Below are 57671 nucleotides of genomic sequence, written 5' to 3' on the forward strand. Positions count from 1 at the left end.
CCGGGTCACCACCATGCCCAGCCCATCCGCGCCGCCCACGAGAAGATCAACCAGCTGCCAAACAGCCTTGATCAACAGCTAACGAAAGACCGAGGCTAAGGACGATTGATCCAGCGCAGCGGCGCGGTCAGGACCGCTGCGGCACCGGCCGTGTCGGCCGCCCGCTCGGCGAGTGTGGCGATCGCCAGGTCAGTCGGAAGGACGTCGCTGAATTTCAGGCCCGCGACGGCGTTGTCGTCGATGTCAGGCGCTGGGAGCCGCTCGGCGTCCGACGCGTCGATGAGTCGCCGCAGTTCACCGGCGGCCAGATCGCCACGTAGCCGGATCATGTGGTCGTCGAGGCGCGCGCCGTCCACAACAGCTTTCGGTAGCGTCGCCGCGATGGTGGCGTTGGCCCGCCGGCCTGCCCATGTCCACCAGCGGTGTTCGTCCTCCCGTGCTTCGACGACGCTCCCGTCGGCCCAGGTCTGTGACCCGCGCTGCTGCCGCAGTGCGGCAAGGGTATGAACAGCGCGGTTGGACCAGTTGACGTCTGGTTCGGTACCGAGGAGTACCCGTCGCTGGGATTGGGCGAGAATCCAGGTCTCCGGCGGCAGAAAACCGTGCCAGAGACTGCGGCCGGGCAGGTCGGTGGGTTCGACGTAGCAGCGCTGGCGGTTCCAGTCGATGTGGGTGACCTTCCATGGCCGGCCACCGAGGACGATGACGCGCGGCCCGTCGACTTTCATGGTGAGTACGAGCGCGTCGGTGCTGCCGACCTCCCGCCGACCGTGCAGGACGGCGAACTCGGGGGCGGCGGCGAAGACCGTCAGCAGTTCCATGAAATGCCGTCGGCCGTACCGGCGTTCGGTCTGCGGTCCGATGGCGAGCATGCCGGCATCCCGGTCGAGGTGCCCGGATTCGACGAGCCATTCCACGATGGCCGGCGTGGTGTGGTCGAAGATTGCGAGGTCGCCGTACCAGGACGGCCAGGTCTCGCCACCGATTCGGCCCTCCTGCAGACACAGGGCGAGAACCTGCTGCGCCGCGATGTGCCGGGGTCGCGGTGGTGGGGTGACCGGCTCGACATACCCGTCCCGCCACAGGGTGAGCAGCCCGGCGGCCTTGAGCAGCGTGTCTTGTTTGGTGGCGAGGAACAGGGTGTTGCGGTCGGTGCCGGGCCGGCGGCCGGTGCGGCCCAGACGTTGCAGGAACGAGGCGACGGTACGCGGCGCGTCGAGTTGGATGACGCGGTCGAGGTCGCCGACGTCGACACCGAGTTCGAGGGTGGCGGTGGCGACGATGACGCAATCGCGGGCCTCGGCGAACGCCTGCTCAGCCTGGCGCCGTTCGTCGACGGCGAGGGAGGAGTGGGACACAAAGGTGCGGACGCCTTTGGCGCGCAGCGCGAGGGCGAGCTGTTCAACCTGGGCGCGGCTGTCGCAGAAGGCGAGGCGTTTCTCGCCGCGGTGCATGGCGGCGATGACGGTGGCCGCGTTGTCGATGCTGCCGACATAGTCGAGCGTGACGTCGATGGTCGGGGCCGGGCCGGGCGGCGCGCTGGGGGCGATGACCGCGCCTGCCCGGTGGGTGGCGTTGGTGCCTTGCAGCCAGCGCAGGAGTTCCTCCGGGTTGCCAACGGTCGCGGACAGGCCGACGCGCTGGATTCGCCTGCTGGCGAGGCGGGAAAGTCTCTCGACGACGGCGAGTAGGTGCCAGCCCCGGTCGTCGCCGGCGAAGGCGTGGACTTCGTCGACAATGACCATCCGGAGATCGGCGAAGACCTGCCGTGGGTCGGTCAGCGTAGACACGAGCATCGCTTCGAGAGATTCGGGCGTGGTGAGCAGGATGTCCGGTCGTTCGAGGCGGAGCCGGCGGCGCTGGGTGGCGGAGGTGTCGCCGTGCCAGAGTCCGGTGGTTCGGCCGAGCCAGCTGGCGTAGCTGGCGACTCGGGGGTGGAGGTTGTTGAGCAGGGCCCGCAGCGGGCACAGGTACAGCACCGAGATGCCGGTCCAGTCGCCGTTGGCCATGGCGGTCAGGGTAGGAAACACCGCTGCTTCGGTCTTTCCGCCTGCGGTCGGGGCGAGCAGGAGGGCATCGTTGCCGCTGAGGATCGGTTCGATGGCTGCGGCTTGCAGTGGCCGGAGGGTGCGCCAGCCGAGGGTGTTGACGATGTGGTGGGCAAGGCCGGGATGGAGCCGTTCGGTGGCGGTCACGGCAGAGTGAGGTCGATGTCGTCGACGGTTTCGACCGCCAGGCCGGCGGCGTTGCGTTCGACGTCGGTGAGCTCTGCGGCGGTCAGCGTGACCGGGTAGTGGCGGCGCGGGTCGAAGTCGGGGAACTGTTCGGCGCGGTCGAGGACGTCGGCGACGAGCTTCTTGAGGAAGACCCGAGGTGCGACGCCGACCTTGCCGCCGAGCTGGCCGGTGACGGCGTCGGCGAGCAGGGCGATGTAGGCGTCGTCGACTGTGGCGGCGACCCGCTCGCGGTCGGGCAGGCCAGTGACGAACAGGTCCCGGACTCTGCCGCCGAGTTCGCGTAGCCCGTCGGTGGTGAAGCCGGGTAGCCGCAGCTGGACGGCGCGCGGGTTGTCGAAGCGGGCGTCGGCGGTGAAGTCGGTGGCGAGCCGCTGCGCGAGGGGTGGCAGGCGTTGGGCGCCCTGCACGCCGTCGAAGAATGCCGGGGTTCCGGTGATGATGAGGTATAGGCCGGGGAACCGGCCACCGTCGACCTCGTCGATCAGCTGCCGCAGCGCGTTGAGGGCCTTGTCGCGGACGTCGGAGCGCATGCGTTGCAGGGTCTCGACCTCGTCGAGGACGACGAGCAGGCCCGGGTGCCCGCTGCCGCGGAGCACGATCAGCAGGCCTTGCAGGAACGCCAGCGCGCCGAAGTGGTCGAGCTCGCCTTTCAGGCCGGCGGCGCGGCGTATGGTCGAGGCGACGTTGGGCTGGCCGCCGAGCCAGGCGGCGAGGCCCTCGGCGGTGGCCTGGTCGCCTGCGCCAGCGGCAGTCCGGTAGCCGCGCAGGGCCGCGGCGAAGGCGGGTGCGCTGCGGGCGATCTCGCCGAGTCGTCGGTCGAGGAGCCGGTCGACGCCGTCGTCGAGGGCGTTGCTGTCCGTCTCGGCGATGTCGCCGGTGGCCAGGACGTCTTCTTCGAGGGTGTACATCCAGGCGTCGAGGACGGGCCGGATTGCCGACGGTGGGAATTCGGTGGTGGTGAGGTTGTCGCAGATGCGCCGGTAGACGGTTTCCAGCTTATGCAGCGGGGTTTCGGTCTCGGAGATCTGCACCTCGGCGGTGGCCATCCCGCGGTGTTTCGCCCGTTCGGCGAGCCAGCGGGTGAAGAAGGTCTTGCCGGCTCCGTACTCGCCCCGGACCGCCTTGAACACCGCCCCGCCGCCAGCAGCGGTGTCCAGTTCGGCGTCGATCGCGGCCTCGAACCGGCCGAGCCCGACGGCGAGCAGATCGAGTCCGTTGCCGGGGACGGTGCCCCGGCGCAGCGCGTCGACCACCTCGCGGCGGCGCCGGTTGCTGACCTCAACCGTCACGGCTGCTCCCGAGCTCGAACTGCTCGCGCAGCATCCGTTCGTCGAGCGTGACGATCTCTCCGTCGACCTCGACCGCCTGGTAGCCCTCGACGGCGAGGACCCGCCGCAGGATGGTCACCACGTTGCCGATCCGCTGCGCGGGCACGCCGGAGCGGGCGGCGAGGGCCTCCATCGGCAGGCGGCGGCCGTCGGCCTCGTGCAGGGCGGTGAGCAGGGCGGTGACCCGTTCGTCGGGCAGCACCGGGCGGCCGGCCAGCCGCAGGGCCCGGTTCTGCTTGTACCGCGGGCTGGCCAGCAGTGCCGTCACGAATGGCGGGGTTGCGCCGAGAGTGCCCGGCTCGACAGCTGCGGGGACCGGGGCGGCGACGTCGAAGAGGGTGCCCTCCTGTGTCGGCTCGCTCAGTGTGACCGCGTTCGACAGGTCGACCGGGCCGCGCCACCACGCCGGGGACGCGACCGGTGCGGGTGACCAGCCGGTCGGCGACGGTTCTCCGGCGGAGGTGAGCATGGCGAGCGGGATGACGACCTCGGCCGCGCTGGCGCCGCCGTGGTAGCCGGCTTTGCGGGCGGTGTACCTGATCGTCTCCCGCCAGGGCAGGACGACGTCGCCGTCGCCGAGGACGACCCGCCGCCCCGTGATCCGGGTCTCGCCGTCGCCCGGCGCGTTGCCACCGGCGGGCCTCCATCGTGCCGACAAGGCCCCGGAAGTGCTGCGCAGGTCGCCGTCGGGTCCCCGGTCCACGACATGCCCGTGGTCGGAGAGCAGCACCACGACCCGGCCGCGGGCGGCGTCGAGGAGATGGCGGACCAGCCGGACGGTTTCCAGGGTCCAGGCGGTCGCCGCCGGGTCGCTGCGGTCGAGGGCGTCGTCGATCGTGTTGACGACCGCGGCGACGGTGCGCACGTCCGGGTTGCGTAGCGCCGCCACGACGGACGGTGCGAGGCTCTGTCCGGCGCCGGAGAGCAGGTCACCCTTGTGGAAGAGCACGGCGTCGGAGCCGAGTTGCTTGGCGAGGCCGGCGCGTTCGTCGGCTTGCCCGCCTCGCCGGAGCTCGCCGGTGAAGAGGCTGGTGCGGCTCACCTCGGTCACCGAGGGAAGTGCCGCGACTACGCCGACCCGCGGTCCGCCGTCCGGGGTGAGTTCCCACCAGTCCGCGGCGACCGCCGACTCGACCAGTTCGGTGCTCGCGGCGACGCTCATCCCGTCGACGACGAGCAGCAGCACCGGCCGGCCCGCGTCGACGACGGGTTTCACGACCCGCCGCACGACATCCTCGACGTACAGCAGGCTGCCGGGTGCACTGTCGGCGGCCGTGGCCGCAGCGAGCAGCGCCGCGAACTGCTCGTCGTGCCGGTCGCGGCGGGCGGCGACGGCGGCATGCAGGTCCCGGTACACGGCCGCGAGGGCGGGATCGCTCACGCCGACCCAGAGCCGCAGCCGGGCCCGGTCGAGCCATCCATCGGTGGCGGTCTGCCGGTGTACCGCCTCCGCCAGGGTCATCGGAGTGTCGTCCGGGGTGTTGAGCCAGCGCAGTGCCCGCATGGCCAGCACCGCGGTCGGGTACTGGTCGCCGACCGCGGCGAGCCGGTGCCGCGCCACCATCCGCAGCGCCGCTTCCGCCGCCTCGAGGGTACGGCTGGTCGGCTTACGCAGCGCCAGCCGCAGCTCCTCGGCAAAGGTCGCGAAGCGGGCATCGAGTCCGCCGGGCAGCAGGTCCGAGCGGCCCACGAGCCGGTCCGCCTGGAGCCCCCGAGCCAGCTCCTGGGCCCGGCCGAGCAGGCGTTGTGCCTCGGCCCGGTCCTCGCCGCCCAGCGCCCGGGTCACCCAGGCGAGAACGGTGGTGCTCCACTCAGCGGCTTCGTTCTCCCGCGGGGCGGTCCCGCCAAGGTACTGCTCGAACCGCACCCGGGCAGCGGCCACTTCGGCGGTCGGCGCCCGCCCGTCCCACAGCAGCCCGGCGACGAGCCCAAGAGGAATGGCGTCGGTGCCGTGCCCGCTGTCGACCGCGGCGATGGCCCACCGCGCGGTGGCGCCGGCGGTCTCGGCGAGCCAGCCGGCGATGATGGAGCGCAGGCCGGCATCGACGGCGGCGTACCGCACCACGTCGGTGCCGCGCAGGGTCCACTGCAGCAGCCCGGTCGCGTCAAGGTCGTCCACGGCGAGGCCCAGCAGCCGTGCGGCCAGCAACTGCATCGCGCCGTCGCGTGTCACGACGCCGCCGCGCACCGGCGGCCAGCCGCCCGGTGGCGCGTGTTCCAGCAACGCCTCCGCGAGCTGGCGGCGCTGCCGGACGAGCGCCGGGTCGAGCGCGGCGGCCTCGAAGTGCGTCCGGACGATCTCCCACGGGTCAATGCTGATCACGGTCTGCGTCGAGCAGTACGACAGCAGCCCGGCACCGAGGTCGTCGTCATCGCGGTCGGTGAGGACCACCAGGCGTTCCTCGGGCGGCAGCTCGACCAGTGCCACCCGAACTGCCAGCGAAGACACGGCCGGCACCACCCGCACGACGGTGTCCCGAACCTGGATCGTCGGTGGGCCGCTCCACTCGGGACGGGCCTTCAGCGCCAGGACCCGTTCCGGACGGCCGCTGCGCAGCCAGTCGGCGACCATAGCCCGCACCTGCGCCTCGGTGGCGCGCGGCGCGGCGATACCGGCGGCGGTCGTGCTCACTCCACCGACCATTCCACCCGGATCCGGCGCCCGGCGTTCGCCGCCCGAAAGCTACGCAGCTTCGCCACCGCCTCGTCGAAGGACGCGTCGTCGGCGATGGTGGCCTCACCACCGGTCCGTACCAGTGGCGGGGTGACCGGCGGTGTGACCACGGGCGGTGTCACGACCGGCGGGTCGACGACCGGCGGCGGGACGATGACCGGCGGCGGCGTCCGGGCCAGCAGCTCGGTGGCTTCGTGGGCAGCCGTCGACAACGCCTCGGCGAGGTCGGCGTGTACCTGCTCGCGGCGGGCCGAATCGGCCAGCTTCTCCAGCAGCAGCCGCGCCGCCTCGGCGCGGTCGTCCTGGAGCCCGGCGACGGTGCTGAGCATGTTCCACGGGGTCCGCGCCAGCGCCTCGGTGAGCGCCGCCGCACGGGTGAGGTACACGCTGGCGGTGACCGGTTCGACGCCGCCGAGGTCGGGATCGGCCAGCAGGTCCACCACGACCACGTCATCGAGCTCGTCCACGACGGCGTCGAGCAGCGCGACCACACGTCGGGCGGTGTGGAGCCGCCCGGTCGTGGCGGTCGGATCGATGCCGAGCTGCCCGGCGTGCTCCTCCAGCGCGGTGATCAGGGTCCGCATCGCGGGGAGCGCCCCCTTGAGGTGCTCGCGCACGGCAGCGCCGAACCGGGCGAGGTTCGCCGCGGACAGCCGCGGTGGCAGCCGCAACGGGGTGAGCCCGCTGATCGTGTCGAGCGCGGCCTTCCACTGCTGCTCGTCGGGGCGGCGGTCCATCCGCAGCTCCATGTCATCGGCGATGCCGTCGAGGCCTGGAGCCGGAATCTTGCGGTCATCGCGGTACCAGGACAGGTCCTGGTCGAGTGCGAACACGGCGATCAGGAGCTGCTGCACCGGCCGGTCTAGGCCGCGCGGCTGCGGCAGGTCGGTGATCCGGCGCAGCAGCGAGACGCCGAACCGGTCGGTCGCCCCCTCCAGCGCCTTGGCCTGCTGCAGGAAGTGGCCGGTCCACCACAGGTACGTGGGGTTGAGGGTGTAGACCCCCTCATCGGTGCACTCGCCGATCTTCAGTTGGTTGGCGATCCGCCGGACGTGCCGCCGATCGCCGGGCTCCACGAGCACCCGGCGGGCCGGGTCGGCGATGGCCTGCTGGGCGTAGTCGAGCACCTTGCGCAGCTGCGCGACGGTGACCAGCGGCTCGTCCTCGGGCAGGTTCGGGGAACCCTGATAGATCCAGGTGAGCATCTGCCCGGTCAGATGGTCGAACGCGGTCCGAAGTGTCCCGCCGATCGGTTTCGCCGGGGTGAAGCCCGGCGCGATCGTCTGCAGCACCGGGTCCGGGTCGTCCGCGACATCGGCCGGCTGGGCACGCACCACGCCGTACGCCTGCTTGAGGCAGTCGACGAGCCGGGCCCGGGTGGTGCGCTGCTGCTGTTCCAGCATCGCCTTCGCCTGGAGCCGCTCGTCGGTGGAGAAGTCCGAGGCGATCGTGCGCAGCCGGTCGTCGCCGCTGCCCGCGAGCAGGTAGTTCAGCTTCACCAGGGTACCGACCAGGCCTAGCCGGTCCTCGGTGAGGAAGTACGGCAGCCAGAACAGGGTGTGGCTGTTCAAGTGCGTGTCGATGGCCCGAATGCGGGCGGTGTCACTGCGACGGCTGTGGGTCTCGTCGTCGAACGGGTAGTCGATGACCACCCGCCAGCGCCCGCCGACCGCTGCGATCTCCGACTCGGGCAGTTCGTTGGGGTCCCGGACGTTGGCGAACATGACGTCGATGTGGTGCCGGCGGCCGCGCCAGTCCCGCGGCTGCTGCTGGGCGGCGAACATGCCCTCCGGCGCGGTGATGCCCAGCTCGGCGCAGACCAGCTCGCGCAGCAGCCGGCGCCGGGCACCGGGCGTGTCCTCGGTGGTCGGCACCCGCTCGACGAGGACGGAGGCGTCCACCTCGGACAGTTCCATGCGGATCACCGGATCGGTGCCCTCGCCGATCTGGATCTCCGGGATGTAGACCGACAGATCCCGCAACCGCTTCAGGACCATTGGCGGTTCCGAGCCGATGATCGGGCTGACCATCGAGCCGTAGTTCAACGCGTGCAGCCGCACTGCGGTCAGGTTCGCCAGCGCCGGCACCTCCGGCACCAGCGCCGCGAGCACCAGCGTCTTGATCAGCCGGTCATCGACGTTGAACTGGTGGCTCGGCGGCAGCGCCGCGACGCTCACGTCGGTCTGCTGGTGCTGGTCCAGCAGGACCGGCCGCAGCCGCCCGTAGAGCACGCGAGCGGTCTCGAACTGCTTCTTCAGCTTCGGGTTGTCCGGCAGTTCGCCCTTGGCGACCAGCTCGTCGAAGAGCTCGGCAACCCCGATGACGTCGTTGACCCGCAGTCGGTCCCGGCCGGCTACCAGGAGACGGGCCATGACCTTCAACGCGGTCCGCTCCCGCTGCAACGCCTGCGACAGCGACACCAGCGTCGCCACCAGCGCCGGGCTGAACGGATACAGGCGCCGAAACACCGCTGGATCGGAGCCGACCCCGGCGTCACCGTACTGGTTACCGGCGACCAGCGTGTCCCATACATCGCGGCGGCGCTGCACTGCCTCGAACGCCTCCCTGAGGATCCGCTCGCCGTCACCGATCTTCTTCAATAGCCGCCGCTCGGCGATCTGCGGCAGGTTCCGGTCCGGCAACACGATCTCGGTGAACCGGCCTCGCCCGTGCCGGAACACGTCGGCGAACGCCTGCCGCTCCGCACCTGGCACGTGCGGGCCGAGGAACTCCACCAGATCCCGCTGGCGGGCAACGAACGACACGATCGGCACCGGCCGGTGCTGGTCGGCCGACTCGACGAACTTCGCGAGTTTGCCACCCTCGTGGTTGACGAACTCCAGGTTCGACAAGTGCTGCGACAGCCACAGGATCAGCTCGTCGAGGAACAGCACGATCACGTCGTACTGCAGCGACTTCGCGTGCTGCGTGATCACCGCGAGGCCCTCGTCGATGTCGAGGAACTCACCGCTGTGCACGGCGCCTTTGAAGATGGTCGCGGTCAGGTCGGAGACCAGCCGATCGCGGTCGGGTGTGCCGGGCGGTTGCGCCGCGGCGGCCTCGTACCGGGCGGCGTCCCAGCCACCGCGCCACTGCCCCCACCCGGCGGACCCCCCGCCCGACGCCTCGCTCAGCTTCGCGAAGAACCGCTCGTCGCCGACCTCGGCCCGGTACTCCGCGGCGTTGACGAGCAGCGCATCCGAGCGGTGCACGGCCGGCAGCGGAGCCTCCGGATGCAGCTCCATAACCTGCTGGCGGTAGCCGCCGAGCACCGCGGCCTCCAGCGACCGGGCCCCGAGCAGGTGGAACGTCAACGTCAGCACCTTGCGGCCGGTGAGCCAGCGGTCGGCGTCCGCGACCGGCTCCGACAGGTTCTCGACCGCCAACGCGTCCGGGTTGCGGCGCAGGATCTCGTGCAGCACCGCCATGAAGTGGCTCTTGCCGGCACCGAACGACCCGTGCAGGAAACCCGCCTGCGACCGGCCCGTCTCCAGCGCCTGCGCCACCAGACCGAGCGCCTTGACGAACTCCGACTTCAGGCTGTCGGTGACCACGTAATCGGCGAGGGTCTGCCGCGCATGACTGACGCCCTCCGCCAAGCGCATCACATAGTCCGAGTCGGTCACCCGCTCCGGAATCGCGATGACCTCACGCAGCATCGTCACGCCAGCACCCCCAACGCGATCTCGGCCCGATCCGCCTCCAACGCCGCCAACTCTGCATCAACGAACGCCGTGTAGAAATCGGCCGGACTACCGCCATATTCCGGCAAATCGTCAGCATGCCATTGATGCAGCCACGGCTCCAATTCCGCCAGGCCCGCCAGCAGCGGCAACAGCCGCTCCTTCGGCCAGCCGTCCTGCTGCTTACGCTCCATGTACAGATTCGCCAGAGCCTGCGCCTGCTCCAGATGGTCCCAGCCCGCCCAGCCGAGCACCGGCAACGCGTCCCGGCCGGCATTCGGATACAGGACGAACCGCTCCTTCGGCACATCGAGCTTGCCCCGGTTGCGCCAGTACGGCGTCCGCGCGAAGTCGGCCTGGGCGTACTTCGGCGGCACCGGAATCGGCGTCGCCAACCGCTCCCCCGCATCCTCCCGCCGCTGCAACGCCCACACGTCCTCCCACTGCTTGCGCTTGACCAGCCCGGACGGCTTGTACCGGTACGCCGCCAGGAACGGCACCGTCTCGTCCGACACCAGCTTCGTCAACTCGGCAGCGAGGTCGTAGGCATCGTGCCCGCAGTACAGCGCCATCACCGACCGGAAATCCGCATCGGTACCCACTCGGTCGGCGAGGACACCGACCGACATGACCCGACCGGCCGCCGGACCCCGCCACAGCTCCTCCGCCTCGAGCCGGTCCAGCAGCCAGTCCCGCAACGCCTGCTGCTCCTGCACCTCCCACGGCGTCGAGGACCACCGTCGCTTGCACTCAGGACGCTCGATCAACGCAAGATCCGCACGCGACTCGATCACCGCGATCCGCTTCAGAACCACGTCCCGGTACGCCGCGGTCCACTCCTCCGGCAAGGTGGCCGTCGGCTGCGACCGATGCCGGACAAACCACTCCGGCGCCGGCTCCCCATCAGCGATACCGCGAGCCATGATGATCTCGAATCCCCGCTGCCCGAGCTGCAACTCCGGCAGCGCATCGTCCGGCGCGGTCAGGTCCTCGTCGAGCAGACCGTACAGCCGGTAGACCTCCCAGTCCAGCTCCTCCTGCAGCGCGATCATCCGGCCCCGAATACGTGCGTAGTCGGCCTTCGCGGTATCGAGCGCCTGCCTCATCGGAACGCCGACGGCACAGACCGCGGACGGCCGGACCAAGGCAAGCTGCTGCGCCAGCCGATCCAACACCCCCGCCCGCACCAACGGCGTGCCGGCAGGTATCGGAAAGCTCTTGAGCTTCGTCGCGTTGAACTGGAAGAACCGCTCCCAGTCGCTACTTGTGAACCCGCCGCCCTCGCCTCGAATGCCCTTGTCGTGGCTGACCTGCTTGAGCCAGAAGCACGCGGTCGAGGAGTTCAACAGGCCGAGCAGCGCCAGATGATCTTCCTCGGTCGCGGTGACAGGCAACTTGATGACCGGCGCCGTTCTGTTGAACACCTTCCCACCTCGATCCAGCACGAAGTGGTTGTGCGTCGCCACCTCTCCCCACGTGATCGTCAGCGGCAGTTTGAGTTTCGATGCGGTAAGACGGCCGTACTCTGTCCACCTCAGACCGGCGCTCACCTTGGTCTGCTTGCCGAACATGATGCTGTTCGCAAGGCAGGTTCGACAGGGCCACATGAAACGCAGCAACGCCGTATCGTCGGCGACGTCCAATGGAGCGTAGGAGTCGTCATAGGGAAAGATCGCGTGTTCCAGGACTTCGAGCGTCCAGTCGCGCACCCCGTCACCGAGGACCATCGGACGCTGTCGATCGTCCCGAATGGCCCGTCGGCGCAACGCCCCTGCGGGCTGCACGTAGAGGTCATCCTCAAGCGTGAAGCTCGTAATGCCGATGGAGTCGGCCCGACTGCCGAGCAGGGCGGACGCGCTCGAGTTGATGCTCTCCCGCAACGAAGAAGCTCCGCCACCCGAAAGGCTCCAGGGGTGGCCGACGAAGAGCGTCCGAACCGCGTCGACGACGGTCACGAACCTGTTGGCCGTCTCTGGCCGGTTCCAGTTGTCCGCGATAGCGGACCAGACGTCACCACGAGCCGGGTCCTCGGGCACGCCCTGTTCACCTTGGATGCCGAGTACCGCGCGCAGTGTCGGGCTCTTCGGCTCTCGGCGTCTGCCGATCAGAATCACGGTCGGGGTGCCGTGGCCGGGGATATATGCGCCGGACGTGTCGATGATGTGGCTCAGCTCGACTCGCTTGGCGAAGAATTCGGTGATCAGGTTCTTGCCGAACTCGCGCTTCATGAACGAGTTGGCCGTGATCTGTCCCGCGATCCCGCATCGGCCTGACGCGTCGGGGCCGCGCACCAGCTCGAAGAATCGCTCTGCGAACGGTACCGACAGTGCGTACTTGCCGGAGCAAGAGTCGTACATTCCGCGGTAGAGGTCGTTGAGGTACTTGTCCTTGACGGTGATGTACGGCGGGTTGCCGACCGCCACCGTGTACTGCGCCGATTTGAGCAGCTTCTTCAGCGCCTGGGCGTCCTCGGTGTAATACGGGTAGGCGGTGCCGCTTTCCAGCAGGTGCAGGATGTCGCCCTGATGCGAGGAGTCCTCGTCGCCCCAGCGCAGCAGCGAGTCACCGACTGCGAGGCGCATCGCGAAGCCTGGGGCGTCGGCGAGGTGCTTCTCGTCGCAGTACCGCAGGGCCTCGACGAGGAGCCGGAAGCGTGCGATCGCGACGGCGAACGGGTTGATGTCGACGCCGGTGATCTGGTCGAGGACTTTCTGGGCTCGGGTCCGGCGGTCGAGGTCGGGGTGACGGCGTTCCCACAGGGGCAGGAGGCGGTGGAACGCGCCGAGCAGGAAGTGGCCGGAGCCGCAGGTGGGGTCGATCAGTGAGGTGTCTTCGAGGCCGTAGTCCTTGATGGACTCGTCGAGGGTCAGTTCGAGGATGAACTTCTCGACGAACGGCGGAGTCTGCAGAAGTGCGTACCGTTTCCGGGCGTCCTGGGACAGCTTCTCGTACAGGTCGCCGAGGAATCGGGTGTTGAGCTGAGGGTCGGTGTAGTCGTGGACGCCAGCTCCGCGGCGCCAGAAGTCGAGAAGGCCCGCAGCGGCGTCGGCACTGAGGTCCCAGTGCCAGACCGGGTTGTGCTCGTCGAAGAGAGCCTTCGTCGGGCGGAGGGCGGCGAGATGCCGGAACGCCTGCCGAATCCATTCCCCGTCGCTGTGCTTCGGAAATTGCAGAAAATACTCGGTGGCGGCTTCGACGGCGTCGTCGGTGCGTAACCCGGGGCCGGCGATGAACTGCCGGTCGATGAGGTCGTTGTCCTCGCAGAAGCGGACGAAGACGGTGCCGAGCAGCCACGCCACGGCGGCCTGGTCGATCTGTTCCTCGCGCCACGCCTCGTAGGTGGCGCCCGTGCGTTTGCCGTACGCCGCCTTGTACTGCGTCTCCAGCCATGACCGGAGTTTCGGCTGGGTCTCGGCCTGCCCGCGCAGATCGTTGGTCAAGGTTTTGAGCTGGCGCTGCAGGTCGGCGAGTGTGGTCACGTGCGGGCCTTTCCGGTGGCCTGGGCGGGCTGCCACCACGCGTCGGGCAGCCAGGTGAGCTGGCCGGTCGAGGTGACGGGGAGGGGCTGGTCGTCGAGGAGCTGTTTGCCGCCGCGGGTCGGGACGAGCAGGAGCCGGGCGGCCGGACGTGGGACGCCGTTGTCGGCCAGTGTCGCGATGAGGTCCATGCAGCCGTACCGGGCGAGGGGTGCCGCCTCGCTTAGCAGTACCGCTGCATCTGTGGTGAGGGCGGCGGTGAGGCGCGGCACGACCTCGGCCCGTACGGCGCTCTCCAAATTGCGGCGGTCGGGGTGGGCGGCCTCGCGAGCATCGGACTCAAGGACCAGCTCCCACGGCACGCCGAGGGAACGCAGCGTCTCGACCAGGACCGCGGTGACGTTCAGCTCGGCGAGCCCGAACCGATCGAGCAACGCCTTGCGGGCACCGCTCAGGGCGGCGGGTTTCACCAGGACCGCCAGGAAGCCGTCGCGGTCCATGACGGCGGCGAGCCGGGCGTCGGCCTCGGCGACGGCGTCCGGTCCGGCCGGCAGCAGCGGCCCGGTGCGAGTGCCGCGGGTGCGGCTGGCAAATAGGTCGCTGCCGGGCCTCGTCGGTGTGGTGTAGCGGTCGTGGCGCCACTCGAGGGCGATGCCGGCGGCGGTCAGGTACTGGTCGAGTTTGGGCCGGCCGGGGAGGTCCTCGGCGCGCGGGAATCGGGCCCGGACCCGTTTGCGGACCTCTTCGATCGTCAGGGACCGGCCGGGTGGGACGGCGAGGGTGCCGGCGGCGAGCCGCAGGGCAGTCTCGGCGGCCATGCCGACCTGGTACAGCTGCTCCTGCGGGCTGAGGGCGACGCCGCCTGCGGCCGCAGCGAGGGAGAGCAGCCGGCTGTCCGACATTTGTGGCATGGCCGGTGGCGGGGCCGGTTCGCGAAGACGTTCCAGGGCCCGGGTCCGGGTGGCTGGCAGCGGCTGGCTCGCCAGTGCGTGCGCGATCCGGCCGAGCTTCGCGGCGTACTGCAGGAAGTCCATCGCGGTGTGCTCGGCGTCCGGGTCGTCGGGCTCGCGGCCGATGAGGACGACCTTGTCGACCCGGTGCTGGTCGAGCCGGGCGTCGCCGCCTCGGGCGAGTTCGACCTCGACGGCGGCGCGGACCACGCCGATCGCCTGGGTGGTGCGTCTCGGTTCGGGGCTGAACGAGCCGTGCGCGGCGATGAGCTCGCCGGCCAGTTCGTCGGCGGACATCACGCCGCCGTTGGCGTCGAGCAGGACCACGATCTCGTCCCGGATACGGCTGAGGTCCGGCAGCTCCTGCCAGCGTTCGGTGAGCCGGTGCAGGATCTGGCTCACCCGTTGGGACGTGACGCCGCCGTGGCGGGCCAGGTCGACCTGCGACGGCCAGTGCGGCGGTTGGTCGTCGCTCGGCGGGATGTCCGTGCCGAGCAGCATCGACACGACCGCGGTCTCGGCGGACCGGCGCCTGGTCGCGGATCCGGTCAGCAGTTCCAGCAGGGTTTCGACACCGGCGACCTGCCGGACGTTGTCGTCATGCGTCGGTTCGGCGGTGACGGTGTGGCTAGTGGCGAAGACGGCTCGCAGCTCGCGGGCCCGGCGGCGGATCTCGGTCTTGGTCGCCTGGGAGACGCCTGCCAGCCGGGACAGCGCCATCTGGTCCTGGTCGATGAGGTCGCCGACGTTGTGGACGCCGATGCGTTCCAGCGCCGACCGGGCCTTCGGGGTCATCCCGACCCGTTCCAGCGGGGTATCCCGCCCGACCGCGAGCGGGACCTCCCCGGTGGACGGCTCGTGGTCGACGGCCGGCTCGGGCAGGGCTTTGAACACCCGCCGCCAGGCGTCGGTCATGTCCTCGTAGGTGTCGAAGCGCTGCCGGGCGTCCCGGGCAAGGGCCTTGGCGAAGAACGCGACCAGGCCCTCGGCGGCGTCCTGGTCGAACAGCTCCGGCGCCAGCGTCACCTCGTCGGTCAGGTGCTCCGGCGGGGTGAGCCCGTCGCCCCACTTCGGCAGCGTCGCGGTGGCCATCTCGTACAACGTCACCGCGACGGCGAAGCGCTCTGCCGCGGCGTCGTACCGGGCGCGGCGCGGCGGCCCGAGGAACGGGTCGAGGTAGGGCGGGGTGCCTGCGGTCAAGTGCTCCGCCGGCGCGGCAGCAAGGGAGAAGTCGAACACGCACAGGTGCAGCTCACCGTCCCGCGAACGCGGGCGGACCGCCAGGTTGGCCGGCTTGATGTCGCGGTGCATGATGCCCTCGGCGTCCAGCGCACGGACGACGTCGAGCAGGTCCCGGCCGTAGCGGTGCAGCTGTTCCAGGTTGAGCCGGCCACCGGAGGCAAGCTGGTCGGCGAGAGTCTTCGGCCCGGCGTACTCCAGCAGCAGCCCTACCTCGCCGCCGACCTCGACCGGCTCGTCCCTGACCAGGCGGATGATCTGCCAGTGCGGGATCCGCCGCAGCACCGCGGCCTCGTCATACAGCCGCTGCCGTTTCTCCGGATCTCGCGCCACTTTGAGCACGATCTGCGCGCCCTGCTCGTCGCGGACGAGGATCGCCACCGACGTGGCACCGGCGCCCAGCCGGTCGACCACGGTCAGCCCGCCTTCGAGCACGTCGCCGCTGCGCGCCTGCAATGGGTTAACCTGCGGGACCGGGTCCGGAGCGGTCAGCTCCTCCTCGACCTGGTCGAGACCATCCAGGAACAGTGCGACCGTCCTGGTACGTGCCGGCACCACGACGCAGGTGGCGTCGAAGACGAGATCCACCAGGCTGCTCGGGGCGCCGTCGAGCGCCGCGGTGATGTCGAGGCCGCCGAGCCGGTCCAGCACAGCCTTGCGTTCGGCGATGCTGGTGGCCGGCTGGCGCCCGCTCATGATGTGGTACGTGATCGCGCCCAGCGCGAACACGTCCAACAGCACCCCCGGCGCGTCCGGGTTGGTCAGCTCCGGCGCCTGGTACACGCGGGCATACTCGTCGGCGAGCTCCTCGACATGCTGTGTGCCCAGCACAGTGCCCTGCGACGTCGTGGTGGTCCCGGGGATTCGGCCGCCGGTCTGCCAGTCGATGACCACGAGCCCGGGTCGCGACGAGTTCGGCTTCCGCACGAAGATCGACCGCGGGTTGAGGTTGCGGTGCACAAGGTGCCGCGAGTGCGCGTACCGCATGATGTCGCCGAGCTCACGAACCAGCTCCAGACGCCGGTCGACGGTCAGCTCGCCGTCGTGTTCGGCGAGCCATCGGTCGAGCCGGACCCAGTCCTCGTTGTGGTCGAAGATCACCGCTGGGCCGTAGCTGTGCTCGATGAGATCATGCGCCTGGACGATCCCGTCGTGGCGGATGCCCTGCAGCAGCCGGAACTCCCGCTCCGCCGCGCGCTGGATCATCTCTCGATCGGCGTCGGCACGCTCGGTCAGGTAGAACCGGACCCGCCGTACCAGATCGGTCTGCTGGTGCCCAGCGAGGAAGTCCTGCCAGCCGGGACCCTCGGCGAACGGCTTCGGTGTCAGCAGAAGCTGCCCGACCATCCGCTTGGACACCGACGGCCGCAGCCCACACGCCTCGATCAGGGCGACGATCTCCCGAGCGGCCGCCCGATCGATGCCGCCGCTGGCGGGCCGGTGCGTCACCAGCCGGTTGATGTCGTCCAACCCGGACGCAGACGAACCGTGCGGGCCGTACACGCGCTGCCGGCCGACCGGATCCAGCTGCGACCGGACAGTGGCGGCGTGCATGAATACCGCTGCGTCGACGTACGGCACACGGGGCCGGCGCCCGGGCACCCTGCCGGCGTACTGCTCCAGCAGCGTTCGAAACCGGCGCGCCTTGCGGTTCGCCGCGATCACCGGATTGTCGACCAGCCGCACCCGGCCGTTCGGCATCGTCCGCCGCCACTGGAACCCGTCACCAGCGATGTCACCCTGCCAGTGCTTCAGCTCCAGGATGTACAGACCCTGGGGCACGAGAACCAGAAGGTCGACTTCGTTGACCGTGCCGTCCGTGCCCTGGAACTCGACGTTCGCCCAGGCGTGGTAGGGGTCACCGTCCGGTAACAGGGCCTGAAGCTGCTGCAGACCGGCTCGCTCGTGCGGGTAGTCGCTGGCGTTGATCTCCCGCCAGCGGGGCGAATCCGGCCGGATTGTAACCACCCCTCTCCTGACCTAAGGCGCTGTCGCCGACGGCGATCTTCAGATTACTCAACGCCGGATCTTCGCCTGGAGAGTAGTACTTCTCATGTATGCGGATCACCCGCATTCGGGTGAATCGACGCGTCGGACGGCCGAGTTGGGAACAGAAAATCGGTCACCGCCCTCCGGACAACAACTGATCCCAAGCCAAGCGTTCGAGGTCGTACCCACCGCGGCCCGGATCGGTGAACTCCGGCCCGGACCGACGTTGCGGGTCAAAGCGCTCCCAGTCAACAGACGAAAAAGTGCTGCACGCGGACGCCGGTCTCGCCGACCGGGTCGGACACGAGAAACACCTGCTGTGCCGCGCCAAGTTCCTCCCGAAGCCGCCGTGGCTATGGGTCAGGACATCGCCCGCCGCCTCGTGCATGGCAACGCGGAACGGCTAAATCCCGTCGCGATCCGCGCAACGACCCGTTCCACGGTGCCCGGCGCAACCTGGACGCCCCGCTCCTCCGCCTCGACCGCGGCCCACAGTCCAACGAACTTGCCGCCATAACGGAGAAGACTGTCGCAGCGCCGGGCGAGGTCTGCTGTCGGCACGACATTTTCCACGTTGCTGGCTCCGCGATAGGTAATTCCCCACCTCTGACGGGGTCGGTCACGTAATTCCCCGGGGGAACATGAGCGGACCTGGTGCGTAGCGCCGCCTCCTGGTAGGCCGCCATGAGCCGCACGGCGGTGTCGGGGTGTGGTTGTCGCGATCATGGAAGGTTCTCCCTCGCCGGGAGGGCGAGGGAGCCGATGGCGAGGAGAAGTTTCACCATGGTGGACATTACGGAGATCCTGATCCACTGGGATGCGGTCGATCGATCAACGAGATGTCGGTCATCCTGGGCGCGGGCAGACTCCCGGGCGTGCAACGTCAAGTCGTTGCCAAGCCAGTAGCCCCTATCCGCGACCGATGGTGATGGTGGCATGCGGTTCCCAGACGTACATGCCTTCGTCCCTGTTCAGCACGATGAGCTGGCACGAGGTAACGAGCGCGTCGGCCGTGATCTGTGGGGCGTCGTTGAGCATCTGCACGAGCGGCGTGCCAGGTCCGGGGGCGTTGATGTACGCGAGACTCATGTGTGGGTTGTACGGCTCGGCTGCCTCCGGTACCCGATCCGCGCCCCACACGTTGGCGATCGCGCTACGGATCGCCGACCGCAGCTGCCGGATCGGCTCCGCCGGCTGAACCGCGATCTGGATCGACTCCGAGTCGACATGGGGTGACCCGATGGTGAGCTTCATAGGGCTGAGCGCCGCACATCGCACCCGGGCGGCCTCAACGATCGCGTCCACTTCCGCTGGCGGGACCTGGTCGACGAATCCGATGCCCTGCATGGTCAGGTGCAGCCACTCGACGGGGATGACGTCCAGGGAAGGTTGCGAGGAGAGCACGTCGCGGTACTCGTCGGCGAGTGATGCCACCGACGGCTGGTCGCTGAACGTGATGTGCCAAGTGTAGAAGCGGGAGCCGACGCCCCAGCCCGGGCGCCAGTACCAATGGTTGCGAACCTCAGCTGCGTGTGCGGTCGACATCAGGTGCTCTCCAATCCTCATGCGGGCAGCTGGCGGCTGACACTTCCAGCGCAGAATTCACGGATGGCCGCTTGGAGCCCACGGGCATCTGGGCTGGCGCGAAGCGTCGGCTTCGAGCTGATGAGCCGATCCACTTCCCGCAGTCGCCGGGCGACCGTGTCGAGTCGTTGCTCCGTCGGCAGCTCGAGAACGGGGTTCAGTACCTCCACCGCGCCGTCAAGGCTGTTGGCGGCGACGTGCGCCGACGCTGCCCAGATGCGGACCTGGGCGAGCGTGCCGTAGGCAGCAGATGGATCTCCTACGGCCCTAGTGAGGGCCTGATCTGCGTGCCATATGGCTTCGACCGGCTGTCCTATGCGCAGCAGAACGGCGCCGGCATAGTTATGGTGGCGGATCTCGCCGCAGGCGAGCAGGCCACCGACCGCGTCGGAGCCAGCTCGCTGACGGGCGTCCTCAGCACGACGAAGTGCTTCAAGGGCGGGTTCGGCCGCGCCGATCTCGGCCCATGCGTCCGCCTCCTGGCAAGCGAGCATGACACCCACGGTGCCGTTCGGTGCCTTGGCGAGGCCCCGCGCCGCTACGGCGGCGGCGTCTTCGTACCGCTGGTCCCAAAGATGGACCTTGCTCATCGTCGAGAGAACCCATGCACGCAACGTGTCGTCGCCGACCATTTCCGCGCACATCCAGCCCGTGCGAGCCTGAGACTCCGCCGCTGCCTGATGGCCCAGATCTCCTGCCATCCAGGCAAGCAGCGTGCAGAGGTAGCCGGCCCAAATGTAGAGCTCACGGGTTTGGTCAGGATGCTGGTGGCCGGTTTGCAGCAGGCGGAAGACACGATCGGCAAGCAGGCCAGTCCGGGCGTAGATGGGCACCGGCGACTGCGTCAGGTAGTCGATGGCAATCCTGCGCGTAGTGGCAGCGACGTCGTCGATGGTCATCGGGCCGACGTTCGACGATTCGGCCCATGCTCCGAACTCAGCGGTCCGTTCCGTCACGGCGATGATCAACTCCGTCTCGTCCAGTAGGTCTCCAACATTCCACCGTATGGTGCGGCCGTGTTCGCCAGAGATGGCCAAAGGTGGGCTGTAGGGAGTCTCTGTGGAGGCGGTTGAGGCGCTGCGCAGGAGCAACGAACGCTCCGCTTCGGGCATCGCGGCGAGATCGTCGAGGTCGACGAGCGCCGTGGGTGTCGTGCCGTATGCCGTCGCCAAGGCCACTAGGGCCGGGAAGGTCGGTCGGCGGCCCCCGACCGGCCAGCGCTCGTAGTCACTGATGCGTGCGCCCGTGTAGGCAGCTGATCCGGCGCTAGAAGCGTTGAGTTGGGCAGCTACGGCGTCTTGCGTCCAGCCGTGCGCCTGCCGGTACGCCTCTCGCGGGCGGAGCCCGAACCTGCGCTGAAGCTCCACCGCTACTGCGGCCGGGGTCGCGCCCAGTCTTGTCAGGGCGTGGCGGACCTCGTCGCGTTCAACCTTGGTCCCGGTTGTTCGAGGCATCGCTTCACACCTCCTGACATCTGCTGCCTGGACGTTATCGCCGTCGACGGCGTCAGCGATACATGTGATGGTGGCCAGCGCCGCCATCCGCTGGGTACCTGCCGGCTTTTCGATCTCTATATGCGCAGGTCCGCGAGTTGTCAGGGTGGGGGAAATTCTCACCATTCCTGGTAATCCGCGCTGGTCTATTGCTGGGCCAAGCTACTTCCGTGTCGCACTAAACGTGACATGTGGATCTACGGAGGGCCAAGCAGCATCGGTCCCAGAGACGAGGAGGGTGGTGCGCCAACGATGCTTGTCACGCTGCCAAAGGGTGCTGAGGCCCGGTTCGAACTCGGCTGCCTCCTCAGCTGTGATCACTGTGACCAATTGCTGGTGCCGTCGTGGGGCGCAGGCGGCCAGCGGCAGTACACGTTCCTCTGCGGCTGCCGGCGCGACAGTGTCGACGCGGAGCTGGTCGAACGGCTCGTCCGCGATCGGGTCGAAGCCGAGTCAGTCCTGCTGGTGACGGGCGTGGCAGAGGGCGAACTCGGCCAGGTCTTCCAACGGCTGTTCGCTGCCATCCGAGTCAGGACGGCGGCCGACGATCTGGTGTTCGTCTGGCGGCTCTAAAGCTTCTGGCCGCCGTCACTGCGCAGGCTGATGGCGGCGGCCAGATTCCACAGTTCACGCACACGGCAAGGCATCGGCGCGTCAGGCGGTGACGCGCGGATGAACCATGCCCGCCGGCGGTCGGTCGGCGGTGCCACCGATTGCGTTTGGGGAGGAAACGACGATGAGTGCCACTGAGCAGCTGCCGGTTCCGGCAGGAGGCGCAGGAGCGCGGACGGGTGGGTATCGGCCGCAGTTGCGCCGCTCGCTCGGCCTGCGGGACCTGGTGGTGTACGGCCTCGTGTTCATGGTCCCGATCGCGCCGTTCGGGATCTTCGGCGGCGTGTTCCAGGCGTCCGGTGGGATGGTCGCCCTCGCGTACGCGGTCGGGATGGTGGCGATGCTGTTCACGGCCTCGTCGTACGCGAAGATGGTGAAGGCGTTCCCCCTGGCCGGATCGGTCTACAACTACGCCGGGCGCGGCATCGGCGCGCCGGTCGGGTTCCTGGCCGGCTGGGCGATCCTCCTCGACTACCTCTTGGTCCCGAGTCTGCTGTATCTGATCGCGTCGGTGGCGATGCACTCGATCGTCCCGGCGATTCCGGTGTGGCTGTGGCTGATCGGGTTCGTGGTGTTCAACACGGTCGTGAACGTGTTCGGGATCAAGATGACCGCCCGGATCACGATGGTGATGCTGGCCGGTGAGGCGATCGTCCTGGTCATCTTCCTGGCCGCCGCCGGGCACGCGCTCCTGTCCGGGAAGGGCCACGGGTCGGTGTGGTCGCCGATCTTCAACCCGGGCACGTTCACCGGCACGGTGGTGGCCGGGGCGGTGTCGGTGGCGGTGCTGTCGTTCCTGGGCTTCGACGGGATCTCGATGCTGGCCGAGGAGAACCGGGGCGGGGCGCGGCAGATCGGCCGGGCGATGTACGCCGCGCTCGGTCTGGCCGGGGTGCTGTTCATCGCGCAGACGTGGGTGGCGGCGCCGCTCGTGCCCGACCGGGACGGGCTCCTCGCGAATGGCGATCCGGATGGGGTGGCGTTCTACGACGCGGCCCGGGTCGCGGGCGGGGCGTGGCTGGCGACGTTGACCGCGGTGGCCACGGCGATCGCCTGGGGTGTGGCGAACTCGATGGTCGCGCAGGTTGCCACCTCCCGGCTGTTGTTCGCGATGGCCCGGGACCGGCAGCTGCCGAGCTTCCTGGGGAAGGTGTCGCGCAAGCACAACGTGCCCGCGAACGCGGTGGTCCTGACCGCGGTCCTGTCGGCCGGGATCGGCCTCTACATGGCCTGGCGCTCGGACGGGATCGCGCTGCTCTCGTCGCTGATCAACTTCGGGGCCCTGTGCGCGTTCCTGGTCCTGCACGTCGCGGTGGTCTGGCACTATCTGGGCCGCCGCCGGTCGCGGAACCTGTTCTCGTACCTGCTCATGCCGGCGTGCGGGTTCGCGATCCTGCTCTACGTGGTGATCAACGCCAACGTCGCCGCGCAGCGCCTCGCGCTGGTCTGGCTCGGCCTCGGCGCCGTCGTGCTGATCGGCCTCTACGCCGCCGGGCGCCGCCCCACGCTGTCCGGGATGACCGACGCCTCCAGCACGTCCGGGGAGGCGTCATGACCGAGGCGAAGCGAACGGCCGCTGCCGGGGCAGTTCAGGGGCTGCCGCCGGTGGTCGAACACACGATGACCGAGCCAGATCTGACGTTCCAGTTCGGCGGACGTTACCCGATCGCCGACGTGCTGCCCGGCCAGGTGCTGCGCACGAGCACCGAAGACTGCTTCGGCGGCGCCGTGCGCACGGTCGAGGATCTGCCGTCACAGGTGTGCCGGCGGTTCAACCCGGTCACCGGCCCTTTCCGGGTGCCCGGCGCGGAACCCGGCGACACCCTCGCGCTGCACTTCATCGACATCACCCCGTCCCGGCCTTGGGGCATGTCGGCGCTCTTCCCGCACTTCGGGGCCCTGACCGGCACGCACGCGACGGCGATGCTGCACGAGCCGCTGCCGGAGCTCGTGTGGCGCTATGACATCGACGTCGCCGCCGGTACGGTGCGGTTCCAGGCTCGCCGCGGCGAGCAGAGCCGGGTCCTGCCGCTGGACCCGATGCTCGGCACCGTCGGGGTGGCCCCGGCCGATGAGGAGGTGCGGTCCAGCATCGTGCCCGACGCCTGGGGCGGGAACCTGGACACGCCGCGGCTGCGGCCGGGCGCGACCCTGTACCTGGGTGTGAACGTGCCCGGGGCGATGTTCTCCTTCGGCGACGGCCACGCCCGGCAGGGCCAGGGCGAGGTGTGCGGGGTCGCGGTGGAGTGCGCGATGGACGTCGCCGTCGCCGTGGATGTCATCAAGGGCGTGGCGACGCCGTGGCCGCGGTTGGAGACCGACGACGAGCTGGCGTCGGTCGGCGCGGCCCGCCCCCTGGAGGACGCGTTCCGGATCAGCCAGCTCGACCTGGTCACCTGGACCGCCGAACTGACCGGCCTGGACGTGCTGGACGCCTACCAGCTGGTGTCGCAGGCCGGGCAGGCTGCACCGGGCAACGTGTGCGACCCGAACTACACGATGACCGCCGCGATCCGCACCGAATACCTGGCTGCGGCCGGCGGGGACAGGGTGAGCGGCTATCACGGGGTGCATCAGCGGCTGCGTGAGCTGGGCCGCCGAATGGCCTGGCCGTCGCGGTGACCGACGATGTCCACACCCTTGATCGGCCAGCCGCAGCCCGGCGGTACCCGCCATCCGCTGCGGGTCGAGTTGTTCTTCATCGCCCACTCCGACACCGGCGAACCCTTGGTGCACCCCAACGCCCTGTCGATCGGTTTGGCCGCGGCGATCCTGATCGACCTCCTCCACCCGATCGAGCGGATCACGGTCAGCGACGGCGGGGCCGGCATCATCGTCGGCAGCCGAAACCTGACCGGCGACCCGGTCGCCGACTGGGCCATGCGGCTGCTGGACGTCTACAGGCCGGAGACCGCGATCCACGAATACCACCCGTCGATGACCGTCCGCGACGCCCTGCAGCAGCTCGCCACGCACGCCTACCAGCGCACCGCGGCCGGGCTCATCGCTGGGGACCTCGCGGCGGAAGTCACCCGGCGGCGGAGGCTCGGCGGGAAGGTCACCACCTACCCGCCCACCGACGAAATGGTCATCTCGCGAGTCCGGAGCCGGCTCAGCGGCGTTCTGCGGACCATCGACAAGCCTGATCCGCAGACCGACGCCCTGGCCGGGCTCATCCGCGCCCTCGACCTGCCCTCGGTGTTGTATCTCGACGGGCTGGGCTTGGACCTGCGCGCGGAACTGCAGGCGATGCTGGCCCGGGTCGGGCGGCGCACCCGCGCCGTCCGGGTGATCGTCGAAATCGCCGAGGCGCTCATCGCCGAGACCGCGGTCTCGGTGTACGGCTAGGCCCGACCCATGGCGCCCTCGACAGCTGAGCACCAGCAGCGGTACCGGCACCGGACCCGTCCTGCGAGCCACGCGCAGCACGGGTTCGGCGCGGACGCCCGGCGACGCCGCCCACGCGGCTGGCGGCCGGGCGCGGACGGACGGCGGTGCACCTCCACCGCCGAGGGTTCGCCCGCCGTCCGCGCGGGGTGGCTCCGGACTGCCTGCCTCCCGGCGGCCCGGGCCACCCCGCACCGCCGGACGCGAATCGCGACGACAGCCCAGGCAAGCCCACCGCATCTTCTGCACGGAGCCGACATGCCCCTCAACCGTCCGCTGCCACCACCCCGGCCCCAGGCGCTGCCCGGGATACCGGAGGGCAGCCGCGTGGTGACGGTGCCGTTCGCCCGCCGGTTCGCGGCCCTGCTCGCCACGGACACGGTGCAGCGCGCCAAACACGAGCATGGCCTGCACCTGGTCTTCGCGGTCTGTGGCGCGTGCGAGCCGTGCCGCGTCTACAGCGGCACGGTCAGCGCCATCGCCCAGCTCAACGAAATCGAACCGACGCTGTTCCAACCAGCAGCGCCAAGCAGAGACGATCGCGATGGTCACCGTGGATCGCGTGACTGGTCGCCCGGGGTGTCGGCCGCCGTGCAGCTCGTCGATGGCGGTTACGCCGACGCGGTCCGGGCGAGCAAACGGCGTGCCGCTCAGACCGAGGCCGTCGATGGCAACGTACCCGGCCCGTGGGGCAATCACTGCCTCTACGCGCTGGCGGCATTCCTCGTGGACGTGTTCAGCGGACTGGTCGAACCGCCGCCGGTGCTCTGGATGCCGTACGACGCAGGGACGTGCGTCGCCGCGGATGCCGCGTTGCGGCTGCTGGGCTGGCCCACCGATCTCGTCGCGGTCGTCGCATCCGACGACCGGGCACCGTCGTGGCCGGTATCAGCGCTTGCGCCGTACCTCGGCCCGCGAGCTGCCGAGAACCGCATCGAGGCTGTGACACCCCATCACGCCGCGGCAGCACAGCAGCTCCTGGCCCGCGCCGGGACCACCGGCGGTAGCCCGCACGACGCCCACGGCGTGGCGGGCCTGCTCGCCGACCGCGGCGCCGACCGCGATCTGGTGCTCGTGCCGCAGGTCTCAGCCGGTGGCAGCACCGGAACGGGGACCCGCTAATGCCCTCCATCAACGAACGTCACGACACGGACAAGCCGGCCATCGCGATGGGACAACCCCGGCCACCCGGAACCCTAACCACAGCACGAGGCAATTCCACCGAACCGCGAGAATGGAGCGACCGGGCATGACCGCATACGCCTCCCCCGAAACGGTCGCGGCGATCTCGGTAACGATGCAGTGCACGGTCCCGATCGGCGCGGCATCGGCAACGGCCAGCGAGATCCCAAACGTACGGGACCTTGCCCGCGAAGTCGCCGATGCGATCAGCGATGGCCGAGTCGCCGGAGTCTTCCGTACGGTGCTGCCGGGCGCCGGTGCCGCCGTCTCGGTGCGGGTCATCGCCGGGCATGTCACCGTCGCCCCGGCGTCGGACCCTGCTGGAATAGCCCCGCTGGCGACAGCCGGCGAGCGGGTTGCGGTGCCGTCGACGGTGCTGCTGCTGCCGATTTGGGGCACCGATCCCCCCTCGGCGTGGTTGATGGCGGCGCATCAGCCGCGGCGGCCGGCCTGGTGCTGCGCCACCTGCGCAACACCCTGGCCGTGCGCCGTCCAGCAGGCCAGCCTCACCGCCGCGGTCTACGCTGGCAACGGCCGCGGGGTCGGGCTCACCCTGACCGGGAACCTCGCCGCCGCCTCGCTGGATCAGCCCGGCGCCTGCCCCGGCTGCCTGACCCAGCAGTTCTTCAGCTGGATCAGCGACGACCTGTACGCCTTGATCGTCGCCGACCCATCTGCATCGGTAACCGGTGACGGTTCGGCGACGCGCGACCGCTTCGCTGAGCAGCCCCCAGACGACGAACCGGGGGCACGGCCGCGCTCGCGGACGTTCACACCCGCGGGTCACCTCCCCAACTGCCCGAATATGCCGCCCGCATCAGCACGGCTCGGATCACCTGATGGCGCGGACGCCTGCCTGGGTGGTGGGCGCGGATGACGACCGCCGACGGGACTACCCGCAGCGACAGCATCATCTTTGCCGGGCTGCTCGCCGAGATCGATGCGGACGGGCCGGCCGCCGCCGTGCTCGCCGATGTCCTTCGCGAGCTCGATCCGGCCACCGCGCTGCCAGACGAGTGGCTCATCGAGGCGGCGATGCTGTACTCACGCCTCGCCGAACCGACCCCGGACCTTGTGCCCGACGACGTCGCCTGGGCCGGATACGCATACCAGGCGGCGCGCGCCCGCTGCGGCCCGGACCATGCCACCACCCTCGCGGCGATGGACAACCTGGCCGGCGTGCTGTACGTGCGCGGCCGGTTCGACGAGGCCAACCGGATACGCCGGGACCTGATCCAGGTGCACCTCGACCACGGCAACATCGACGCGCACCTGATCCAGCGGATGGAGCTGGCCGAGCAGTTCCACGCCGCGGGCCGCTGCGACGCAGCGATCGAGCAGTCCGAGGCCGCGTGGCAGGCGTGGATCAGCCGCTACGACCCGGCCAGTCCCGACTCGCTGTGGATCATGCTGCAGTTCGTCAGCATGCTCATCGCCTGCCACCGGTTTGATGAAGCCGCCGCCGTGCGCAACCTCGCCCAGTTCACACTGCCCAGCAGCGATCACCCGCTGAAAGCCGGCTACGACGCGTTCGCCGTCACGATGCCCGCCACGATCATCCACCATCGCAAGGTCTGCGCCCGCCAGGACCCGACGGCAGCGGACGCGTCCGGACCGGAAGGGGTGTGCTGATGGGCCGTTCCCGCCGCCCGATCCGGCTACGGATGACTGGCCGGTGCGCCCTGGTCCGCGCCGAGCGCCTGTTAGAGGACGGTCGCGCCGCCGAGGCCGCCCAGCTGATGGTGAAGACCTACCTGCGCGGGCAGGACCCGCAGACCGCCGTGGCGGACGAAGACCTCATCGACGCCGTCGGCTGGTATGTGCAGGCGGTCGACGCTGACCCGGCCGCGATCCCGGAACCTCTGGCGTGGGCCCGTTGGGCCTACGCCGCTGCCCACCAGCTGCACGCGGATGGCCCTGACCTGGACACCCTGCAAGTCGGTGTGGGCGCGCTCACCCATGCCCTGCTTCGGGCCGGCCAGCCCGAGGAAGCCCTGATCGTGCGGCGTGAGGCGATCCAGGTTGCCGCCGCCCGCGGTGATACCGTGCGCGCCCGGCGCCTGCACGGCTATCTGGCCTCGGAACTGCATGCGATCGGCCGGTGCGCGGAGGCCGCTGACGAGGGGCTGGTCGCGGTCGAACCGATCTTCGACCTCGGCCTGGCCGCCCCGGCGGACGACATCGCCGCTGCAGTCGGGGTCTTCATGGCGCTGGAGTCCTGCCACCGCCACGACGATGCCGCCGCGCTCGTGGCCCGGCTCGGCCGGTATCCGGCCGGGTTGGCGGCGGTGGCGCTGGTGACGCTCGTGGCGGACACCGGTGACCTGCTCCACGTGCTGTCCCCGGACTTCCAAGCCCATACGGGGCAGCATCACGCCGATACACGATGTGCCCGGCTGGATTGCCCGATCGCGCACGGCGGCGCGGTCGGCGCCAGGTTCTACGGTGCGCTGCTGGCCGGCCATGACCCCGAAACGGCACCGGCCGACGTCGGCCTGATCCGGGTCGCGACCCGCTTCGTGCTGTTCCCCGGCGCCGACCAGCAGGAGGCCGACGCCGCCGCCTGGGCTTCCTACGCGCACCGGTCCACCCTGGCCACGCCGGGCGCGCGCGTCGATGAGATCACGGCCGCGACTAGGGTCGCGCTGCACGTGGCGGACCGCCGCGGCGCCGCGCAGGCCGGGATCGACGCGTGCCGCGCCGCCCTCGCCGCGCTCGCTGGCCGTGCCGGGGTCGGTGAGGTGGTCGCCGTCCGGCTGGAGCTGGCGCGGCGGCTGCACCGCGCCGGGTTCTGCGCTGAGGCGCTTACCGAGGCCGCCGCCGCCCTCGTCGCCTACGAGGCGATCAGTACCGGCCGCGACGTCACCGGTGTCACGCAGTACCTGAGCGTGGCCTCGATGTTCGACGCCTGCCACCGGCACGACGACATCCACGCCCTCGGCCTTACCTCCCCGTTCGACGGCGCCTACTTCAACGACCGGACCGACGTGCTGGCCGGCTGGCTCGTGACATTCGAGGAGTCGCGGCAGAACATGCTCGAGCACCTCCGCACGTTCCACCCAGACGCGGCCTGCACCCACACCAAATGCGCGACCAACCTGGCCGCCGCGGCCGACATCCCGCACCAGCGGGCCCTGCGCCACATCGTGCATCTGTATGACCAGCACCGCATCGACGACGCGATCGCCGCCGTCCGGCAGCACCTCGCCGAACACGACCCCACGACCAGCCCGCCGTCACAGGGCCTGGCCCGGATCGCGCTGTGTCACCTCACCAACGCCGTCGAACACCTCCCCGACGAACGCGACGCGTCCGTCCTGCCGTGGGGCCGCTATGCCCGGCACGCCGCCGACGCCCTCGACCCCGACCGCGGCACCGGCTGGACCGCGCTCATCTCCATGTTCGTGCGCGCGGCGACACTGTATGGCGCGCACGCCGAAGCGATCGACGCCGCCGCCGAGGCCAGTAACCATGGCACCGACTCCGGCGACATTCCCGCCGCGATCAGTGCACAGTTCGAGTTCGCTGCCGCGCTGCACGCTGCCGGGCACTGCGCCGAAGCCCGTGACCATGCCACCGCGGCCTGGCACGACGCCCTCGAACACCTCGACCCGGCCGACCCGGAGCAGCGGCTCGCCGGGCTGCTCGCCGGCACCGACCTGATGCACCTGCTCGGCGACTGCCACCAGCACGAACAGGCCGTCGCCGTGATGGCACGAGCGGCCATCACCTACGGCGCCCACGACACCACCACCGAGGTCGACGCCAGCACGGAAGACCGCGAACGGCGGTGGCAGCGCGCCAACCGGGGCTTCATCCACCGCAGCGACCGCCACCGCACCGCCTACCACGTCACCGACCCCTGCCTCGACCAGCACGAACACATCGACGCCCCCGTCACGTTGGCCCTGCAAGGCATCCCAGCCCACACCGACGTCATCCCGTTCCTCGTCGCCGTCGTCCACGCCGGGACCGCCTGATGACCCCCCGGTTCTCGTAACCGCCGCCGGCGGCACCGGGATGCTGACCTGCCCGTTTCCCCGGCTGCCCGGCCCCCGCGCACGCCGCCAGTCGATCGATCTCATACCTCGCGTACAGGAGTACACACCGCATGACGGCCGAGTACGTGCAGCTTGTCAACCAGCGCCGCGAGGTGCAGACCTCGATCCGAACCTTCAGACATCCGGTCACGGACCGCACGGTCACCGTGATCGGCACTTTCCACCTCGGTGAGCCCCGGTACTTCGTGGGGCTTCGCGAGGCGATCGACAAGCTCGAAGCCAACGGCGCCGTCATCCACTGCGAAGGCTCCCGCCTGCTGCCCTGCGACGACGCCACCGCGACCGACGACGAGCGGCAGCTGCTCGCACAGCTGCGGAATGCCGATGTCGTACAGGATCAGCGAGTCGCCGCGCTCGGCTGGGTCGGACAACTCGACGGCCTGGAATATCCGCCGACCTGGCAGATCGTCGACCTTGACTTCCTGGAGATCATCCGCCGTCTCGGCCCGGCGCTCGCCCGCACGGTCGCGCGGGACAAGCTGCGCCGGTTCGGCGGGACCGCCGACAACCCCAACGGTCTCAATCTCATGCGGCTTGGCATCGCGGTGCTCATGGGGACCATGTCCCAGGACCGCAGCGTCGTCCAGGTCGCCGGCCGCCGTCATACCGAATTCGACGTGCTGATCAAGGCCCGCAATGCCGGTGCGCTGCACGGTGTTGCCAGCACCGATCGGGACACCGTGCTGATCTGGGGCCTGGCGCACCTGCCCGGCATCGACGCCGGTCTCGTCGAGCAGGGTTTCCTGCGGCACGGCGAACCCGAATGGCACACCGTCGCGCGGCGGCCCACGATCCCGAACGCCCTCTGGCGGCTCGCCACCCGCCGTGCGACACCCGCAGCAATGCACCCGATGACGGCGTCCCGCAACCGGAGGGGAACCGCATCGTGATCACCGTCGCACCGTTCGACATCGGACCTCAGCTTGCATGGCCGCGACGCCGCCGCGGGCGACGGTGCCGGAGCGTCAACGGACCGGGTGAGCCGTGTGACGTGGCCGGCACGGCTGCGCACCGTGGGATGGAGACGAGATGAGCGCGACGATCAGCGTGCTGAGCTACAACTTGAAGGATTACGGCAAGTCCGCGGTAGCGACGCGGCGGCAGCAGCATGAGCTGCTGCGCTTCGAACGGCCGGATGTGCTGTGCCTGCATGAGATCTGGGACGACGGCGACGATCTGTCCACACTGGACCGGCACGTGGCCGCCATCGCCGAGGCAGCCGGGATGGCAGGCATGGCGGTACCCGCACGCCGGTCCCATTGCCACATGGCGATCCTGTGGCGCCCCGACTTCACGGCACTGTCTCAGCGCAGCCACCGCCTGCCCCTCTGGCACGGACTCGGCGTCGTCCAACTCGACGTCGGGGCCGCCGTCCCGCTGCGGGTCGCTGTCACCCATCTGGCCCCCTGGGATCCTGAGCATCGCCTCGCCGACGCCCGGACCATCACCGGACTGCTCGATGACCCCGGGCAAGCCACGGTCATCGCGGGCGACTGGAACACCTTCGGCGCCGACCCCACCTACGATCCCGAACCGGACTGGTCGGCGCTCCCTGCGCGGAAGGTCTGGCGCCACGTGCGGTGGAGCGACGACCCGGACACCCCACCCCGAGCCGACCGGCGCCCCACCGAACTGCTGCACCGCTGCGGCCTGCACGACGCCGCAGCCCACCTGCGGGCGCCCTGGCAGCCGACCGGCGGCCACATGGGCACGGATCTGTCCCGGCGGTTGGACGCGATCTGGACCACCCGACCGCAAGCGCTGGGCGGCTACCGAGTCATCGACACACCCGTTACACGTCTGCTCTCCGACCACCTGCCGATCCGCATCGATCTCGACCCGGCGATGCTCGGCCCTACCTTCGCCGGCGTCCCCGCCGGCTCCGCCCAGGACACACCATGACCGACACCACCCCACACCAGCCCACCACGCTGTTCACGCTGCCCGACGGCCCCCGGACCGCGTCCCGGTATGACTTCCTCCTCGGCGGGAAAGACAACCTCCACGACGACCGCGCGTCCGCAGCAGCGCTCACCGCAGCGTTCCCGGACATCGGCGTCGCGGCACACGAGCTGCGCCGGTTCATGCACCGCGCCGTGCGCTACCTCGTCGCCGAGGCCGGCGTCCGCCAGCTCGTCGATGTCGGCGTCGGGATGCCCAAGCCGCCGAACGTGCACGAGATCGCTCACCAGCACGCGCCGGACACCCGCGTCGTCTACGTCGACCACGACCCGATCGTGATGGCCCATGCCCGTGCCTTACTCGTCCCCGGCGACGGCTGCGCACCCATCGGCTACCTCGAAGCCGACCTCCGCGACCCGCACGGCATCCTCGCCAGCCCCGCCATCACCGGCCTCGACCACGACCAGCCCGTCGGCTTGCTGATCCTGGCCGTGCTGCACTTCATCCCCGATGACGAGCGCCCGGCCGACCTTGTCCGCGCCCTGCTGGATGGGTTGCCGCCGGGCAGTCACGTCGCGATCTCGCACACCACCTTCGACCCCCTGCCCGCCGGGGTTCGCGCCAAGCTCGACGCGCTCCCTCCCGGCCGGCACGGCACGTTCCAGGCCCGCACCTTCGACCAGGTCGCCGCGCTCGTCGATGGCCTTGACCTCATCCCGCCCGGCCTCGTCCCGATCAGCCACTGGCGGCCCGACCTCAACGACGACGGCGACGAGCTCGCCGTACCGGCGCAGGCCGCCGGATACGCCGTCATCGCCCGTACCCCCTCCGCCATCCGCACCCCCGGCCGTGGCAGCCGCAACACCGGCCCGGCACAGCGCCCCGCCCAGCCGGTCAGTCTTCCGCAGCCGCAGGAGGCCCGCTCGTGATCCCGCGCCGCGCTGCCGGTTCCGCTGCGGCGACACGCCTGGCTGCGGTTCACGCCCTCGCCCGCCGTCATGGGCAGGCCGCCCGGGGCGAGGACGCGCATCCAGACCGGTGCCCAGAGGTAGGCGCTGCGCGCCGAGCGACGGTGCAGACGCATCGATTCGACGACACCGACGCGGTCCTGCACGCGCGCCTCGCCCGGGCGGTCCACCTGCACGCCGCCGGCGGATGCAGCGATGCGGTCCGCGATGCCACCGCCGTCTGGCGGGAGTGGACCGCCCGGCATGCCCCCATCAGCCCCGCATCGCAGGTGCTGGCGCTGAGCCTGACCGGCATGCTCACCGCCTGCCGGCGCGTGTCGGAAGCCGACCGCATCATCGCTGAGGCCGGCCTTGCCCTCGCCGACGTTGACGGCCCGTTCCGCGACGCCTACCACCGCTACCTCACCGTCGGCGCCGCCGAACGCGTCCTGCACCGGCAGATCTGCGCCCACCGCGTCGAGGCCCGCGCCACCCGCACCCGGGAGTCTCGATGAGCGGTCAACACCCAGCCCGCGAACCCGACGGACGTCACCGTGCCCGGACGGGGTCAGGTTCGATGCTCCAGCTGAGCGCGGCCTGTCTGGCCCTGGCTGTGCTGGCCGCCGCCGCAGTCGGGACCGTAACGGCACGAACGTCGGCAGTAACGGTGCGCCACGCCGCCCCAGCGCGGACGTATCTGACCGCGCCTGCGCTGCTGCTCGACCTCGCCCAGAACCTGACGGCCACCGCCGCCGACCGGCACGCCGGCCCCGACAGCTGTACCATCCTGCGCCGCACGACGATCCACGGTGACGGCAGCCCGGGCCCCACTGTCACCAGCGTCCGGGTGCTGCACCCCGACGGCTCCGGACTGCTGCTCGAACAGGCGCACACCAACGTGACCACCGCCAGCGGCTGGTCCCGCACCACGTACCCCGTGGGGCAGCTGCTCGCCGGATTCGCCGAACCGCTGCCCGACGACCCGAACGTGCTCGCCGCCGCCGTCTTGATGGCGACCGCCACGTCCGGCAGTTCCAGCAGCATGCAGGTCGCGGTCCTGGCCGACCTGGCCAGCCTGCGCTACCTCGACCAACCACACCGCCGCACCGTCCTGCGCTTTCTCGCCACGCTGCCCAGCAGCACCATCCTCGGCGACGGCCGCACCATGCGGGGCGAACCAACGATCGGCGTCCGCTTCGACGACGGAACCCCGACCAGCATCGACCTGTGGTTCACCGCCACCACCGGGCGCCTCGTCGCCATTGACCTCACCGACACCGGCACCGGCCGGTCACACACCCGAACCGACCTGCTGCACAGCGCACGCTGTCACCCCGCCGACCTCGCCCCCGCCGTGACCGCGCTCACCGCGACCGCCCCATAGCCAGCGCGAACAAACCCATCGCAAACCCCACGTCCTCACCCGGTTGCTGTTCGTCTTCACGCCCTGAAGGACACCCGTGACCTCCTTCACCACCACCCGCGCGTCCCGATGCCAGTCCTGGCGCATCGCCGCCGCTGGTGCCGCCATCCTGCTCACTCTCACCACCATCCCGGCCGCCGCCCTGTGCAAGCGGGCATTCGGCGGAGGCAACCCCGCGATCAGCCCCAACCTGCCTCCGCCAAGCTCGCCACCGTCCGGCCCGGCATGCGCCGCCCCGTCCGACCTTGTCCCGCCGACTCCCACCAACAGCAGGACCGGCCCGAACCCTGACCAGCGCGCCATGCTGAACCTCGCCGCGCAGCTACACGAGTCGGCCGACGACACCAGCACCGGCGACCACACCTACCTGCGCTACGGGCTCCAGACCGCGGCCTCCGCCAGCCACACAGGCACGGGCTCCACCGTGGCCACGTTCCGCACCGTCGACTACAAATACCTGATCGGCGACGATCGATCAGGAACCGGAACCGTCACCCGCTACCCCGTCGCGGAACAGGGCCCGCAACCCGGCAGCCCCGGCGCGGTCACCGAGCACCACATCTACCGCGCCCACCGCATCTTCCCGATCTTCCCGACCCCCTTCGCCGGCAACCCCACCGCCGCGCCCGTGCCATCCAGCGATCCCGACCATCCCACCGCGTCCGATGTCATCCGCGACACCGTCGCCCTAACCGCCGCCACCAACCAACCCTGCCCACGCCGCGTCCTCATGCTCACGATCCTGGCCGCCTACGGCGCCGTCTATCGCGGCCCCAGCAACGACCGCGCCGGCCGCCCAGGCATCGCCATCACCGCCGACAACCCGGAACACACCACCCGCGACACCCTCATCGTCGATGCCGCAACCGGCACAGTCCTCGCCCACCAGCAACAAGCCATCGCCGGTCCAGCCACCCGCGGCAGCGCAACGACCCAGACCACGCTTGTCGTCACCTCCTACGCCAACCGGCGCACTGCCGTTGCAGGAGTAGACGGGTCGACACCAACGGCACCAGCGCCGCAGCAGACGCACGCGCAGCCACCGCGCTATCGCCGCTCGCGTCAACACCGCCGGCCCGGCACGCCGGTGCGGTCGCACGCGACCAGTGATAGCGCCTGGTCCCAGCAGTCCCGGAGCCGTCTCGGTACGGTCCGCGACAGCCGGACGCCCCGGCGTCGCCGCGTGATCGGCTTGTGTTGATGGACCGCTTCACACGGACTGGAACTGGCAGAAGAAGCTCACGAACCGCGGTGAACGGCGGGGGAGCTGAAGCGGGCGTCGAAATGTCCGGAGCTGGGTGGGTGCCGGCCACGGCTGCGGCTGGCCGGACCGTGAGTGCGCCTGGTTCGCGCCCGTTGGCGGTGCTGCCGTCGGTCCCGCCGGGTGATGTCGAGCTACGTCACGGCTACACGTTGGGTGAGATCAATCGGCTGGCGACGACGGCGGTGGTCCGCGATGTGTTTCATCAGAGTCTGCCGTTCGCGGAGCGGCTCGAAACGGCGTGGTCGGCGATGGTGGAGTGCCTGTATGCCGCCGAAGCGGCACCTCGCGCTGGTGAGCTGATCCGGGCGGCGTGGAACGGTTTGCGGGCACAGGCTGAGGATGAGTGGCGGACGCATGGCATCGGCCGGGCGTCGGTGGTGGACGGCGACGCAACGATGGTCAACTTCTGGCGGTACTGGTGGCCGCAGGCGCGCACGACGCCCAGCCCGGAAGACCGGGTGGTCGACCGGGTCGCCCTCACCCAGATCTGGCCGATGCTGAGCCCGACCTACCAGCGGCTGCTGGTGGCATTGGCCGTCTACGACGACTACGGCCGCGCCGCCGAGGCATTGCACCGGCCACGGGGGTCGTTCACCACCCACATCTCCGCCGCACGCCGCGAGTTCCTCGGATGGTGGCATCAGGGCGAAGCGCCGTCACGCGTGTGGGGCCAGGACCGGCGCCGCTACGGCCGCCAGAACCGGCCACATTGGGCCACGACAGCCGTCCGGAAACGGTCGGCGGCCCGGCGCCGCGCGGCAGCAACCCGCGACAGCACACCGAAGGACGATGCGTAGCTCATATCCGTCTGTGCGGAACCTTCGAAGGTGTCCATCCGGCAACGATTGGAGGCTCGACCATGGCCGGGCAGGTCGCACATGCATCGACCCGACCGAGGGGTGCGATCGACGCCGCGAGCGCCGGCGAGTCCGGGCTGCTGGCCAGCGTCGTCGTCGCGGTGCACGGAAATGCCCGGGACCTGGCGGGGCTGCTTGCTGCGCTCAACCGCCAGGACATGGGAACCGGTCTCTTTGAGTTGGTCGTGGTCGACAACCATCCGTCGGCCGTAGTGGAACCGGCCGTGTTCGCCGCCGCTGGATTCGGCTGGCAGTTGGTGCATGAGCCGATAGCGGGTGTGAGCCGCGCGCGCAATGCCGGGATCAGGCGTGCGAGGGGCGCATGCGTGCTGATCACCGATCCGGATTCCCGGCCCGGCAGCACATGGGTGAGGGAGCTAGCCACCGCGCTCATCGAACAGGCGGCTGCTGTGGCGGGTGGCCCGGCGATACCTCGGCTTCCGCTGGAGGCGGTGCTGCGCCCGCAGCTTCGCCAGTGGTTCGTGCCTCCCGTCTGGCCGGAACGCACGCAGGAGCTCACACCCCCGTATTGGATCGTCGGATGCAACATGGGCTTCCGGCGTACCAGCCCGCCGCCGATGTTCGACGAGAATCTCGGGGCCGTCGGCCGCCGCCATCGCAGCTGTGAAGACCTCGAATTGGTCATCCGGGCGCAGATGGCCGGCCAGCTGGTGTTGCTCGTTCCCGCCGCGGTCGTGCACAGGACCGTCACAGCCGATGATCTTCGCCTGCGGGCGCTGCTCGGCCGGGCGTTCTGGCACGGCGTGTCGGTCGCGCAGCTGCGCAGGAACGTCCCGGCCCGCTACATCGTCGACAGCTACCGGCTATGGGATGTGATCAGCGAGAGCGATCACCTGACCCGGCTGACCCACCTGGCTCGCCTCGCCGGATATCACGGTGCCCGTCTCGCCGCGAAGCTGCGCACGCACAGACGAGACGCCGAACAGCCCAGGCCGTCGCACAAACCCCCAGATGAGCCCAGGAAGGAAGCTGATCAGCATGCCTGACCCCGTCGCTGTCGGTCTTAACCTCGGACATGACGGCGGATGCGCCGTCGTACGCGGCGACGCCGTCGTGGCGATCGCCGAGGAACGGCTCAACCGGAAGCGCTACAGCGACGGCTGGCATGCTTCGCTGGCCTACTGCCTCGACAGCGCCGATCTTGACCTTGCCGACGTGGACATCGTCGTGTTCAGCTGTGTAGGCCCAAGGCTGCCGGCAGGGTTCACCGGAGGGCTTGACCGCTATGGCGTCAAGCCGAGCAGGATCGTCAGTGTCGATCACCATCTCTCCCATGCCTACAGCGCGTTCTGCCTGTCGGGCTTCGATGACGCTCTGGTGGTGATCGCCGACGGCTCGGGAAATGACCATCAGACGGAGAGCTACTTCCTAGCCAACTCCGAAGCGCTGACGCGCGTCGGTGGTAACCGTGCAGGCCGCCCTCGTGCCGGTGGCGTTGGCGCTGTCTACGAGGCCGTTACCAACTGGCTGGGCTTCGACGGACAGGAGTCAGGCAAGACGATGGCCCTGGCATCTTTCGGCGATGCCTCGGCTATCGGCGTGCCCTTGTTCGGCGTGCATGGACTCCAGGTCGAAGGCCGCCTCAGTCGTACCCACGACCGGGGCCTGTCAGACTTCGCCAAGGCCAGCGGCCTGGACCTCGGCGAACCCGGTAACTGGCATGGCCCCCGAGCCCGGGACCTGGCCGCGTGGGTGCAGCACGAGACTGAAGAGACGCTGGTCGAACTGGTCGCAACGCTCATGAGCACATTCCAGCAGCGGCGGGTCTGCTTCGCCGGTGGCGTGGCGATGAATTGCGTGGCCAACGAGGTGATCCGCCAGCGGACAGGCGTGCAGCTGTTCGTTCCGCCGGCGGCTTCGGACCGTGGGCAGGCTCTGGGCAACGCGCTGTTCGGTATGCATCAGCTCACCGGGCGTGCGCCGAGGATGCCGCTTGGGGGCCGCGATTCCTTCGGCCGCACGTACACCAGCGAGGAGATCCACCTCGCGCTGCGCCGCCATCCGCGCGCTGGACGGGCACACCGGTACCCGATGCCCGGTTTCACATTCCGGTGGGAATCCGATCCCTCCATCGTGGCGGCGGACATGATCAGCGAAGGAAGGATCATCGGCTGGTTCGAGGGTGGCAGCGAGCTCGGTGCCAGAGCACTCGGCTCCCGCAGCATTCTCGCCGATCCACGCCGCGTCGACGTCCGCGATCAGCTCAACAGTCGCATCAAACATCGCGAATGGTTCCGTCCCTTCGCGCCCGCCGTCACTGCTGCGGACGCCACAGCGTGGTTCGAGCTGGAAGGCGAAAGCCCGTACATGCTCTTCGCGCCGAACGTGCGCGACAGCGTACGCAACCAGCTGTCAGCGGTTACCCACGTTGACGGCAGTGCCCGCGTGCAGACCGTCGACCCCGACGTGCATCCGGCCTTCCACCGGCTGATCAGCAGGTTCGGTGAGATCACCGGGTTGCCCGTGGTGCTCAACACGTCCTTCAATGACACCGAACCGATCGTCGAGAGCCCGGCTGACGCGCTGGCCACGTTCTGTCACACCGATCTCGATGCGCTCGTGATCGGCAACTACGTCGTGGAGAAGACCAGTGCGTGACGGCCATCGGGAACGCCTACGAGCCGTGGTCCTGTTCGACACCGCCGGGTTCCTGCACTCGCTGCCGCTCACGGGTGCTGCCGCCCGCACCCTGGAGCTGAACAGGCACCTGCTTGACCACGGGGTGGACGTCACGCTGCTGCTGTGTGACCTGAACCCCCGATCCCGGCCCGCCAAGGACTGGCCCTTCCCGGTGCGCTACCTGGACTTCGACGTCATGTATGGCAACGGTGACCAGCTCACGACGATCGTCAGCGAGCTCGCCCCGCACGTGTTGGTCATGTCGAACACCGAACTGACCGTCCGGTACGGCAGAACCCTCGCCGACGCGACCGGCAGCGCCCTGATCTACGAAATGCACGACAACGAAGCCGACCTGGCACGAACCATCGGCGGCACCGACCCCGAAGTCCGCCGGGCGACCACGCTGCAAACCGCAGCGGCAACCCTCGCCGACGCGGTGGTCACCTTCACCGGACGCGACGAGGCTGCGGCTCGCGGCTTCGGCGCTACCGCCGTGTTCGTCGTGCCGTGCGGCGTGAGCCGTGATCGGAGACGAAGCCGTGATCGGAGAAGGGCGACCCAGCCGGCGGCGGCCGTGGCGTTCGTCGGGAACCTCTTCTACGAACCGAATGTCCGGGCCGTAGCGTTTCTGCACGACCGGCTACGCGAGAAGCTGGCGACGGTCGGCGGCTGGATCGACGTCTACGGCCGCTATCCACGCACACTGCGCCATCTCGGTCTGCCCGGCATCCGGCTGCATGGCCCGGTGGTCGACCTCCAGGCGGCCCTTCGCACTGCCGCCGTGGGGGTCGCGCCGTTGGACTCGGGCGGTGGGATGAAGCTGAAAGTGCTGGCGTACATGGCGGCCGGCCTGCCCGTGGTCGGCACCAGAGAAGCTTTCGCGGGCATTCCCGACCCGCAGACCTTCGGGCTGGTCTCCGCGGCCGACGCGATGGCCGACTTCCCGGACCTCGTCACGCGACTGCTGCACGACAAGGTCATGCGGAAGCGGCTCGGCGATGCCGGCCGTCGGCTCGCCCTCAATCGGTTCTCATGGCCCGCGTTGGCAGCCCATGCCGCGCACGTTTACCGCAAGACCGCCCAGGACAGATCACGACCGACTGGCACGCCGCACGTGTCGGCCGACGCCCGTCACCTCGCCGACCGCCAGCCATACTGGCTGCTCGAATGGCTCTCCCGGGAGGAACCTCGCATGCACGACCACGCCAGCGCAGTGACACGGCACCCTGTCCTCGCCCGACTGGCAAACGAGATCGAATGCGCCCGTCAGGCGGCCGAATCCGCCCTCGGCGTCGCCTTCGACGGCGAGGCGATCCCCGGCTACGGCGGCCGTTCCATCGTGTTCGTCAGCTCCGAAACCGTCCTCAAGATCTACACCCACCGCCCTGCGGAACGAGCCCGCCGGGAGCTGGCCGGACTGGCGCTCGGCGGCCGGCGGCCGGGCTTGGTCACGCCATCCGTGCTCGGGCACAACGACGTGCCGGGCGCCTTGTCGTGGGTGGCGATGAGCAAACTGCCAGGCACGCCGCCGTCCGATCCCAGCGACCGCGACGAGACCGGCCTGCTCGGAGCGATGGCAGCGCGCCTGCACACCACAGGCGCGGAGGAGCTGTCCGAGCTCCCCATCTTTCTGCGCAACATCCGCCCGCTACCAGCAGATACCCCCGCGCTGAGCACCCGCCTCGCCACCGTGCTTGACGAGACGAAACACCAGCAGCTCGCGCAATGCCGTCAGGGATTCGTGCACGGCGACTTCTCGGCGCGCAACACGCTCATGGCACCCGGGCGCGACCCGGGGGTGATCGACTTCGAAGGCTGCGGCGTGGGGTGCGTCTACGAGGACATCACCAATCTCTACGTGCAGAACTGCCTCATCGACGGCCGTGACATCAAGGTCATCCTGGCCGGGTACCAGTCGGAGCAAGCGCGGCTGCGCTCCGACGCTGCCGAGATCGACTCAGGGCACCTGCTCTTCCACACCGCCCTGTACTTCCGCTGGGTCCTGCAATGGGCCCCGGAGATCGACGCCCCCCTGACCAGCCAGATCCTCGACCTCGTCGCGCCCGTGCTGGACGCGCTCGAACACGACCCGCAACATCTGCCATGATCGCCCTCGACGGCATGCCCGGCGCCGGAAAAACCACGCTGCTGCGCCGACTGCATGACGCGGCCCCTGGCCAGGTCAAGATCTTCCCCGAAGCGCAACCAGCAGACCACAGCGACGACCTGCAGGTCGCCAGAGACCTGCTCAACGAGGCCGCCGACCGCATCACGACCGCCGGACAGCTCGGCACTGCACAACCCGGCCTGGTAGTCGCTTCCGACCGCTGCCACATCGGGGTCCTGGCCTACCGTTACGCGCTCGCAGAGACCGGCCGCAGCCCGCACCGCGCGTTCGACGACGCCCTGACCCTGTGCCACACGATGGGCCTCCTCACACCCCGTACCAATGTCTGCACGTTGGTCTTCCTTATCGATCCGAAACGCTCTATCGCCCGCCGAGCCGGGTACGCCACCGATCCTCGGTACGCACTCTGGTTCGATCGGTCTTTCCTTGCCGCCTATCACGAGTTCCTGACCCGCCTGGATGCCTGGATCACGCCTCATCCCGAACTGATCTCGATCGAGGCTGACGACGACCTGGGCTGGCCCCAGCTTGCGGCACTGCTCCCACGCCCCCTTGCCGGCAAGCTGACAGCCGTTCTCACACCGGCAGCACGGGAGGGCCGATGACGCACGGGCAGGCACCCACGACCCGACGGCTTCTCCGCCAGCTCGCCACACCGCCGGCAGCATCAGCCGGCTCACGCGTACGCAAGGACATCGCTGGGCTGATCGACGAAATCCGGACCCTCCTGCTCGCCGACGAAGACAGCGATGCGCTGAGCATCTCCGCCAGCACGCTGCATCAGTGGCGCACCAGGCTCGATCAGGCTCTGCATGCATTCGAGGCAGCCGACCCAGACGCATGGGCGCGCGTCCGACAGCCAGGAACCTGGCTCGACAACCACCTCCGGCTGCGGTCCCTCCTCGCGCACGAGGTCGCCAAAGCCTACTGGGACAACACGACACACATCGAATACGCGTCCATTGACATCGAACGCTACTTGTGGGGTGCCCGATGAACCTGAGACCCGGCATAGACGACGTCACACCGAAACACGTGGCCGCCGCCGAGGCGATCGTCGGCGCACTCGGCGGGCCTGCCAACATCACCTCCCTTGAGCATTGCGTCACCCGCCTGCGCATAGCACTGGCCGATCTGCGGCTCCTCGACGACACGAGACTCCGAAGCCACCCCGCCGTGCTCGGCGTACTACGGCGGGAGACGCTCCAGATCGTGGTCGGACCCGCAGCGGTCACCCCGCTCGCCACCGCCATGGCGCAACTGCTCACCGCCGCCGCAGCCGACGACACTCCATGATCACCCGGACCCTTGCCGTGCTGGCACCGCTGGCAGGCGCCGTCCTGCCCCTGGCCGATGTACCAGATCCCGTATTCGCGCAGGAACTCGTCGGGCCAGGCCGGGCGATACTGCCTGGCGTGCTGGAACAGACCGTCTCCGCGCCGATAAGCGGCGTGCTGCGGATACTCACGCCTCACGCGTTCGTCGTCGTGGGGCAGGACGACCGGGCGGTCCTGGTTCACCTGGGAGTCGACGCGCACAGCGGACGGCAGCCCGCAGCACAGGCCCTCGCCCAGGTCGGCCAGCAGGTGTCCGCCGCCGAGCCGATCCTCAGCTGGCTGCCGTCGCGAACCGACCCAGCCCTGCACAACGCGTGCCCGGTCGTGGCTCTTGACGCCATACCGAAAGCGCTTCTCGGCGCGCATCAGGGCGACATTAGCGCAGGTAAACACCTATTTTCCTGGCAAACCGGCGGCTCCTGAACAACCGAGAACAGCATCAACGCTGCGAGCACACCACGGAGGTCGTCGCCCTCTCCATCGGCCGTGCCGCCGAGGAGGTGACGGCAGCTGAGCGTGCCGCGCTATGGGGTGTCTCGTGGATCAACGCGGCCTGCGCCGGGTCCTGGCGGCGGCTCGCGCTGATCCAGAAACACCCCGAGCACCGAAAGCCGTTGCGTATCATCACTTTCCGTGTGGTGGCGGGCGGCTTCGGGAGGTGTGGTCCTGGGCGGCCTCGCCTACGCCGCCGACTTTTGCCAGGGCCTGCTCGCCGCCGCGATGCTGCTGCTGTCGAGCAGCATGTTCGCCTGGGGCGCGGCCGGCCTGGCCTTCGGCTTCGCGGCCCGGGACCGCCGCAGCGCGATCGGCGCCGCGGTCACCGTCCTCACCGTCGCCACACTGGTCTACTACGGCATCATCCTCGTCGACGGCCACCGCTGGCGGGATGCCGTCACCGACGGCGACGCCTTCCCCGGTGCGTCGAGTTTGGTGTCGGTACTGACGGCGACCGCCTTCTGGACCGCCGCCTCGGTTGCCGGCGGGACGGTGCTGGGCCTCCTCGGGCAGGCCATCCGCCGGGCCCGCCCCAATGTCGCGGCGCTTGCCGCGGGCTGCGCGTTCGCCCTGCTGGCCGGACAGGGCGCGGTCGCTGTCACGCGCACCCTCGGCGCCGGCTGGACCTGGCTCGTCGAGGGGGCCGCCGAGGTCCTGCTCGCCGTCGCACTGACCGCCACCCTGCTCGGCCGCGGCCCCGGCCCGTCCCGCTGGTGGACGTTCGCCGGGGCGGCCGTCGCGCTGCTGGCGGCGAGCTACGCCGTCTGGGTCGAGCTCGACACCATCCGTACCACCGGCAGCCTTTGGTGAGGTACTGAGGGCGTGTCCCGTGGATCTGCGGTGAGGTCGCGTAGCCAGGTTTGGTGGTGGCGATGTCGATGGTGGCCAGGTACATGAAGGCGCTCTTTGTCATAGCGGGTGGCCACGGCGCGGAACTGTTTGAGCTTGCCGACCGCGCGTTCGACGGTGTTGCGCTGCTTGTAGCGCTCAGCGTCGAGCGCTGGTGGCTGCCCGCCGGCAGCACCGTGTTTCCGGCGGTTGGCTTGCTGGTCGGCGCGTTCGGGGTTGGTCGCGGCGATCCCGCGGCGGCGTAGGTCGGCGCGGATCGCGCTGATGGAGTAGGCATTGTCGCCCAGGATCCGGGCGGGTCGGGTCCTGGGCCGGCCGTGGCGGCGGGGCATGCGGATACCGGCCATCACCGCCGGGTAGCCGATGCGGTCGTGGCGTTGCCCGGCGGTGATGGTACGGCTGACGGGTCTGCTGCGGCGGTCGGCGGCGGTGCAGTTTGGTGCCAAACCCGCCCCGGGACCGGGCCCAGCGTTTCGGGTTCAGCGACCTGTTCGGGGATTGGCCGCCGCTACGGCTTGGAACAGTCGGCCGGTGGCTGGTGCCGTGCGCCGGCAGCGTGCTGATGGGCGCGGACGACGGAGCTGTCCACGCCGAGGGTCCATCTGGTCACGACCTCCGTGGGATTGCGCCACGTGCGAGGGGGCGAAGAAGGCATACGCCGGTCCGCAGGGCCAACAGGCATGTCCGCCCTACTCAGTCCGGCCCGGACCTGGTGCCGTCCTGTTAGGGGCATCGGCGAGCCCCCATGGCCTCGATCCGCGGTCGGTGAGGGTTGTAGTGCGAGGCGCACACGTCGGTTGACTGGCGCGCGGCGTGATCGGCCCGTCAGCGCTGGTCAACCGACTGGTTCGCAGCTGGCCGGACAGGCGACGGGGGCATGCCGCTCTGTCAGGGGAACCGATCCGTCCGCCTGCTGTGCCGGTCTGGGTGCCGTCGTACCGTGGGATGCATGTCGATCCGCTTCCTACCGCTGACGGTGGCGATCGTTCCCATGCGGTCCGCGAGCGGGGTGCTGCGGGTTGCGGTTGCCGGGGATATCGACGAGTCCACGGCGCCGGCCCTGCGGACCGCGCTTGACGATGCAGCGGTCGGGCATCCGGCCGGGCTCGAGGTCGATGTTGCGGAGGTGACCCACTTCTCCCTGGCCGGATTGCGAGTCTTCGACGACGTGCAGCGCCGGCTCGGCGGTGCGCTGGTGCTGCTCGGCGTGGGCCGGCCGGTCCGCCGGTTGCTGGAGCTGCAGGATCGGTTCGGCCCGACTGGCATTGTCCGGCGATGACGGTCGAGAAGCGGCCCGGGCTGGTCCTGAGGCTCGGCGACGCCGACTACCGGTACGGCACCGGCCCTCTCGTGTTGCGCGTCGAGCGTGTCGACGTCGAGAACCGGTCACCTTCGACGGGGAGCTCTGGTACACGGTGCACGGCGTGCAGTTGAGCAGCGACGGCGCCGAACGCGGCCCGCGCAGCACACTGGTCCGAGGTCGCAGCCTCCCCTCCATGCCCTGACCCGCCGGCCGGCCGAACCGCCATCGGCAACGTTCGCTGGGCCGGAGGTGGCGAAGGTATGGCAATCGAGCCTGCTGGATGTCCGGCGAGCGCGGCGCGGAAAGAGGTGTGCCAGGTCGCTGACCGCTCCACGAATTGCCTACGGAATTAGGCCAACTCGGCAGCGGCGTCGTCGAGGTAGTGCGCGACGCGTGACCAGACGTTCCGTCGTTGTCCGGGACCGATCGCATCTGCAGCTGCCGTTGCATAGAGGTCGGCGAGATGTTTGACCAGTCCGATGGTCGCCTGGCGGAGTTCGATACTGTCTGGTCCGGCCGTGGGCGCATGGTGTACCGCGGACTCGGTGTGGGTGTGGTCGGCTTTCAATATCCTGACCGCATGCTGGATGGCGTCAGTGTAGAACGCCCAGTCCTGTGAGGCTGGTCCCTCGGCGGTAGCGGTTGCTGCGTGTGCGGCGAGCGAGAGGGCTCGCAGAACAGAACTGTCGTCGGGATTGACTGTCGCAGGCAGGGTTTCGGTGATGCCGAGCAGCAGGTCGCGTAGGGTGACCGGTGTGGTTGGCATGGTTGTGCCCTTTCGAAGAGGTTGACGTCCGCCCAGGGGTGCGAAGTTTGTTCGCCGTGCGGGGCGTATGGCTGTCGAGTTAGTCCCACCAGTCCGTTGGCGCTGGTGATACGTCGGGGAGTGCGGGCGACTCGTGTTTGCCGGCTCTGGTGCCTTCGGGCTGGCGACAGTTGCGGAACGGGCCGTCGGCGGCGAGCAGGATTTGTAGGTGGTGGTCGAAGTCGAGCCACCAGCCGGCTTTGGCTTCGGGTTGCCAGCGGGCGGCTTCCCAGCTGGTCCACAGCAGGGTGAGCCGGGCGATGGCTTCTGCGTGGTCCCACCACTCGGCGCACCAGCGCAGTCGGGGGTTGCCAGGGATGCGGTGCAGGAACATCGGGGTGAAGTAGCCGAGCACCCAGGCTTCGAGGCTGGGGTACAGCGGCGGGTGCTGTTCCTGTTCGCTCGCGGGGGCCGGTGCGGTCATCGGGCCAGTCCGGCCGTGCGGCCCGCGGTGTTCGCGGGGACAGCGGTTGCGGGCGTGCGGCGGGCGACATCGCGTGGCATGGCGCCGGGATGGTTCAGCCCGTCGGGGTACCACTCTCCGGCCAGTTGCGCAGCGTTGCGCTTCGCGGCGGCGGTGTCGCGGCTGGCGGCGCCGATGTGGGTCGTATTGTCCGGCATGCCATCGACGGCGTGCTCGTCGACACCCTTCGTGGCTGGATTGTCTGGTGTCGCTGCGGCGGCGAGACCGTGCGCGATCTCCTGGCCCGCACGCTCGGCGAGCGCAGCACGCAGTGCCTCCGCGGCGGCGTCGCCGGCTGGCCCGAGCCGGCGCAGCTCGGCAAGGTAGTCGGCAGGGTCGATGCCAGTGGCGAGGCGGATCTGTTCGTCGGCGACCGCGGTATCGAAAGCGGCCGGACCGACGACCGGCTCATCGCTGGCGTCGAGGGCGCCGGCTCGGGTTCCCGGACCGTATGGCCGCATCACCGGGGTGTGGGCCATCTGCTCTGCGGCGGTACGCATCGCGTCGGCGCGCGGCGTGCCGCTGCGTACCGCCTCGTCGTACAGGTGCATCGGCCGCGGGTACATGTCCCGGAGTTGGTCTTCGACCGTTTCCGCGGCGGCGCGCGCTTCGGGGAACTGCTCTTCGCGGAGCCGAGCGGTCCGCCACACGGTGGCGAGGTCGTAGAGGTCGGCGGTGGCGACCCAGTTCGGGTCGAGTGTCTGGTTGATGAGGCGCCGGTCGTGCGTCGCGCGTTGCCGGGCGGCGTACTCGGCGAGCCGGTCGCTGTGCTCGCGGAGCTTCCCCGCTTGTTCCTGCTGACGCTGCTGCGCTTGCGCCTGTGCTTCCTCCCGTCCTTGCTTGCGGCGGCGCTGTTCGGCGGCGAGACGGGCCAGGGCCTCGCCGAGGGTCCCGAGGACCGCCAGAGCTTGGCCGGCGCGTTGGGTGATCTCCGCAGCGATGTCTGGGTGCTGCTCCTGTCCGAGGTCCATCAGCCTTTCCCCTATCTGCCGTGGCCGACGCCCGGCCCGGGTTGCCGTCGAGCGTCGTTGGGGCGCGTTGGCGGGATGGTTGATGGCCGCGTTGACGGCGGTGCTGCGGTCACGTCCGGGATGTGGCCGCCGGGCATGCTGTTGCGGGTGCCGGCCGAACGCAGGAGCCGGGCTGCGGTACGGGCGGCGCGTGCCTGGTGCAGACGACGTTGGGCGTCACGCAGCTCGGCGAGGGAGTCGGCGAGCATCGACATGTTGCGGATCAGCCGGAGCATGCCGACTATCGCGTTGCCGTCGCTGAGCTCTCCGGCCAGCCGCAGGCGCCGTGACATCGAGCGCAGCGCTCCTCGGCGGCTGGTTGACGGCAGCGGTCGCCGGTAGGGCTCTCGGGTGGCCCGGTCGAGGGCCTCGGCTGCCCGGTGCAGCGGACCGCGCCGATCACCCTCCAGTAGGCGGGCAGCAACGGTGAGCGTGTCTGCCGCGGCGTATGCTGCGGCGCTCGCAGCCGCTCGATCCGTGCCCGGCTGTCCGATCAGGTCGGCAGCGGCGCGGACCGCGCCGGCGGCCTCGTCATACAGCTCGGCTTGGACCAGCCGTGGAGGCGGCGCGACCGAGCCGGTGGGTTGACCCCAGCGACGACGCAGTTGCGGCAGCGTGAGGTCAGGTGCGAGCCGGCCACCGCCGTACCAGATCGGTTGACCCGCAGCTGTGGTGTGGCTCGCCAACGCAACGGCGTACCCGGTGACCTGCCCGGCGTGCACGGTACTCGTTCGGGTCCGAACGAGTAGCCCGGTGTCTCGCAGGAGCGCGAAGAACTGCTCCTGGCTGTCGGCGACGGCGGCGGCGTGGCGGACCTGGCGACGCAACTCGTCGCGGGGGCGTTCACGCCGACCAGTGCGGGCGGCCTTATGCACCTCGCGGGTGGTCGGTCGGGTGTGTGCGGTGCGGTCGGCGGGGCCGACCCGGTGCAGCCCGTAGCGTTCTTCAAGGTCTCGGCACGCTGCTTGGGCGAGCCATCGGTCGTTGCGTGCCCACGCTGTGCGCCGGTCCTGCCGCACGAGCGTCGCGACGATGTGGATGTGATCCGGGGCGTGCCGCACGGCGACCCACCGAACCGCGCGGGAGTCGCCGTGCGGTGCGAGTCCCACCTTGGCCATGACCTCGGCGCCGATCCGCGCCCACTGCTCGTCGGTGAGCCACCGGTCTTCCGGGTGGGTGCGGATCGAGCAGTGCCACACCGGCTGGCGCGGCGGGTTGACCCCGCGCCGGACCGGTTGCTCCAGCAGGTCGACGAGCGTGCGCAGATCCGGTTTGCCGTCCGGGCCGATCGGCGGCTCCAGGCTCGACAGCGGCCCGGCGCCGTCCCATGCGGCGACCAGGTGAGGATCGACGTGCTCCTCGCGTCGCCCCGGCCCGTACAAGTAGCGCAGCAGCCCGTACACCCGACGACCTCGGCCGATCTTGGGGATCATCGCAGGGCCCGGTCGATCCGGGCGATCACGTCATCGACCCGCCGCATCCGCTGCTCGCACAGCGCCGCGGCCCGCACCAGCCAGGCCGGCACATCGCCGGTGGCGTGCAACGCCGCAATGCCCTGGTTGAGGTTGGTGCCGATCCGTCCGACCGCGACCCGGGCATCGAACAGCTCGACCTGGAGCTGCGCGAGGGTTTCACGGCCCAACGTCGTCGGCTGGTCGCCGCGGGCGGCGGCCAGGCCGGCTTCGCCGACGAACCCGGTCGGCGTCAGCCCCGCGGCGGTGGCTGCCGCGGCGATGTCGGCGATCTCCTGCTCGGTGTACCGCGGAGCGATCCGGGCGGGACGCCCAGGGTAGAGGTGGCGCCGATCGCGGCCACGACTGGATCTCGGCGACGCGTCGGCATCCTTCGGCGAGTGCTGCTCGATCACCAGGCCACGGTCACCGACCGCCGTTGCCGACACCGTTAGCGCCGATGACGGGCCCACCCAGCGACGACGCATCGTCGCTGCTCAACGGCTGACCGCGCCCGGTCGGCCGTCGCTCCGGTTACCGGAGCCTATAACTTGCTCCCGCAACACAGCGGGAGTCCGTCCACTCCGGTTCTAGGGCGTTACTGTCCTGTATCGCCAAAGGTTGCGAATGTCAGACCAAGGTTGCGAGTGATCTTGCGAAGGTCAGGATTACTCTGCGAGTCGCTGCTGGGCTGATTTCCAGCTGGGCAGGGCGAGGCGGAAGATGGTTTTCCAGACGCTGGCGGTCTGGTGGGCGAGGGATCCGGTGTTGTACCGCAGCCCGAACCGTTCGCAGAGGTCACGGACTCTCGGGGCGATCTGGGCGTAGCGGTTGCTGGGCAGGTCGGGAAAGAGGTGGTGTTCGATCTGGTGGCTGAGGTTGCCGGACATGAGGTGGAACAGCGGGCCGCCGTCGATGTTGGACGAGCCCAGCAGTTGCCGCACGTACCACTCGCCGCGGGTCTCGCCGTCGAGTTGATCTTCGGTGAACACCTCGGAGCCTTCGGGGAAGTGGCCGCAGAAGATGATCGTGTGTGACCACACGTTGCGGGCCACGTTGGCGAGGAGGTTGCCGAGCAGGGCCGGGACGAACGACGGGCCGGCCAACAGCGGGAACACCACGTAGTCCTTGATGACCTGACGGCGGGCCTTGCGCAGCACCCCGCGCAGCTGGGTCAGTGCCTCACCCCAGCGTTTCTCGCCCCGCCACGCACGTTCCAGCTCGACGGCGTAGATGGCGATGCCCCACTCGAAGACGACGGCCAGTGCGGCGTTGTAGAGCGGCTGGGCGAGGTAGATCGGGTGCCAGGGCTGCTCGGGGCTGACGCGCATCGCGCTGTATCCGATGTCGCGGTCCTTGCCCAGCACGTTGGTGTAGGTGTGGTGCACGACGTTGTGCGAGTGTTTCCACATGTCGGCCGGCGAGGCGTGGTCCCATTCCCAGGTGGTGGAGTGGATGTCGGGGTCGCGCATCCAGTCCCACTGACCGTGCAGGACGTTGTGGCCGATCTCCATGTTCTCCAGGATCTTGGCGACGGCCAGCGCCGCGGTGCCGGCCAGCCACGCCGGCGGCAGGATCGAGACTGCCAGCAGGGTGCGGCCGCCCGCCTCCAGGCCCCGCTGGACGGCGATGACCCGACGGATGTAGCGGGCGTCGTCCTCGCCCAGGCTGGCGGTGACCTCGTCACGGATTCGGTCGAGCTCGCGGCCGATCTCCTTGATGTCGACCTCGGTGAGATGTTCGGGTACAGGCACAGGTGGGTCTCCTACACATCGATCTCGACAGGACCGGCCGCCGCGGTGACGCAGGTCTGGATGAGTTCACCCTCGTCGCCGTGCTCGCGGCCGGTGCGCAGGTCGCGGACCCGGCCGGAGCGCAGCCGTACCACGCAGCTGTGACAGATGCCCATGCGGCAGCCGCTGGGCATGAGCACACCGGCGTGCTCGCCGACGGCCAGCAGTGGCGTGCTGCCGTCCGCCTGTGCCGTGCTTCCACTCGCGGCGAACCTGACGCAGCCGCCCGCACCGCCGGACACCCGGGCGGTCCGGAAGCGCTCGACCCGCAGGCGGTCACCGACGCCGGCCCGCCGCCAGTGCCGCTGTGCGTCGTCGAGCATCCCGGCCGGGCCGCAGGCCCAGGTGTGGCGTTCGCGCCAGTCGGGGCAGATGTCACGGACCTGCGCGATGGTGATCCGGCCGCCGGTGCGGGTGTGCCGCTCGTACAACCGCAGGCTCTTCCATCCTGCGGCGAGTGTCCGCAGGGCCGGGCCGAGGATGACATCGTCGGGGGTCGGCGCGGACAGCACCAGTACCACGTCGGGCACTCGCTGCAGGGCGGCCAGGCTGTGCAGCATCGCCGCCACCGGCGTGACCCCGCTACCCGCGGTCAGGAACAACAGCCGTTGGGGTATCGGTTCGGGTAGCACGAAGTCACCCTCGGCCGGGGTGAGGCGCACGATCGTCCCGGGCGTCACCCGGCGCACCAGGTACGGCGACACCAGCCCGTCATGGGTGGCCTTGACGGTGATCGTGAGGCGCCCGTCGGGGCAGTGCGGTGACGAGGACAGCGAGAAGGGCCGCCAGTGCCGGACACCTTCGATGTCGACCCCCACCCGCACGTACTGACCGGCGCGGTGACCCGTCCAGCCGATCCCCGGACGGATCACCAGGCTCGCCGCGGCGGCGGTCTCCGGCCGCACCTCCTCGACCCGGCCACGCAGGCCCCGCAGCGACCACAGCGGATTGACCAGCCCGAGATAGTCATCGGGCAGCAGCGGCGTGGTCAGCCAGGACACCGCGTCCAGCACACGCCGACGAACGGTCATCCCACGACTCCACCCGTCGGCGGTGGCCAAGGTGTCAGATGACGTCAACGGCGCACCCCCTCAAACAGCGCGCAACCTACCCTGGTGCACCCGACGCTAACCTCGTTTGCAGCCCGACCAGCCATGCCGGCACTGCGCTCGACACCCTGACCGCGAGGTACACGAGCACGACAAGCAATGCCCATCGACGATCGGTGTCATCAGTGCGCTCGCTTTGCCGATCATCACGTTCGTCGCCTACGACTGCGGCGGTTACATCGCCACTCGGATGGCCCGGTTCAACGGCGTCAAAGAGCATCGCCGCCTGGGTCTGGGCCGTGGTCATCACCACCGTCCTCGGCCTGCTGGCCGGCGACCAGTCCGCTCACTCACCGGGCTCGACGGCGCCATCTCCCGCATCCGCCGCTGGCTCGCACAACGCCGGGGGTGCTGCCCGTCCCAAACCCAATCACGACACTGCCGGCCAACAATCAAGATCCACTGAATCCGCAAGGTAAGTCTGACCAAAATCCGGCTCCATCGGTCAGACCTACTCTGCGAACCGCAGGTCCACGGACAGACCGTTTGAAACCTTCGACTGGATCGGACAGTTACGGGTCGGCTGCGCCGGCACCAATGGGCAACCGCACCGCGGCGCCTCGCGATGGCCGGCGGCCGTGAGCCGTCCCGCCCGGTGCGGCGGTTCGTGGATGCGTCGGCTAACGCGGTGCGGCTTGGCTACGCCTCGTCGGCGTGCTCCTGGTCGTAGCGAGCAAGCACGTACTGGACGCTGCTCTTCGTCCACTGCCCGCGGCCGGACGGCGTCGCGACCTGTTCGGCGTTGAGGGCGGCGGCGATCTGCGCCAGGGAGTTGCCGGCGGCGCGGAGCTCTGCCGCTCGCGGCGCGCCCTCGGGCAGTGCTGCGGGCGGTCGTCCGAGTCGCACGCCACGGTCGCGGGCAGCAGCCATTCCTTCGGAGACCTCGGGTCGGGACGGCCGGGGCTCGTTCTGCGGCATCCCTGCAGCGTACAGAAAAAGGTCTGAGAAAAGACAGCCCACCCCTAGACTTTACTATACCATTTATTATACGCTTGTGGTGAAGGCGCCCGGCAGGTGCTGGAACACCGGCCGGGCTGCGGAAACAACCACCACTGCGAAAGGTGTTTCCAATGACCAACCCTACGTCCTCCGACTCCGGTCAGAGCCGTCAGACGACGCCGCCCATCGAAGACCTGATCCGCCTGGTGGCGTGCTACTCCAACCGCGACCAGGTCGAGGCGGCTGGCTTCACCTTCGGCACCGACCTCAAGATCGGCAATGTCGCGGCGATCGACTCGCGGGGACGGTGGCGTGTCGGGGTCGTCGTGCGGATCGGTCGACTCAATGCCGCCGTGGAGTACACGACCGAGGGTGCCATCCGCGACGCGGCTGACCCGCGCAGCTCCTGGACGGAGCCGTTCCGGTCGATCAAGACGGCGCGGTTCGCGGACATCGCGGTCCGTCCCGCGGCTGGGCCCGCCTTGTCCGGCGATGGCGCCACGGCGTCCGCCCGGCTGGACGGCTGACCGCTCGCGCTTCGGCTGGCCGCGTATGCGATGAGGTCCTGCGCGGCCAGCCGGCCACCCGATCCCGCGTTCTGTCTGGAGGAACCCATGTCGAACGAAGCAGACCCGGCGGCCGGCGACGCACGTGGCGCTCACCGGGCCAGCAGCCACGACGGGCAGCGCGACACCGCTGACGTCCTCCTCGATGAGGTGATCACCCGGATCCGCCGCCGCTTTCCCGACGCCGTCATGGCGTACCTCAACCATCCCGGCGACGGGGACGACGACCGCATCATCCTGTGGGATCTCGCCAGCGCCGAGGGCGTGCTGTGGCCCGACGAGGACGGCGAAGTGTTCCAGGGCGCGGACGAGCCGGGGGAGCGTCTGTGGCTCGGCGAGCGCGACGGCGACCCCTACGCGGAACTCGCTGAGATCAACCGGCTGCTCACCGCGGTCTACCGCGAGCGCGGAGCGGACCTGTTCGAGCCCGGCGAGCTGGGTGGCGGCTGGTACCTGCCCTTGGACCGCACCTAGGCACCAGCCTGCGAGAAGTGCTGCCGCGCGGCACTTCCACAACCAGTCACACCCGGTCCTCAGCGTGAAAGGTGTCCGGAAATGCCCGAAACCACAACTCACGGACCCGAACGCTCCAACGGGCGGGCCACCACGCCCGTTGCCGAGTACGACCACAACGGCAACTGCGTCGGCTGCGGCACACACCGTAACGCCCCGTGCCGCCCGGCGTGCCCGTTCCAGACCGGTGTCTTCGGCGAGTCGACCATCCTGCGGGCGACGGTACGACGCCTGGCGGAACACCGAGTCACCGACGGTCAGGCCCGACGTCTCGTCCTGCGTGAGCTGGGCTTTGTCGAGTGGACCGTCCGCCGCGATCGGCGTCGCAGTGGTTACCATCTTCGATCCGCCATGGTCGCCGCCGCAGTCGCGCTCGTGGGCGAAACACACGCCACGCCGCTGGTCGAGCAGGCACGCGAGTTCCTCACCGACTTCCTCGTCGTGGAATGGGGCGCCGCGCCACAGCCGATGCGGGCCCTGGTCGTCTACCTGCACGGGATGACCGTCGATCTCCAGGACATCGGCCTCTCGCTATACGCCGCAGCCGCACGCCTTGACGGTGCCGACTTCAACGCCGAGGACTTCGGCGAAGTCGACAGCTGAGCTGCGCCGAATCCACCAACTCTTCGTCACCCGAGCCGAACCCGCCAACCCACTGACGCATGGGTCCTCCACGACGTGTCAGCTGCCGGCATCGCGACGGATTCGTTCGGCTCGGCCCACTCTGCGACCACAGTGAAGGAGCCCAGCATGACCAGCGCTGACGTGTACGGGCTGCGGCCCGGGGACCGCATCACGGTATCCCCTGGCGCGGCCAAGAGCGGCCACACGTACCGCACCCTCGCCGTCGGCTTCGCCCTCGACGTCACCTCGGTCCGGCCCGATCACCAGGGTGACTTCGAGGTTAGCGGCATCGAATTGACGACCCGCGGTGCGTGGCGCAGCGGCGTCCCGAGCCGCTCGGTGATCCTCCCGCGTGGCGCGTACAGCATCCCCGTCCGCGTCGGCGACAGCGTGGCCGCTGCGGGCATCAGCGCCGCCGCGACGGTGACCGCACTCCACGTGCGCGCTGACGGCACCGCGGTCGCGGACCTGCTGCTCCCCGAGGGCGAAACGAGGTGCGGGTACAACCTCGTCGACCTGCAGCACCGCGCTCGGGCCGCGCAGGAGCCTCTGCGTCAGCCGTGCCTGCGCGCACACGCTCCCGAGGCATGGTGCCAGCGATGCCTGGACGCGAACGAACCGGCCATGATGCCCTGCGACGCGGAGGAGTGCTCGGTCACGGCCGTCAACGTCGTGCTCGCCCGCCGCGGGCACACGCTCGCAGCCTGCGGACCGCACACCGAGCAGGTCCACCGCATCCTGCAAGACAGCGCTGCCACCACGATCGCGCTGCGGGCGGGCACGCGCGAGTGCTACGCCGACGGCACCCAGGTGGCCACCTGCCGGCACTGCGGGCACCCGATCTACGCCTACCCGGCCTTGGCCGGCTCCCGGCGCCCGTGGCGTGGCAACCAGTGGGACGAGACCGGGCGGTGCGGCGCGGCGGAGGACCGGACCCGGATCCGCACCCTGCACGAGCCGGCCGAGACCTGCGCCGAGCTCGACTGGGCGATCGCCGGTGCCGTCTGCGGCCCGACTGCCGAGCGGCACAACGAGCTGGACTGCCCCGCCCGGAACCTCCGGTAACCGTCCTGCTGTCGGCCGGCCCCGCTGCCGGGGCCGGCCCCGAGCCCTGGAGCGCCAACCGTGACCAGCAGCCACCCCGAGTCCGCCCAGCCCGCCGTCGTGGCCGAGGAGCGGCTCGCGCACCCGAACCCGTACGCGTGCGCGGCGTGCTCGAACCGGGCGACGCTGAAGCTCAGCCTGTCCGGCGGCGTGCAGGTCACCGTGTGCCGGCCGCACGCCGCCGCCTACCGCAACGGCACCGTCAACCGTCACGCCCCCGTCACGCCCGGCTGGCAGCCCACGACGCTGCTCGCGATGCCGACCGAGACCTGCATGGGGGTGCCGCTGCCGACCGGGCCGGGTAGGGTCACGCCCGGCCAGCGGGTCCACTGCATGTCCGGCTCGCTCCCGGCGCGGGACGGCGGTCAGGGCGGCGGCATCCTCCGCTCGATCGGGCCAAAAACCTCCTTGGTCGACGTCGACGGCGGCGGACCTCGACGGATCCGCAACGACCTGCTGCACCCTTCGGCCGGCCCTGCGGTCGCCGCCTGGCGACACGGCCGGGGATATCGCACCACCTTCCCCGACGGCCGCACCTGGCTGCCGAGCTGGGCGTGGCTGGGCTGGACCGTCGCCGAGCACCAGCAATACGCGGCCGGCCAGCGCAGCCTCCCGGAACCGGCACCAGCGCCGCAACGCTTGATCATCGTCGTCTGCGGGGCCCGGAAAGCGGACCGTATCGAAGCACCGGCCGGGGAGCTGTACGTCGGCAGCTACCACCGGGCGGCCCGCCGCGCCGCCGACGCGATCCGCACGCCGGGCACCAGGGTGATGATCCTGTCCGCCTGGTACGGCCTGGTGGAGCTGTCTGACATGCTGCTGCGGTACGACGCGCGGCTCGGTCAGCGGCACACCATCACTGCCGACGGGCTGCACGAGCAGGCCGAACAGCTCGGCCTGCTGGACGTCACCGACGTTGTCGTCCTCGCCCCGGCGCCGTACGCACGTCTCGCCCGGTTCGTCTGGCCGCACGCGACCTGCCCGCTGGACGGCACCCGCGGCATCGGCGACCAGATGCGCCGTCTCGCGACCCTCGCCTCCGCAGCGACCACCATCGCGCCCGCTCCCAACGTGCGGCCGGCCCAGCAGCACCACAGCGTGACCGGCGAGCGACACGTCACCGGCGCCCATGACGGCCGCATCCACCTCGACCTCGCCCGGCTCACGCCACCGTGCACGCCGATCCCGGCCTGCCGGGCGCGGCGGCGCCAGACCAACTGGGTGACGACCCAGGAGACACTGAGCTGCCCGCGGTGCGCGGTGATCCAGGCCCGTCGCCAGGAACTGCGCCGTTGGTGCGCGATGGTCGAACGGCTCGCCCGCAGCCGCACACCAGGCCCCGCCAGCCGACATCCCAGCGGACCCACCGCCGATCGGCCCCGCCCAACCCGGGGCCCAGCGACCGGACCACGCACACGACGGAGGACTGGACATCCGCGCCAACCCGGCCGTACGGGCCGCTCGCGCGGCCCTGTCGTTCAGGTTCGACGTGCTGATCCGGCCGCGACCAGTCGGTTCGGGCCGGCGCGCCCGCGGCCACCCGTCGGACGAGCTCCACCCGCCGGTACGGCCGAACACGGCCGACACCGTCGGCGGCGCGCGCACCGGGGCAGTACCTGGCCTGATGCGACCATCTTGGGCCCCACCAGGGCAAATGCCCCGACCCGTAGCGGGTCCGCTAACGGTTCGCCGACACCATCACGGTGCACCACCAGGTCCGTAGCACCGCCAGCGTTGACGGAAGCGCTACGGCCAGCCGTACCAGAGCCTCCGCAGCTCCACAGCACGCCAGAGCACCGCAACCCGGACACCGCGCCGAACCGGAAGGACCACGCCGTGACCACCCTGACCAGCCACCCCGCCGACGCCGAGTCGAGCGACACGCTCCAGGCCGCGAAGACGGTGCGAGCGGAGGTCACCGACGCGCGGACACTGCGCCAGATCAGCCGGGCCGAACAGGACCGGCTCAACGCCGACGCCGACGTCGAGCGGCGCGCTCGCGCCGCCAAGCTGGACCTGGAACTGCAGGACGCTCGCCGCGCAGCGGCTCGCCGCGAACGCGACGCCGCCGAGCGGGAGAAGCGCGAGCGCCGCAAACGGCGGCAGGCCCGCCGTGCCGCCCGCTGGGCGCGGCTGACCACCGCGGTCCCCCAGATGGCGGAGTGGGCGTTGTTCACCCTGCCGATCATGTTTCCGATGGCCGTCGCCTGGGTCGGGCAGATCCGCTTCGCGATGGACGTCATGCACTGGC

General features: G+C 69.9%; 47 protein-coding genes (1 of these 47 running past the window's edge). 29 read left to right on the forward strand and 18 right to left on the reverse strand.

The features are described 5' to 3' along the window. Nucleotides 1-95: 95 nt before the first annotated feature. The 8 genes from ABT369_RS26335 to ABT369_RS26370 all read right to left on the reverse strand — a co-directional run bounded on the left by ABT369_RS26335 (nucleotide 96) and on the right by ABT369_RS26370 (nucleotide 20701). The gene (locus tag ABT369_RS26335; RefSeq protein WP_350615787.1) at nucleotides 96-2195 is read right to left on the reverse strand and encodes a DEAD/DEAH box helicase; all 2100 of its coding nucleotides are present in this window, start codon (nucleotides 2193-2195) and stop codon (nucleotides 96-98) included. Beyond that, entirely contained in the window at nucleotides 2192-3526 is a 1335-nt protein-coding gene (gene brxD, locus ABT369_RS26340; protein ID WP_350615788.1) for a BREX system ATP-binding protein BrxD, read from the reverse strand. The genes ABT369_RS26335 and brxD overlap by 4 nt, the downstream gene beginning before the upstream one ends. Beyond that, the gene (gene pglZ, locus ABT369_RS26345) at nucleotides 3516-6197 is read right to left on the reverse strand and encodes a BREX-2 system phosphatase PglZ (RefSeq protein WP_350615790.1); all 2682 of its coding nucleotides are present in this window, start codon (nucleotides 6195-6197) and stop codon (nucleotides 3516-3518) included. Before pglZ ends, brxD begins: the two co-directional genes overlap by 11 nt. Then, nucleotides 6194-9898, reverse strand: coding sequence for a DUF6079 family protein (locus ABT369_RS26350; protein ID WP_350616063.1), 3705 nt, complete (start codon nucleotides 9896-9898; stop codon nucleotides 6194-6196). Before ABT369_RS26350 ends, pglZ begins: the two co-directional genes overlap by 4 nt. Nucleotides 9899-9900: 2 nt before the next feature. Further along, the gene (pglX, locus tag ABT369_RS26355; protein WP_350615792.1) at nucleotides 9901-13401 is read right to left on the reverse strand and encodes a BREX-2 system adenine-specific DNA-methyltransferase PglX; all 3501 of its coding nucleotides are present in this window, start codon (nucleotides 13399-13401) and stop codon (nucleotides 9901-9903) included. Then, a complete protein-coding gene (gene pglW / locus ABT369_RS26360; RefSeq protein ID WP_350615794.1) occupies nucleotides 13398-17555 on the reverse strand; it encodes a BREX system serine/threonine kinase PglW in 4158 nt (1385 codons plus the stop codon). The genes pglX and pglW overlap by 4 nt, the downstream gene beginning before the upstream one ends. 930 nt (nucleotides 17556-18485) lie before the next feature. Beyond that, nucleotides 18486-19010, reverse strand: coding sequence for a 2'-5' RNA ligase family protein (locus ABT369_RS26365; RefSeq protein ID WP_350615795.1), 525 nt, complete (start codon nucleotides 19008-19010; stop codon nucleotides 18486-18488). 128 nt (nucleotides 19011-19138) lie between these two features. Beyond that, a complete protein-coding gene (locus tag ABT369_RS26370; RefSeq protein ID WP_350615797.1) occupies nucleotides 19139-20701 on the reverse strand; it encodes a helix-turn-helix domain-containing protein in 1563 nt (520 codons plus the stop codon). A gap of 204 nt (nucleotides 20702-20905) precedes the next feature. Between ABT369_RS26370 and ABT369_RS26375 the strand changes: the two genes are divergently transcribed. The 23 genes from ABT369_RS26375 to ABT369_RS26485 all read left to right on the forward strand — a co-directional run bounded on the left by ABT369_RS26375 (nucleotide 20906) and on the right by ABT369_RS26485 (nucleotide 43701). Then, complete coding sequence (locus ABT369_RS26375) at nucleotides 20906-21226, forward strand: hypothetical protein (RefSeq protein WP_350615799.1); 321 nt, start codon at nucleotides 20906-20908, stop codon at nucleotides 21224-21226. A 163-nt stretch (nucleotides 21227-21389) separates the two neighbouring features. Then, nucleotides 21390-22820 (forward strand): APC family permease, encoded by a 1431-nt coding sequence (locus ABT369_RS26380; RefSeq protein WP_350615800.1) that lies wholly within the window; start codon nucleotides 21390-21392, stop codon nucleotides 22818-22820. A gap of 65 nt (nucleotides 22821-22885) precedes the next feature. Next, nucleotides 22886-23887, forward strand: coding sequence for an acetamidase/formamidase family protein (locus ABT369_RS26385; protein WP_350615801.1), 1002 nt, complete (start codon nucleotides 22886-22888; stop codon nucleotides 23885-23887). 6 nt (nucleotides 23888-23893) lie between these two features. Continuing rightward, entirely contained in the window at nucleotides 23894-24613 is a 720-nt protein-coding gene (locus tag ABT369_RS26390; RefSeq protein WP_350615803.1) for a GOLPH3/VPS74 family protein, read from the forward strand. A gap of 297 nt (nucleotides 24614-24910) precedes the next feature. Next, nucleotides 24911-25774 (forward strand): hypothetical protein, encoded by an 864-nt coding sequence (locus ABT369_RS26395; RefSeq protein ID WP_350615805.1) that lies wholly within the window; start codon nucleotides 24911-24913, stop codon nucleotides 25772-25774. Nucleotides 25775-25901: 127 nt separating this feature from the next. Then, nucleotides 25902-26711, forward strand: coding sequence for a hypothetical protein (locus ABT369_RS26400; RefSeq protein ID WP_350615807.1), 810 nt, complete (start codon nucleotides 25902-25904; stop codon nucleotides 26709-26711). Beyond that, nucleotides 26708-27466 (forward strand): tetratricopeptide repeat protein, encoded by a 759-nt coding sequence (locus ABT369_RS26405; RefSeq protein ID WP_350615809.1) that lies wholly within the window; start codon nucleotides 26708-26710, stop codon nucleotides 27464-27466. Before ABT369_RS26400 ends, ABT369_RS26405 begins: the two co-directional genes overlap by 4 nt. Then, entirely contained in the window at nucleotides 27466-29814 is a 2349-nt protein-coding gene (locus ABT369_RS26410; protein WP_350615810.1) for a hypothetical protein, read from the forward strand. Before ABT369_RS26405 ends, ABT369_RS26410 begins: the two co-directional genes overlap by 1 nt. Before the next feature lie 131 nt (nucleotides 29815-29945). Further along, the gene (locus tag ABT369_RS26415; protein WP_350615811.1) at nucleotides 29946-30785 is read left to right on the forward strand and encodes a hypothetical protein; all 840 of its coding nucleotides are present in this window, start codon (nucleotides 29946-29948) and stop codon (nucleotides 30783-30785) included. A 139-nt stretch (nucleotides 30786-30924) separates the two neighbouring features. Beyond that, nucleotides 30925-31797 (forward strand): endonuclease/exonuclease/phosphatase family protein, encoded by an 873-nt coding sequence (locus ABT369_RS26420; RefSeq protein WP_350615812.1) that lies wholly within the window; start codon nucleotides 30925-30927, stop codon nucleotides 31795-31797. Next, nucleotides 31794-32726 carry an SAM-dependent methyltransferase gene (locus ABT369_RS26425; RefSeq protein WP_350615813.1) on the forward strand — a complete coding sequence of 311 codons (933 nt, stop codon included), beginning with the start codon at nucleotides 31794-31796 and terminating at the stop codon, nucleotides 32724-32726. The genes ABT369_RS26420 and ABT369_RS26425 overlap by 4 nt, the downstream gene beginning before the upstream one ends. 143 nt (nucleotides 32727-32869) lie before the next feature. Continuing rightward, a complete protein-coding gene (locus tag ABT369_RS26430; RefSeq protein ID WP_350615814.1) occupies nucleotides 32870-33259 on the forward strand; it encodes a hypothetical protein in 390 nt (129 codons plus the stop codon). A gap of 152 nt (nucleotides 33260-33411) precedes the next feature. Continuing rightward, nucleotides 33412-34128 carry a hypothetical protein gene (locus ABT369_RS26435; protein WP_350615816.1) on the forward strand — a complete coding sequence of 239 codons (717 nt, stop codon included), beginning with the start codon at nucleotides 33412-33414 and terminating at the stop codon, nucleotides 34126-34128. A gap of 76 nt (nucleotides 34129-34204) precedes the next feature. Beyond that, nucleotides 34205-35368: a hypothetical protein gene (locus ABT369_RS26440; RefSeq protein ID WP_350615818.1), complete on the forward strand. Its 1164-nt coding sequence runs from the start codon at nucleotides 34205-34207 to the stop codon at nucleotides 35366-35368. A 155-nt stretch (nucleotides 35369-35523) separates the two neighbouring features. After that, nucleotides 35524-36228, forward strand: coding sequence for a hypothetical protein (locus tag ABT369_RS26445; RefSeq protein ID WP_350615820.1), 705 nt, complete (start codon nucleotides 35524-35526; stop codon nucleotides 36226-36228). Nucleotides 36229-36290: 62 nt separating this feature from the next. After that, nucleotides 36291-37295, forward strand: a complete 1005-nt coding sequence (locus tag ABT369_RS26450) for a glycosyltransferase family 2 protein (protein WP_350615822.1) — start codon at nucleotides 36291-36293, stop codon at nucleotides 37293-37295. Then, nucleotides 37288-38907, forward strand: coding sequence for a carbamoyltransferase family protein (locus ABT369_RS26455; protein WP_350615824.1), 1620 nt, complete (start codon nucleotides 37288-37290; stop codon nucleotides 38905-38907). Before ABT369_RS26450 ends, ABT369_RS26455 begins: the two co-directional genes overlap by 8 nt. A 25-nt stretch (nucleotides 38908-38932) precedes the next feature. Next, a complete protein-coding gene (locus tag ABT369_RS26460) occupies nucleotides 38933-41038 on the forward strand; it encodes a glycosyltransferase (protein ID WP_350615826.1) in 2106 nt (701 codons plus the stop codon). Then, nucleotides 41035-41664 carry an AAA family ATPase gene (locus tag ABT369_RS26465; protein ID WP_350615828.1) on the forward strand — a complete coding sequence of 210 codons (630 nt, stop codon included), beginning with the start codon at nucleotides 41035-41037 and terminating at the stop codon, nucleotides 41662-41664. The genes ABT369_RS26460 and ABT369_RS26465 overlap by 4 nt, the downstream gene beginning before the upstream one ends. Further along, complete coding sequence (locus ABT369_RS26470; RefSeq protein WP_350615830.1) at nucleotides 41661-42056, forward strand: hypothetical protein; 396 nt, start codon at nucleotides 41661-41663, stop codon at nucleotides 42054-42056. The genes ABT369_RS26465 and ABT369_RS26470 overlap by 4 nt, the downstream gene beginning before the upstream one ends. Then, on the forward strand, nucleotides 42053-42355 hold the full coding sequence (locus tag ABT369_RS26475) for a PTS glucose/sucrose transporter subunit IIB (RefSeq protein WP_350615831.1): 303 nt from the start codon (nucleotides 42053-42055) through the stop codon (nucleotides 42353-42355). Before ABT369_RS26470 ends, ABT369_RS26475 begins: the two co-directional genes overlap by 4 nt. After that, nucleotides 42352-42819 carry a PTS sugar transporter subunit IIA gene (locus ABT369_RS26480; protein WP_350615833.1) on the forward strand — a complete coding sequence of 156 codons (468 nt, stop codon included), beginning with the start codon at nucleotides 42352-42354 and terminating at the stop codon, nucleotides 42817-42819. The genes ABT369_RS26475 and ABT369_RS26480 overlap by 4 nt, the downstream gene beginning before the upstream one ends. A 210-nt stretch (nucleotides 42820-43029) precedes the next feature. After that, complete coding sequence (locus ABT369_RS26485; RefSeq protein ID WP_350615835.1) at nucleotides 43030-43701, forward strand: hypothetical protein; 672 nt, start codon at nucleotides 43030-43032, stop codon at nucleotides 43699-43701. On the opposite strand, the gene ABT369_RS26490 is transcribed toward ABT369_RS26485, so the two are convergent. After that, on the reverse strand, nucleotides 43647-44186 hold the full coding sequence (locus ABT369_RS26490; RefSeq protein WP_350615837.1) for a transposase: 540 nt from the start codon (nucleotides 44184-44186) through the stop codon (nucleotides 43647-43649). The genes ABT369_RS26485 and ABT369_RS26490 overlap by 55 nt on opposite strands. Nucleotides 44187-44689: 503 nt before the next feature. Between ABT369_RS26490 and ABT369_RS26495 the strand changes: the two genes are divergently transcribed. After that, nucleotides 44690-45019: an STAS domain-containing protein gene (locus ABT369_RS26495; protein WP_350615838.1), complete on the forward strand. Its 330-nt coding sequence runs from the start codon at nucleotides 44690-44692 to the stop codon at nucleotides 45017-45019. Between the two features lie 373 nt (nucleotides 45020-45392). On the opposite strand, the gene ABT369_RS26500 is transcribed toward ABT369_RS26495, so the two are convergent. The 8 genes from ABT369_RS26500 to ABT369_RS26535 form a co-directional block, all read right to left on the reverse strand. Further along, entirely contained in the window at nucleotides 45393-45809 is a 417-nt protein-coding gene (locus tag ABT369_RS26500) for a hypothetical protein (protein WP_350615839.1), read from the reverse strand. Between the two features lie 79 nt (nucleotides 45810-45888). Beyond that, nucleotides 45889-46272 carry a DUF4913 domain-containing protein gene (locus ABT369_RS26505; RefSeq protein ID WP_350615840.1) on the reverse strand — a complete coding sequence of 128 codons (384 nt, stop codon included), beginning with the start codon at nucleotides 46270-46272 and terminating at the stop codon, nucleotides 45889-45891. Further along, nucleotides 46269-47282, reverse strand: a complete 1014-nt coding sequence (locus tag ABT369_RS26510; RefSeq protein ID WP_350615841.1) for a hypothetical protein — start codon at nucleotides 47280-47282, stop codon at nucleotides 46269-46271. The genes ABT369_RS26505 and ABT369_RS26510 overlap by 4 nt, the downstream gene beginning before the upstream one ends. Nucleotides 47283-47293: 11 nt before the next feature. Next, nucleotides 47294-48724 (reverse strand): relaxase/mobilization nuclease domain-containing protein, encoded by a 1431-nt coding sequence (locus ABT369_RS26515; protein ID WP_350615843.1) that lies wholly within the window; start codon nucleotides 48722-48724, stop codon nucleotides 47294-47296. 26 nt (nucleotides 48725-48750) lie between these two features. Further along, nucleotides 48751-49188: a hypothetical protein gene (locus ABT369_RS26520; protein ID WP_350615845.1), complete on the reverse strand. Its 438-nt coding sequence runs from the start codon at nucleotides 49186-49188 to the stop codon at nucleotides 48751-48753. Nucleotides 49189-49440: 252 nt separating this feature from the next. Then, complete coding sequence (locus ABT369_RS26525; RefSeq protein ID WP_350615847.1) at nucleotides 49441-50526, reverse strand: fatty acid desaturase family protein; 1086 nt, start codon at nucleotides 50524-50526, stop codon at nucleotides 49441-49443. Between the two features lie 11 nt (nucleotides 50527-50537). Further along, complete coding sequence (locus ABT369_RS26530) at nucleotides 50538-51596, reverse strand: ferredoxin reductase (RefSeq protein ID WP_350615848.1); 1059 nt, start codon at nucleotides 51594-51596, stop codon at nucleotides 50538-50540. A 717-nt stretch (nucleotides 51597-52313) separates the two neighbouring features. Then, nucleotides 52314-52520 carry a recombinase family protein gene (locus ABT369_RS26535; protein WP_350615850.1) on the reverse strand — a complete coding sequence of 69 codons (207 nt, stop codon included), beginning with the start codon at nucleotides 52518-52520 and terminating at the stop codon, nucleotides 52314-52316. A gap of 224 nt (nucleotides 52521-52744) precedes the next feature. Here ABT369_RS26535 and ABT369_RS26540 point away from each other — a divergent pair, with 224 nt between their 5' ends. The 4 genes from ABT369_RS26540 to ABT369_RS26555 all read left to right on the forward strand — a co-directional run bounded on the left by ABT369_RS26540 (nucleotide 52745) and on the right by ABT369_RS26555 (nucleotide 55381). Beyond that, complete coding sequence (locus ABT369_RS26540) at nucleotides 52745-53140, forward strand: hypothetical protein (RefSeq protein ID WP_350615852.1); 396 nt, start codon at nucleotides 52745-52747, stop codon at nucleotides 53138-53140. Between the two features lie 87 nt (nucleotides 53141-53227). Beyond that, entirely contained in the window at nucleotides 53228-53653 is a 426-nt protein-coding gene (locus ABT369_RS26545; protein WP_350615854.1) for a hypothetical protein, read from the forward strand. 81 nt (nucleotides 53654-53734) lie between these two features. Then, nucleotides 53735-54295: a hypothetical protein gene (locus ABT369_RS26550; RefSeq protein ID WP_350615856.1), complete on the forward strand. Its 561-nt coding sequence runs from the start codon at nucleotides 53735-53737 to the stop codon at nucleotides 54293-54295. A 147-nt stretch (nucleotides 54296-54442) separates the two neighbouring features. Next, complete coding sequence (locus tag ABT369_RS26555) at nucleotides 54443-55381, forward strand: hypothetical protein (protein WP_350615858.1); 939 nt, start codon at nucleotides 54443-54445, stop codon at nucleotides 55379-55381. A 248-nt stretch (nucleotides 55382-55629) separates the two neighbouring features. Here ABT369_RS26555 and ABT369_RS26560 read toward each other — a convergent pair whose 3' ends face one another. Next, nucleotides 55630-55755 carry a hypothetical protein gene (locus ABT369_RS26560; RefSeq protein WP_350615859.1) on the reverse strand — a complete coding sequence of 42 codons (126 nt, stop codon included), beginning with the start codon at nucleotides 55753-55755 and terminating at the stop codon, nucleotides 55630-55632. Here ABT369_RS26560 and ABT369_RS26565 point away from each other — a divergent pair. Then, nucleotides 55754-57671: the 5' portion of a DUF6884 domain-containing protein gene (locus ABT369_RS26565; RefSeq protein ID WP_350615861.1), read on the forward strand. 1154 nt of this gene lie beyond the right edge of the window; 1918 of the gene's 3072 nt are visible here — the first part of the coding sequence; its start codon is at nucleotides 55754-55756; its stop codon lies beyond the right edge, outside the window. The genes ABT369_RS26560 and ABT369_RS26565 overlap by 2 nt on opposite strands.

The sequence above is a fragment of the Dactylosporangium sp. NPDC000244 genome, from assembly GCF_040300725.1.
Classification (GTDB): domain Bacteria; phylum Actinomycetota; class Actinomycetes; order Mycobacteriales; family Micromonosporaceae; genus Dactylosporangium.

What these genes read in the sequence shown, in the direction of transcription:
- ABT369_RS26350 (WP_350616063.1), bottom strand. Translation starts at nt 9,898, where the DNA reads ATGCTGCGTGAGGTCATCGCGATTCCGGAGCGGGTGACCGACTCGGAC.
- ABT369_RS26370 (WP_350615797.1), bottom strand. Translation starts at nt 20,701, where the DNA reads ATGGCGGCGCTGGCCACCATCACATGTATCGCTGACGCCGTCGACGGC.
- ABT369_RS26375 (WP_350615799.1), top strand. Translation starts at nt 20,906, where the DNA reads ATGCTTGTCACGCTGCCAAAGGGTGCTGAGGCCCGGTTCGAACTCGGC.
- ABT369_RS26380 (WP_350615800.1), top strand. Translation starts at nt 21,390, where the DNA reads ATGAGTGCCACTGAGCAGCTGCCGGTTCCGGCAGGAGGCGCAGGAGCG.
- ABT369_RS26385 (WP_350615801.1), top strand. Translation starts at nt 22,886, where the DNA reads ATGACCGAGCCAGATCTGACGTTCCAGTTCGGCGGACGTTACCCGATC.
- ABT369_RS26390 (WP_350615803.1), top strand. Translation starts at nt 23,894, where the DNA reads ATGTCCACACCCTTGATCGGCCAGCCGCAGCCCGGCGGTACCCGCCAT.
- ABT369_RS26395 (WP_350615805.1), top strand. Translation starts at nt 24,911, where the DNA reads ATGCCCCTCAACCGTCCGCTGCCACCACCCCGGCCCCAGGCGCTGCCC.
- ABT369_RS26400 (WP_350615807.1), top strand. Translation starts at nt 25,902, where the DNA reads ATGACCGCATACGCCTCCCCCGAAACGGTCGCGGCGATCTCGGTAACG.
- ABT369_RS26405 (WP_350615809.1), top strand. Translation starts at nt 26,708, where the DNA reads ATGACGACCGCCGACGGGACTACCCGCAGCGACAGCATCATCTTTGCC.
- ABT369_RS26410 (WP_350615810.1), top strand. Translation starts at nt 27,466, where the DNA reads ATGGGCCGTTCCCGCCGCCCGATCCGGCTACGGATGACTGGCCGGTGC.
- ABT369_RS26415 (WP_350615811.1), top strand. Translation starts at nt 29,946, where the DNA reads ATGACGGCCGAGTACGTGCAGCTTGTCAACCAGCGCCGCGAGGTGCAG.
- ABT369_RS26420 (WP_350615812.1), top strand. Translation starts at nt 30,925, where the DNA reads ATGAGCGCGACGATCAGCGTGCTGAGCTACAACTTGAAGGATTACGGC.
- ABT369_RS26425 (WP_350615813.1), top strand. Translation starts at nt 31,794, where the DNA reads ATGACCGACACCACCCCACACCAGCCCACCACGCTGTTCACGCTGCCC.
- ABT369_RS26450 (WP_350615822.1), top strand. Translation starts at nt 36,291, where the DNA reads ATGGCCGGGCAGGTCGCACATGCATCGACCCGACCGAGGGGTGCGATC.
- ABT369_RS26455 (WP_350615824.1), top strand. Translation starts at nt 37,288, where the DNA reads ATGCCTGACCCCGTCGCTGTCGGTCTTAACCTCGGACATGACGGCGGA.
- ABT369_RS26465 (WP_350615828.1), top strand. Translation starts at nt 41,035, where the DNA reads ATGATCGCCCTCGACGGCATGCCCGGCGCCGGAAAAACCACGCTGCTG.
- ABT369_RS26470 (WP_350615830.1), top strand. Translation starts at nt 41,661, where the DNA reads ATGACGCACGGGCAGGCACCCACGACCCGACGGCTTCTCCGCCAGCTC.
- ABT369_RS26475 (WP_350615831.1), top strand. Translation starts at nt 42,053, where the DNA reads ATGAACCTGAGACCCGGCATAGACGACGTCACACCGAAACACGTGGCC.
- ABT369_RS26480 (WP_350615833.1), top strand. Translation starts at nt 42,352, where the DNA reads ATGATCACCCGGACCCTTGCCGTGCTGGCACCGCTGGCAGGCGCCGTC.
- ABT369_RS26495 (WP_350615838.1), top strand. Translation starts at nt 44,690, where the DNA reads ATGTCGATCCGCTTCCTACCGCTGACGGTGGCGATCGTTCCCATGCGG.
- ABT369_RS26500 (WP_350615839.1), bottom strand. Translation starts at nt 45,809, where the DNA reads ATGCCAACCACACCGGTCACCCTACGCGACCTGCTGCTCGGCATCACC.
- ABT369_RS26505 (WP_350615840.1), bottom strand. Translation starts at nt 46,272, where the DNA reads ATGACCGCACCGGCCCCCGCGAGCGAACAGGAACAGCACCCGCCGCTG.
- ABT369_RS26510 (WP_350615841.1), bottom strand. Translation starts at nt 47,282, where the DNA reads ATGGACCTCGGACAGGAGCAGCACCCAGACATCGCTGCGGAGATCACC.
- ABT369_RS26530 (WP_350615848.1), bottom strand. Translation starts at nt 51,596, where the DNA reads ATGACCGTTCGTCGGCGTGTGCTGGACGCGGTGTCCTGGCTGACCACG.
- ABT369_RS26540 (WP_350615852.1), top strand. Translation starts at nt 52,745, where the DNA reads ATGACCAACCCTACGTCCTCCGACTCCGGTCAGAGCCGTCAGACGACG.
- ABT369_RS26545 (WP_350615854.1), top strand. Translation starts at nt 53,228, where the DNA reads ATGTCGAACGAAGCAGACCCGGCGGCCGGCGACGCACGTGGCGCTCAC.
- ABT369_RS26550 (WP_350615856.1), top strand. Translation starts at nt 53,735, where the DNA reads ATGCCCGAAACCACAACTCACGGACCCGAACGCTCCAACGGGCGGGCC.
- ABT369_RS26555 (WP_350615858.1), top strand. Translation starts at nt 54,443, where the DNA reads ATGACCAGCGCTGACGTGTACGGGCTGCGGCCCGGGGACCGCATCACG.
- ABT369_RS26560 (WP_350615859.1), bottom strand. Translation starts at nt 55,755, where the DNA reads ATGCAGTGGACCCGCTGGCCGGGCGTGACCCTACCCGGCCCGGTCGGC.